40 protein-coding genes (2 of these 40 cut by a window edge) are annotated in these 57,671 nt (G+C 70.2%); 18 read left to right on the plus strand and 22 right to left on the minus strand.

All coding sequences use genetic code 11. The annotated features are described in order from the left end of the window. Positions 1-634 carry the 5' end (the start) of a S10 family peptidase gene (locus tag PGN14_RS15605; RefSeq protein WP_335300502.1) on the minus strand. 842 nt of this gene lie to the left of the window's left edge, so only the first 634 of its 1,476 coding nucleotides appear in the window; it begins with the start codon at positions 632-634; its stop codon lies beyond the left edge, outside the window. Between the two features lie 258 nt (positions 635-892). On the opposite strand from PGN14_RS15605, the gene PGN14_RS15610 reads away from it, so the two are divergent. Beyond that, the gene (locus tag PGN14_RS15610; RefSeq protein ID WP_335300503.1) at positions 893-1,882 is read left to right on the plus strand and encodes a LacI family DNA-binding transcriptional regulator; all 990 of its coding nucleotides are present in this window, start codon (positions 893-895) and stop codon (positions 1,880-1,882) included. 138 nt (positions 1,883-2,020) lie between these two features. On the opposite strand, the gene PGN14_RS15615 is transcribed toward PGN14_RS15610, so the two are convergent. Further along, positions 2,021-3,508: an alginate export family protein gene (locus PGN14_RS15615; RefSeq protein ID WP_335300504.1), complete on the minus strand. Its 1,488-nt coding sequence runs from the start codon at positions 3,506-3,508 to the stop codon at positions 2,021-2,023. Between the two features lie 12 nt (positions 3,509-3,520). Then, on the minus strand, positions 3,521-4,861 hold the full coding sequence (locus tag PGN14_RS15620; RefSeq protein ID WP_335300505.1) for a dicarboxylate/amino acid:cation symporter: 1,341 nt from the start codon (positions 4,859-4,861) through the stop codon (positions 3,521-3,523). A gap of 308 nt (positions 4,862-5,169) precedes the next feature. On the opposite strand from PGN14_RS15620, the gene PGN14_RS15625 reads away from it, so the two are divergent. Next, positions 5,170-6,603: an aldehyde dehydrogenase family protein gene (locus tag PGN14_RS15625; RefSeq protein ID WP_335300506.1), complete on the plus strand. Its 1,434-nt coding sequence runs from the start codon at positions 5,170-5,172 to the stop codon at positions 6,601-6,603. A 229-nt stretch (positions 6,604-6,832) separates the two neighbouring features. Here the strand turns inward: PGN14_RS15625 and PGN14_RS15630 are convergent, their stop codons facing one another. The 5 genes from PGN14_RS15630 to PGN14_RS15650 are packed head-to-tail and all read right to left on the minus strand — an operon-like array spanning position 6,833 to position 12,779. Beyond that, entirely contained in the window at positions 6,833-7,252 is a 420-nt protein-coding gene (locus tag PGN14_RS15630; protein ID WP_335300507.1) for a hypothetical protein, read from the minus strand. Beyond that, complete coding sequence (locus PGN14_RS15635) at positions 7,245-7,970, minus strand: GDSL-type esterase/lipase family protein (RefSeq protein WP_335300508.1); 726 nt, start codon at positions 7,968-7,970, stop codon at positions 7,245-7,247. Before PGN14_RS15635 ends, PGN14_RS15630 begins: the two co-directional genes overlap by 8 nt. Beyond that, positions 7,952-9,376 carry a carboxylesterase/lipase family protein gene (locus tag PGN14_RS15640; RefSeq protein ID WP_335300509.1) on the minus strand — a complete coding sequence of 475 codons (1,425 nt, stop codon included), beginning with the start codon at positions 9,374-9,376 and terminating at the stop codon, positions 7,952-7,954. The genes PGN14_RS15635 and PGN14_RS15640 overlap by 19 nt, the downstream gene beginning before the upstream one ends. Continuing rightward, a complete protein-coding gene (locus PGN14_RS15645; RefSeq protein ID WP_335300510.1) occupies positions 9,373-11,745 on the minus strand; it encodes a glycoside hydrolase family 2 protein in 2,373 nt (790 codons plus the stop codon). Before PGN14_RS15645 ends, PGN14_RS15640 begins: the two co-directional genes overlap by 4 nt. After that, positions 11,742-12,779: a LamG-like jellyroll fold domain-containing protein gene (locus PGN14_RS15650; RefSeq protein WP_335300511.1), complete on the minus strand. Its 1,038-nt coding sequence runs from the start codon at positions 12,777-12,779 to the stop codon at positions 11,742-11,744. The genes PGN14_RS15645 and PGN14_RS15650 overlap by 4 nt, the downstream gene beginning before the upstream one ends. A 129-nt stretch (positions 12,780-12,908) precedes the next feature. On the opposite strand from PGN14_RS15650, the gene PGN14_RS15655 reads away from it, so the two are divergent. Beyond that, complete coding sequence (locus tag PGN14_RS15655) at positions 12,909-14,249, plus strand: MFS transporter (protein WP_335300512.1); 1,341 nt, start codon at positions 12,909-12,911, stop codon at positions 14,247-14,249. Positions 14,250-14,388: 139 nt separating this feature from the next. Here the strand turns inward: PGN14_RS15655 and PGN14_RS15660 are convergent, their stop codons facing one another. Further along, on the minus strand, positions 14,389-15,267 hold the full coding sequence (locus tag PGN14_RS15660) for an ROK family protein (protein ID WP_335300513.1): 879 nt from the start codon (positions 15,265-15,267) through the stop codon (positions 14,389-14,391). Between the two features lie 28 nt (positions 15,268-15,295). After that, positions 15,296-16,492, minus strand: a complete 1,197-nt coding sequence (locus tag PGN14_RS15665; protein ID WP_335300514.1) for an ROK family transcriptional regulator — start codon at positions 16,490-16,492, stop codon at positions 15,296-15,298. Positions 16,493-16,605: 113 nt separating this feature from the next. On the opposite strand from PGN14_RS15665, the gene PGN14_RS15670 reads away from it, so the two are divergent. Continuing rightward, positions 16,606-19,107 (plus strand): glycoside hydrolase family 3 protein, encoded by a 2,502-nt coding sequence (locus PGN14_RS15670; RefSeq protein WP_335300515.1) that lies wholly within the window; start codon positions 16,606-16,608, stop codon positions 19,105-19,107. A gap of 142 nt (positions 19,108-19,249) precedes the next feature. Here PGN14_RS15670 and PGN14_RS15675 read toward each other — a convergent pair whose 3' ends face one another. The 3 genes from PGN14_RS15675 to PGN14_RS15685 all read right to left on the minus strand — a co-directional run bounded on the left by PGN14_RS15675 (position 19,250) and on the right by PGN14_RS15685 (position 24,777). After that, complete coding sequence (locus PGN14_RS15675; protein WP_335300516.1) at positions 19,250-20,758, minus strand: tryptophan halogenase family protein; 1,509 nt, start codon at positions 20,756-20,758, stop codon at positions 19,250-19,252. A 183-nt stretch (positions 20,759-20,941) separates the two neighbouring features. Further along, positions 20,942-24,049 (minus strand): TonB-dependent receptor, encoded by a 3,108-nt coding sequence (locus tag PGN14_RS15680; protein WP_335300517.1) that lies wholly within the window; start codon positions 24,047-24,049, stop codon positions 20,942-20,944. A 269-nt stretch (positions 24,050-24,318) separates the two neighbouring features. Then, positions 24,319-24,777 carry an Lrp/AsnC family transcriptional regulator gene (locus PGN14_RS15685; protein WP_443019542.1) on the minus strand — a complete coding sequence of 153 codons (459 nt, stop codon included), beginning with the start codon at positions 24,775-24,777 and terminating at the stop codon, positions 24,319-24,321. A 121-nt stretch (positions 24,778-24,898) separates the two neighbouring features. Between PGN14_RS15685 and PGN14_RS15690 the strand changes: the two genes are divergently transcribed. The 11 genes from PGN14_RS15690 to PGN14_RS15740 all read left to right on the plus strand — a co-directional run bounded on the left by PGN14_RS15690 (position 24,899) and on the right by PGN14_RS15740 (position 39,248). Further along, positions 24,899-25,108, plus strand: coding sequence for a DUF6356 family protein (locus tag PGN14_RS15690; RefSeq protein ID WP_335300519.1), 210 nt, complete (start codon positions 24,899-24,901; stop codon positions 25,106-25,108). A 372-nt stretch (positions 25,109-25,480) separates the two neighbouring features. Next, on the plus strand, positions 25,481-28,552 hold the full coding sequence (locus PGN14_RS15695; RefSeq protein ID WP_335300520.1) for a TonB-dependent receptor plug domain-containing protein: 3,072 nt from the start codon (positions 25,481-25,483) through the stop codon (positions 28,550-28,552). Continuing rightward, complete coding sequence (locus PGN14_RS15700) at positions 28,552-30,276, plus strand: peptidase M61 (RefSeq protein WP_335300521.1); 1,725 nt, start codon at positions 28,552-28,554, stop codon at positions 30,274-30,276. The genes PGN14_RS15695 and PGN14_RS15700 overlap by 1 nt, the downstream gene beginning before the upstream one ends. Before the next feature lie 8 nt (positions 30,277-30,284). Continuing rightward, positions 30,285-32,354: an amidohydrolase family protein gene (locus tag PGN14_RS15705; protein WP_335300522.1), complete on the plus strand. Its 2,070-nt coding sequence runs from the start codon at positions 30,285-30,287 to the stop codon at positions 32,352-32,354. After that, on the plus strand, positions 32,338-33,657 hold the full coding sequence (locus PGN14_RS15710) for an APC family permease (RefSeq protein ID WP_335300523.1): 1,320 nt from the start codon (positions 32,338-32,340) through the stop codon (positions 33,655-33,657). The genes PGN14_RS15705 and PGN14_RS15710 overlap by 17 nt, the downstream gene beginning before the upstream one ends. A gap of 101 nt (positions 33,658-33,758) precedes the next feature. Then, positions 33,759-34,925 carry a pyridoxal phosphate-dependent aminotransferase gene (locus tag PGN14_RS15715; RefSeq protein WP_335300524.1) on the plus strand — a complete coding sequence of 389 codons (1,167 nt, stop codon included), beginning with the start codon at positions 33,759-33,761 and terminating at the stop codon, positions 34,923-34,925. Positions 34,926-34,956: 31 nt separating this feature from the next. Next, positions 34,957-35,973, plus strand: coding sequence for a nicotinate-nucleotide--dimethylbenzimidazole phosphoribosyltransferase (gene cobT, locus PGN14_RS15720; RefSeq protein ID WP_335300525.1), 1,017 nt, complete (start codon positions 34,957-34,959; stop codon positions 35,971-35,973). 23 nt (positions 35,974-35,996) lie between these two features. Continuing rightward, positions 35,997-36,512 carry a histidine phosphatase family protein gene (locus tag PGN14_RS15725; RefSeq protein ID WP_335300581.1) on the plus strand — a complete coding sequence of 172 codons (516 nt, stop codon included), beginning with the start codon at positions 35,997-35,999 and terminating at the stop codon, positions 36,510-36,512. After that, positions 36,509-37,213 carry an adenosylcobinamide-GDP ribazoletransferase gene (cobS, locus tag PGN14_RS15730; protein ID WP_335300526.1) on the plus strand — a complete coding sequence of 235 codons (705 nt, stop codon included), beginning with the start codon at positions 36,509-36,511 and terminating at the stop codon, positions 37,211-37,213. The genes PGN14_RS15725 and cobS overlap by 4 nt, the downstream gene beginning before the upstream one ends. Further along, positions 37,204-37,725: a bifunctional adenosylcobinamide kinase/adenosylcobinamide-phosphate guanylyltransferase gene (cobU, locus tag PGN14_RS15735; RefSeq protein ID WP_335300582.1), complete on the plus strand. Its 522-nt coding sequence runs from the start codon at positions 37,204-37,206 to the stop codon at positions 37,723-37,725. The genes cobS and cobU overlap by 10 nt, the downstream gene beginning before the upstream one ends. A 26-nt stretch (positions 37,726-37,751) precedes the next feature. Beyond that, the gene (locus PGN14_RS15740) at positions 37,752-39,248 is read left to right on the plus strand and encodes a S10 family peptidase (RefSeq protein WP_335300527.1); all 1,497 of its coding nucleotides are present in this window, start codon (positions 37,752-37,754) and stop codon (positions 39,246-39,248) included. An 82-nt stretch (positions 39,249-39,330) separates the two neighbouring features. Here PGN14_RS15740 and PGN14_RS15745 read toward each other — a convergent pair whose 3' ends face one another. From PGN14_RS15745 to PGN14_RS15765, 5 genes are all read right to left on the minus strand, one after another. Then, on the minus strand, positions 39,331-40,848 hold the full coding sequence (locus tag PGN14_RS15745; protein WP_335300528.1) for a S10 family serine carboxypeptidase-like protein: 1,518 nt from the start codon (positions 40,846-40,848) through the stop codon (positions 39,331-39,333). A 5-nt stretch (positions 40,849-40,853) separates the two neighbouring features. After that, positions 40,854-42,308 (minus strand): S10 family serine carboxypeptidase-like protein, encoded by a 1,455-nt coding sequence (locus PGN14_RS15750; protein ID WP_335300529.1) that lies wholly within the window; start codon positions 42,306-42,308, stop codon positions 40,854-40,856. A 108-nt stretch (positions 42,309-42,416) separates the two neighbouring features. After that, complete coding sequence (locus PGN14_RS15755; RefSeq protein ID WP_335300530.1) at positions 42,417-43,133, minus strand: NRDE family protein; 717 nt, start codon at positions 43,131-43,133, stop codon at positions 42,417-42,419. Between the two features lie 4 nt (positions 43,134-43,137). Continuing rightward, positions 43,138-44,073: an alpha/beta hydrolase gene (locus PGN14_RS15760; RefSeq protein WP_335300531.1), complete on the minus strand. Its 936-nt coding sequence runs from the start codon at positions 44,071-44,073 to the stop codon at positions 43,138-43,140. Between the two features lie 154 nt (positions 44,074-44,227). Next, on the minus strand, positions 44,228-44,701 hold the full coding sequence (locus tag PGN14_RS15765) for an Lrp/AsnC family transcriptional regulator (protein ID WP_335300532.1): 474 nt from the start codon (positions 44,699-44,701) through the stop codon (positions 44,228-44,230). A 94-nt stretch (positions 44,702-44,795) separates the two neighbouring features. Between PGN14_RS15765 and putA the strand changes: the two genes are divergently transcribed. From putA to PGN14_RS15780, 3 genes are all read left to right on the plus strand, one after another. After that, the gene (putA, locus tag PGN14_RS15770) at positions 44,796-48,389 is read left to right on the plus strand and encodes a trifunctional transcriptional regulator/proline dehydrogenase/L-glutamate gamma-semialdehyde dehydrogenase (protein ID WP_335300533.1); all 3,594 of its coding nucleotides are present in this window, start codon (positions 44,796-44,798) and stop codon (positions 48,387-48,389) included. A 255-nt stretch (positions 48,390-48,644) separates the two neighbouring features. Then, complete coding sequence (locus PGN14_RS15775) at positions 48,645-49,790, plus strand: CaiB/BaiF CoA transferase family protein (protein WP_335300534.1); 1,146 nt, start codon at positions 48,645-48,647, stop codon at positions 49,788-49,790. Between the two features lie 118 nt (positions 49,791-49,908). Then, complete coding sequence (locus PGN14_RS15780; RefSeq protein ID WP_335300535.1) at positions 49,909-52,041, plus strand: putative bifunctional diguanylate cyclase/phosphodiesterase; 2,133 nt, start codon at positions 49,909-49,911, stop codon at positions 52,039-52,041. 122 nt (positions 52,042-52,163) lie between these two features. Here PGN14_RS15780 and PGN14_RS15785 read toward each other — a convergent pair whose 3' ends face one another. The 4 genes from PGN14_RS15785 to PGN14_RS15800 form a co-directional block, all read right to left on the minus strand. Continuing rightward, a complete protein-coding gene (locus tag PGN14_RS15785) occupies positions 52,164-54,995 on the minus strand; it encodes a TonB-dependent receptor domain-containing protein (RefSeq protein WP_335300536.1) in 2,832 nt (943 codons plus the stop codon). A 243-nt stretch (positions 54,996-55,238) separates the two neighbouring features. Next, positions 55,239-56,597: a sugar porter family MFS transporter gene (locus tag PGN14_RS15790; protein ID WP_335300537.1), complete on the minus strand. Its 1,359-nt coding sequence runs from the start codon at positions 56,595-56,597 to the stop codon at positions 55,239-55,241. A gap of 142 nt (positions 56,598-56,739) precedes the next feature. Continuing rightward, complete coding sequence (locus PGN14_RS15795; protein ID WP_335300538.1) at positions 56,740-57,372, minus strand: MSMEG_1061 family FMN-dependent PPOX-type flavoprotein; 633 nt, start codon at positions 57,370-57,372, stop codon at positions 56,740-56,742. Between the two features lie 52 nt (positions 57,373-57,424). Then, positions 57,425-57,671, minus strand: partial view of a group I truncated hemoglobin gene (locus PGN14_RS15800; protein ID WP_335300539.1) — the 3' portion only. 224 nt of this gene lie beyond the right edge of the window; the window shows 247 of its 471 coding nt (coding positions 225-471); its start codon lies off the right edge, out of view; it ends in the stop codon at positions 57,425-57,427.

Raw genomic sequence — 57,671 nt, forward strand, 5'->3', positions numbered from 1 at the left:
CCGCCGCCTCCACCGCACGCATCGTTCCATAGCTTTCGCCGATGAGGAAGACCGGCGCCGTAGGACGGTTGTGCAGCCGGCGCCATGCCTGGACCAGTTGCGCGAGTTGCCGTCCGTCGGCGACGTTGGAGAACTGGCTCTCCGGCGCGATGCCGGGCAAGGTGCGGCTGTAGCCGGTGTTGGCGGGATCGAAGATGACGATGTCGGCCGCATCGAGCGGGGCATAGCCATTGTCGACCACCTTGAACGTCGCGGGATCGGCGGCAAGGTCGTTGGGAATGGCGATGCGCTTCGGCCCGAATGCGCCCATGTGGAGCGGCGTGGTCGGGGCGATCGGGCCGCCGTTGAACACGAAGGCCACCGGGCGCCCGGCCGCCATGCCGTCGGCGATATAGGAGGTAGCCACCAGCCGCGCGGCGGGCTTGCCGTCCATGCCGTCGACGACCACGGGTTCGACCGTGGCGGTGTAGGCGACCGCCTTGCCGCCGAAGACGCCCTTGTGCTTCGTGACGACGGGCGCCGCCAGCGACACCGGCGACAGCGGGGGCCGTTCGGCGCGCGGCGCGTCCTGCGCGGCGAGCGGCCACGCCGCCGACGCCAGCGCCGCGCATATCATGTAGCGGATCACCGTCATTCCCGACCCCTCCCCTTCCGTCACCGGCACGACGATCGCCCGGACCCGTCGCCGCCCTTCGGCCAATCTATGCCGCGGTTCCGCATAAATCCCGTCGATTTGACGGAAGGGGCGTCCGTTTCCAGCCCTGCCGCCCCGCCGCGAAGGCCTGCCGCGCAACGATGATCCGCGGCGGAGGTCCGCCGTGACACATTACGTGACGATTGCGGCGCGCATCCCCTCTCGCCCCGCACGTCCGGGCGCGATAGGGAATGGGTCATGCCGATGAAACTGGCCGATCTTGCCGCGATCGCGGGTGTCTCCACCGCCACGGTGTCGCGTGCCCTGTCCGGGCATCCCGCGGTCAGCAAGGCGACGCAGGAACGGATCGTCGCGCTCGCGCGCGAGCATGACGTCCGCCCCAACCAGCTGGCGCGCAACCTGCGGCTGCGCAGCACCGGCGCGATCGGGCTGGCGATGCCGCTGGGCCATGCGCGCACGCAGCACCTGACCGATCCCTTCTTCCTGTCGCTGCTGGGTTTCCTGGCCGACCTGCTGGTCGAACGCGGCTATGATATCCTGCTGTCGCGCGTGCTGCCCGACGGATCGGACTGGCTGGGGCATCTGGCCGACGGCGGGCGGATCGACGGCCTGCTGCTGATCGGCCAGTCGGACCAGTATGACGCGATCGAGCGCGCCGCGGAGCGCTATCGCCCGCTGGTGGTCTGGGGGGTCAACCGCCCGGGCCAGCGCCACCTGACGATCGGGTCGGACAATGTCGCGGGCGGCGCGATGGCGGCGCGGCACCTGCTGGAACGCGGGCGCCGCCGGCTGCTGTTCGTCGGCGATCCCGGCCCGCCCGAATTCGCGGATCGCTGGACCGGCTATCGCGACGCCGCGCGGGCGCAGGGGGTGGAGCCGGAGCTGCTGTCCACGGTGATGGATCCCCATGCGGTACATGCCAGCGTCGCGGCGCGCTTCGCCGCCGGCGCGGCACCGGACGGCGTCTTCGCCGCGTCGGACGTCGCGGCGATGAGCGTGGTGCGCGCCGCGGTGGAGGCGGGACTGGACGTGCCGGGCGATCTGGGCGTCGTCGGCTATGACGACGTGACGCTCGCCGCGCAGATGTCGCCCCCGCTCACCACCATCCGCCAGGACCTGGTGCAGGGCGCCGCGTTGATGGTCGACCGCCTGCTGCGGCGCATCGCGGGCGAGGATGTCGGCTCCGCGGTGATCGCGCCGGAACTGATCGTTCGGGCGTCGAGCTGAATCGGGAGATTTTCAAGCCCCTCTCCTTTAGGGGAGGGGTGGGGGTGGGGGAGGTCTCACCGAGACCGTCGCCTCTGACTGCCTCCGGCGGACAGCCCCACCCCAACCCCTCCCCTGAAGGAGAGGGGCCTACGATCATCAAAACCGGAAGCTCACCCACCCCGCGAGGAAGTCCGAGCTGCGATACCCCGCCTGTTTCAGCGACGGCCCGGCGATCAGATGCTCGTACCGCCCCGTCACCGACAATCGCGGCGTGATCGACCAGATCGCCTGTAGCCGCGCCACGTCGGCGATCTTCGCGTCCGCCACGTTCTGCGTTCCCGCGAACGGCTGGCCGTTGGCGCGATAGACCGCGTCGCGCACGTTATCGCGCCACGCCAGCTGATATTCCGCGGTCACGCGGAGCGCCTTCGTCGGGGAGACGGTGACGTTGGGCGCCACCGCGATCAGGTTCGACGGCGTCAGGAACAGGCCATAGCTGTAATAGATGTTGTTGCCGAACGGGGCATAGGCGTTGCGCAGCGTTCCGTCGCCATAGCCGCCCCCGCCGCTGGCGTAATCGGCATGGACGCCGACGCGCACGCCCTGCGGCGACGCCCCCAGCCGGTAGGTCTGCGCCAGGAACACCTGCCAGGCGTCGATCTTCTGGTCGATGTACGTGCCCCATTGCCGGTTGGCGGACCAGTCGATCGTCCAGCGCCCGGCGTCGCCCCACAGGCGCGCGCCGGCATAATAGCGCTTGGCCGGCCCGATCCGCCCGCCCCAGGCGCCCACCGCATTGCGCCGCCGCCACAGGAAGGGATCGAAATACAGCTTCGATCCGCCCAGCCAGCGGCGCGGCACCACCAGCCCCAGCGTCATGCCGGAGAAGCGCCGCGCCGGATCGATCACGTCGTCGTCCGCACCCAGATCGCCATATTGCGTCGGCTTCAGGTCGAACACGTCGATCCGCGCGAGCGGCGTCCGCGCCCAGGCGCGCCAGCCGTTCAGCGTGTAGCGGATCGTGTTGTTGTCGCGCTGCGACACCAGCAGATTGGGACCGTCGGTGAACTCCTGCCGGCCATAGCGCACGCCGACGTCCGCCCCCATCACGTCCGCCCCCGCCTCGACGAACGCCTGCTGCACCACCAGATCGTTGCGCAGCGTCGCCGCGGGCACGCCCAGCGCCACGCCGGAGATGCCGCCATGCGCCACCTCGACGAAGCCGCGCAGGTGCGGGCCGACATGCACGTCGGCGCCCAGCACCAGCCGGCGGATGTCCTGCCGCTGCGCGCGCGTCTCACGCAGATTGGGGTTGGTGGTGTGGTTCACCCGCACGCGCGCCTCGCCCGACAGCGTGACATAGATGTCGCCATCACCGTCCAGCGGCAGGAACTTCAGCCGGTCGATCGGGTCGCGCCGCTTCGCCGGATCGCGCAACGCGCTCCAGTCCTCCGCCCAGCGCGACAGATTGTAGCCGTTGGTGTTCGCCCCGTCCCCCGCCGCGGCCTGCGGATAGGAGGTGACGGTCGGGGTGGCGGGGTTGCGCGTGCTTCCGCCCTCGCTCGGCGCCACGGTCTGTGCCGCGGCGGGGGTGCTCAGGATGAGCGCCGCGGTGGCGCCGGTCGCGCAGATGCTGCGGATCATCGATCGGCCTCCTTATTCGGCGGGGACGGCGTCGGCGTCGATCTGGTCGATGCGCGGCGCACGCCCGGCCAGCGCGTCGTCGAAGCGCGCACGGTCCAGCCGCCCTTCCCAGCGCGACACGACCACCGTCGCCACCGCATTGCCGATGAAGTTGGTCAGGCTGCGGCACTCGCTCATGAAGCGGTCGACCCCCAGGATCAGCGCCATGCCCGCCACCGGCACGCTGGGCACGATCGACAGCGTCGCCGCCAGCGTGATGAACCCCGCGCCGGTCACCCCCGCCGCGCCCTTCGACGACAGCATCGCTACCGCCAGCAGCAGCAATTGCTGCCCCAGCGACAGGTCGACGCCGGTCGCCTGCGCGATGAACAGCGCCGCCAGCGTCATATAGATGTTGGTTCCGTCCAGGTTGAACGAATAGCCGGTCGGCACCACCAGCCCGACGATCGACTTCGGACAGCCCGCGCGCTCCATCTTCTCGATCAGGCTCGGCAGCGCGCTCTCGGACGAGGACGTGCCCAGCACCAGCAGCAGTTCCGCCTTGAGATAGGCGATCAGCTTGAAGATCGAGAAGCCGCACGCACGCGCCACCAGCCCCAGCACGACGACGACGAACAGCACCGAGGTGAGATAGAAAGTGCCGACCAGCGCCACGAGGTTGGCGAGCGTGCCGACGCCATATTTGCCGATCGTGAACGCCATCGCGCCGAACGCACCGATCGGCGCCGCCTTCATCAGGATCGCGACCACCTTGAACACCGCCAGCGACAGGTCCTCCAGCGCATGGAGCACGCGCTCGCCGCGGTCGCCGATCATGGCGAGGCCGATGCCGAACAGGATCGCGACGAACAGCGTCTGCAGGATGTTGCCCTCGCTCAGCCCGGATACGAACGTGTCGGGGATGATGTTGAGCAGGAAGCCGGTCAGCGTCGTGTCATGCGCCTTCGCCGCATATTCGGCGACCTTGCCGCCATCCAGTGTCGCGGGATCGATGTTCAGCCCCGCGCCCGGCCGCACGACATTGCCCACGATCAGCCCGACGATCAGCGCCAGCGTGGAGAAGGTGAGGAAATAGGCGAACGCCTTGCCCGCGACCCGCCCCACCGCGGCCAGATCGCGCATCCCCGCGACTCCGGTGACGATGGTCAGGAAGATCACCGGCGCGATGATCATCTTCACCAGCTTGATGAAGCCATCGCCGATCGGCTTCAGCGACTCGCCCGTCGCCGGCGCGAAATGCCCGACCAGCACGCCCGCGACGATCGCGACCAGCACCTGGACATACAGATGGCGATACCACGGCCGCGCTGCGGGCGGCGGCGTATCCGCCGCGGGATATGGGAGATGTGCCATGGCCTCGATCCTCTCTTCCGGTCGCCGTCGCTCGTCATCGCCGAACGCGGGATTTGTGCCGGAATGTTGCCCCTCCCCGCCACCCTTCGCCAAGGATAAAGCGACAAGTATATTATATATTGTATTTCAATATCTTGAGTTCTTTTGATCGCCAGAGAAGAGCAATATCCGGCACATCGACATCATGACACTGGGCAGAAACTTGCCCATGGAAAAATGATCTCCATCGCCCGTGCTCGCGGCTCTGGCGTCGCCGCCATGACTTCTGTTATGGCGCCGGTGACAAAGAAGCGATGGAGAGCGATGCGATGACGTTCGACGATGACTATGCGATGCTGATCGGCGGCGAGCGCGTCCGCGGCACCGCCACGCTGGACGTCGTGAACCCCGCGACGGAGGAGGTGATCGCCAAGGTTCCCGATGCCTCGCGCGAGGATCTGGACCGCGCCATCGAGGCCGCACGCGGCGCCTTCCCGGGCTGGGCGGCGACGCCGATCGCGGAGCGCAAGGCGAAGCTGATGGCGCTGGGTCAGGCGGTGCTGGCGCAGGCCGATTCCTTCATGCGGCTGCTGACGCAGGAACAGGGCAAGCCGCATGCGGAGGCGCAGGGCGAGGTGATGGGCGCCGGCTACTGGCTGATGGGCGCCGCCAGCCTCGATTTGCCGGTGACGGTCAACGAGGATTCGGCCGATCGCTACAGCGAGACGCGCCACGTGCCGCTGGGCGTGGTCGGCGCGATCTCGCCGTGGAACTTCCCGATGATCCTGGCGATGTTCAAGGTCGGCCCCGCGCTGCTGGCGGGCAATACAATGGTGCTGAAGCCGTCGCCCTTCACCCCGCTGACCACGCTGAAGTTCGGCGAGATCGCGGCGGAGATCCTGCCCGCGGGCGTGCTCAACATCGTCACCGGCGGTGACGATCTGGGGCCGTGGATGACCAGCCACCCCGGCTTCGACAAGATCAGCTTCACCGGCTCCACCGCGACCGGCAAGCGCGTGATGCAGTCCGCCGCGCCGACGCTGAAGCGGGTCACGCTGGAACTGGGCGGCAATGACGCCGCGATCGTCATGCCCGACGTGGATGTGGAGAAGGTGGCCGAGGAGCTGTTCTGGGCCGCGTTCCGCAACAACGGCCAGATCTGCATCGCGACGAAGCGGATGTACGTCCACAAGGACGTGTACGAGCCGCTGAAGGAAGCGCTGGTCGCCTATGCGAAGACGGTGAAGGTCGGCGACGGCGCCGAGCAGGGCACGCAGATCGGCCCGATCAACAACAAGCAGCAGTACGACCGCGTGCTCGACCTGATCCAGGACGCCAAGGACAAGGGCTATCAGTTCCTGGTCGGTGGCGAGAAGGCGGACGTGCCGGGCTATTTCATCCCCGTCACCATCCTCGACAACCCGCCCGAGGACAGCCGCATCGTGCAGGAGGAGCAGTTCGGCCCGGTCCTGCCGCTGCTGAAGTTCGATGATCTGGAGGATGCGGTGCGCCGCGCCAATGCCACCGAATATGGTCTCGGCGGCTCGGTATGGGGCAATGACGAGGACAAGGCGCTGGAGATCGCGCAGCGCATCGCCAGCGGCACCGTCTGGGTCAACGAGACGCAGCATCTGTCCCCCACCGCGGCGTTCGGCGGGATGAAACAGTCGGGCGTCGGCGTTGAAGGCGGCGTCGAGGGGCTGCTGGAATATACCAACGCGCAGACGATCGTGCGCAGGAAGCGCGCGCCGGTCGCGGCGTAACGTTCCGTCACCCCGGCCCAGAGCCGGGGTGACGGCCTCTGCGAGGCGCGCGGCGCGACCTTCGCGAGAGTAGCAGGACGTTGCCACCCGGCACCTCGTGCTCCGGCGCAGGCCGGAGCCCAGGGTCAGGCAGGACAACGTCTGATGCGACCGACAACCCCAGGCTCCTGCCTGCGCAGGAGCACGAGGGGGAGGTTCGCGAAGGTCCCGCCTGCGCCGGGGAACAGGCTCAATCTCCGGCCGACGACTGTTCGGCGGCGGCGTCCAGCACCGCCCGCACCGCGTCCTCGCTGACCCCGAACACCGTCGCCAGCCCCGCGACCGTGGCGCCGCGCCGCGCCAGTTCCACCATTCGGTCGTGATCGACATGGGTCGTATAGCTGCGCACGTCGCGCTCCACCCGCGCCTCGCCGGTGCGCGCCAGCGCGCCGGTCGACGCGCGGCGCTTCGGACGGGCGTCGCGTTCCTCGACGCGTTCGGTGCGGCGCTGGTCCTCCTCGACCCGCCGCGCCTCGCGCGCCTGTTCGCGCAGCCGCATCCCCGCCTCGCGTTCCTCCTGCCGGCGCGCGGTGCGCGCCTCGGCGGCGGCGATGCGCTCCTGCGCGCGGCGCTCCCGATCGGCGGCGCGCTGCGCCTCGCGGTCAGACATGCAGCCGCGCCAGCACCGGCGACAGCACGCGCTCCATCGCGTCATAGCCCTGGGCGGTTGGATGCACGCCGTCGGACGCGAACCCCGGCTTCATCGCCCCCGCCGCATCCGCCAGCGCCGGCGTGTAATCGACGAACGTCGCGCCCATCGCCGGCGCGCTGCGGCGCAGCCAGTCGTTGATCGCGCGGATCGGCGTCTGCACGTCCAGCCCCGGGCGCCACGGGAAGGTCGCAGCCGGGGGCACCGATGCCACCAGCACCGCGATCCCGTTGGCGCGCGCCAGCTGCACCATCGCGGTCAGATTGTCGCGCGTCTGCGCCAGCGTCATCGGCCCGGTATTGCCCGCGATGTCGTTCGTCCCCGCCATCAGGTGCATCACCTTCGGCTTCAGCGCGACCACATCGGCCATCATCCGCAACAGCATCTGCGGCGTCGTCTGCCCGCCGATCCCGCGATCGACCCGGCCCGGGGTGAAGAAGGCGGGACGCTTGTCGATCCACCCCTGGGTGATCGAATCGCCCATGAAGACGATGCCGGTGCGCGCGCCGGACGCGATCAGCCGCCGGTTGTCCTCGGCATAGCGCGCCAGCCACGGCCAGTCGGTCCTCAGCCGCGCGTCGGCGGCATCATCGGCCTGCGCCGCAGTGGCGGTGGCCAGCCCCGCCAGCGCGGCGGCACCGAACAGGGTACGGCGATCGATCATAGTCTGTTGGTCCATTGGCAGATGTCGGCGCGCAGCCCGCTCGCCGGGCGCGCGCCGGTCGCGTCGAGCGCCAGATAGGCGCCCTGCGCGCCATAGGCGGGCCACGCCGGCAGCGTCGCGCCATTGGGGTCGCCCGTCTTCACGAAATTGGCCCAATACTCCATCAGGCGGAGCGCGCCGAGCGGCTTGTCGCCATAGAGATACGGCATCTCCGCGGCATGATGCGTCATCGGGCCGTCGGGCACCTCGTCGAATTCATAGGACCAGACCTTGCCACCCTTGTCCGCGATCACGCGCGCCATGCGCTGCGCCGGGCAGCGGAAGGTGACGTCGGTCGCGATCTGCTGATCCAGCGTGCCCATGCGCGGGTCGGGCGCCGGATCAGCCTGATCCATTCGATAGAAGGCCCGCGCGCGGGCCTCGTTCGCGCCGAAGGCGGTGGCGACGAACGCATCGCGCCGCGTCCGCCCGCCGGGCAGGTCCAGCTCGAAACGATCGGTGCCGATCAGCAGGTCCAGCGCGGGGCGCGCCGCGATCAGCCGGTCAGGCGCCTCGGGCAGCACCGCGCCGTCCACCGTCGTGCGCAGCCAGCGGTAATCGTCCGCGGTCAGTACCGGGTCGTGCAATTGCTCCCCCGTCGCGATCGCGGCCGAGGACGCGGTACGGCGCAGCGTGGCGGCGTCGCCGCCGACCTTCATCAGCGCGTCGAACTGGTCGCCCATGCGCAGCGCCTCCTCGCGGGTGCGCCACGGCAGCCCGAACCCCGGTGTCCCGCTGCCCATGATCGCGCGGCGGAACAGCCCGCGCGCGGCGGGGGCCGCGATCAGCAGCCCGACGTCCTGCCCCCCAGCGCTTTCGCCCGCGATCGTCACCATGTCGGGGTCGCCACCGAAGCGCGCGACGTTCGCCTTTACCCAGCGCAGCGCCGCGATCTGATCCTGCAACCCGACATTGCCGCCGGTGCCGTCGCGCCGGTGCAGGAACCCCAGCGCGCCCAGCCGGTAGCGCACCGCCACCACCACCACGCCCTTGCCGACGATCGGGGATTGCACCGTATCGCCCGGCGATCCGGCGTAGTTACCGCCGCCATGGATCCACACCAGTACCGGGCGCCTGCCCGCCAGCGCGGTCGTGCCGACATCCAGCGTCAGGCAATCCTCCGACTGGAAGACATAGTCGCCATGGTTCCAGCCATAATCCGCCTGCGGACAGCTGCTCGCAGGCGCGGTGGCATCGCGCACCCCCTTCCACCGCGAGGGTGCGACGGGGGCCGCCCAGCGCCGCTCCCCCACCGGCGGCGCGGCGAAGGGGATGCCGCGAAAAACGACATGGCCAGCAGCGGTCGTCCCCCGCACCGGCCCCGCCTCGGTCGTCGCGACAGGTGCCGCAGCCGCCAGCAGCGCGACGATGCCCGCGATCATCGCGACCCCACCTTCGCCTCGGCGACGTTCCACCCGCGCAATGTGAACGCGGGCGTCGCGGTCACCGTCGCGGGATAGCGTACCGTCACCGTCTTCGTCTCGCCGGGCAGCAGCGCGACGTAATTGTCGCTGTAGAAGGCGGGAAGGATGCGCTTGCCCGCACCGTCCACCAGCGTCAGCTTCGCGTTCAGCGCCGGCACCTGACCCGCGTTGGTCAGCGTCACCGTCACCACGCGATCCTTGCCCTCGATCGCCGAAGCGGTGGCACCGGCGGTCAGCGTCGCCGGCGCCAGATCGTTGAGCGCGCGATAGGCCGCGGTATCGCGCCCGCGCCAGTAGAAGTTCTCCGACACCGGCCTGCCCGCTGCATCGGCCAGCTTCAGGCTGACCAGCACCATCGGGTTGGTCGCGAACAGCGCGTCCAGCGGCACCGCCGCCAGCGGCGTCGCGGCATTGGCCGCCGCGTCCACCGTATCGGTGCGCGTGAACAATTCGCGATTGTCGAGGCCGACGACGCGGACCGTCGCGGTCATCCCCGGCAGCGCCGTTTGCGTGGTGTTGAGCACCACCAGCTCGTTGCCGGGCAGGTTCAGCTGGACATGGACCGGCTCCGCCGCCTTCTTCGCCCCGTAGTACGCGGCGTGCGTGTCATAATCCCACGAATAGATCTGCCACGCGTTCGACGGCCATGCCGGGTGCGTCATCCACAGCAGCCGCCCGCTGTTCTTGGTCCATAGATGCCCCAGGAACCCCTCGTACATCGCCTTGTGGGTTTCCAGGTTCATCATCTGCGCCTTGCGCTCGAAATCGGCGAAATCCTTGCCGGGGCCGAACATCGTCGACAGCGTCTGCATGAACGTCTTCGTGTCGCCGTTCCCTGCGAAATGCCAGTCGTGGTACGCCAGCACGTCGCCCAGCGGCCAGCGGTCGGCGGCGGGCACGTAGCTGGCGATCGATTCCGCGGTCGACAGCGACGGCGTCCCCGTCTCGACCGAGAAGCCGGTGGCGAGGTCGGTGAAATAGCCGACCGGCGCGCGGTAATTGTACGGCCCCGATCCCTGAAGGTGCACCACGTTGCTGCTGCCGGTGAACCAGCGCGTGCCGTCCAGCTCGAACACCGCGTCGTCCAGCCCCTCGTTCAGCGCCGGATAGGGTACGCCTTCGTTACGCCCGAACCACAGGATGATGGACGGATGGTTGCGATAGCGCGCGATCGTGTCGCGCGCATTGGCCAGGAACAGCGACGCATCGTCCGGCTCGACCTGGAAATTCTGCGTCGACTGCCAGAAGTCGTTGAGGATCATCATGCCGTTCTCGTCGGCGAGGTCGTAAAACTCCTCCTCGGTGTTGGTCCCCATCCAGTTGCGGATGACGTTCATGTGCGCCTCCTTCTGGAGGCGGAAGAACGGCGCCAGCCAGTCGTAGCTGACGCGCTTCATCGCATCGTCCATGCCCCAGTTGCCGCCGCGCGCCGCGATCTTCACGCCGTTGACGCGGATCGTCAGGTGCGGCTCGGGCAGCGTCTCGCTGATCGCGGTCACCGCCTTCGACGTCTCGCCCGCCGGGGTCAGCGATTCGGCCCAGCCGGTCGGGGTCTGCTTGATCGCGGCATGGCGCACGTCGATCAGCTTCGTGCCCGCCAGCCCACCATCGGTGGTTTGCACGTTGACGCGGCGCGCCTGCCCCTTGCTGTCAAACAGCGACAGGTCGTAGCTGACCTCGCGGATGCCGAACCGCCCCGCCTTGCTGTCGGACACGCCCGACGCATCGCTCACCTGATAGGTCGCATGATAAAGGTGCGCGTCGCCATAGCCGTTGGGCCACCACAATTTCGGGTTGGCGACCTTCAGCTGCGCGAATTCGGCGGGAGTGAATCTCACCTCGCTGCGCCCCGCGGGCGCGGTGACGGTCTTCTCCACCGTCACGCCCTCGAACGCGACCTTCACCGTTACCGGCGCGGGCGCACCCGCATTGTCGATCGGCACGGTGACATAGACGTCCGCCACATCGGTGCGCGGCAGCGGCAAATCGGTGACGACATGCGGGTCCAGGATGCGGACATTGCCGTGCGCCACCAGCTCGACCGGGCGCCACAGCCCGGTGTTGCGGTCGCGGATGCCGGGAATCCAGTCCCACCCCTCGGTCGCGACGAAGGTGGGGCCGTCGATCGCCAGTTGCCCGCCGTTCTCGCCCACGCCTGCCTTCACCGACTGCTCGTGCGGGATGCCGGGGTGCGGCGGGGGCGAAACCTTCACCGCGATCACGTTCTCGCCCGCCACGGGGACGAAATCGAACTGCCCGCGGATGAACGCGCCACGCGTATCGCCCAGCTTCGCGCCGTTCGCCCACATCTCCGCGGCGTAGTTCACCCCCGCCGAAGACGAGCGTCAGCTTCTTGCCCGCGGCCCGCCGCGGGGACGGTGAAGGTGGTGCGATACCAATAATCCTGCCGCGCCAGACTTTCGGGAATCTTGAGGTTGTTCAGCCCGTAATAGGGATCGGGATAGACACCGCGGTCGACCAAGGTCTGCAACACCGTGCCCGGCACCGTCGCCGCGCGCCACGTACCGCCCGCACGACCCGGCCGCGACAGCGCCGCGCCATCGCCCGCCACCTCCGGCGCAGCGGCGAGTTGCCAGCCGTTGATCTGCCACCGGCCCGGCGCCAGCGCCTCGGTCGCGGGCTTCGCGACGACGGGTTTCGCGACCGGCGCGGTATAGGCGTCGCCCTTCGTCTGCGGCAGCGTCCACGCATCCTGCTGCTGCGTCAGGCCGATATTGGCCTGCTTCTGGAACGGCCAGCCGGCGCCCACCTGCCACAATTGCACATTGGCGAAATCCGGCCGCGTGCGCGCCGCCTGCGCCACCGCGCGCGCATCCAGCGCCGCCGCGTCCACCGTCGCGCCGACCAGCGTCCCGCCGAAATGCGGCTGCCCCGGGGTGGCGCGCGCGATATTCACCACCGGCGTCGTCGCCGCGGCCCGTGCCGCGCCCGACGCCACGCGCCGTCCGTCGACATACAGCGTCACGCGCGATCCGTCCGACACCGCCGCGACATGCGTCCACCGCGCGGGCGCGATCGCCGGCCCCGCCACCCGCATCGCGCCGTCGACCAGCATGAGCCGCCCGTCCGCCAGCACCAGCTCGCGCGCCGGGCCGACCCCGATCAGCGGCACCACGCCCGCCTGCCGCGCATCCGGCTTCACCCATGCCGACAGCGTATAGGGCGCGCCCTCCGCCGCCAGCGTCGTACCCGCTGCGCCCCCGATCGTGCGCTCCGCCCCGATCCCGCCGGGCAGGACGCTGACATTGTACGGGCCGCCGTTGACCGGCACCTCGGCCAGCGCAGGTGTCCATGCCGCCGTAGCCAACAGCAGCGCTGCTCCCTTTGCCAAAGCCTTCACGCGATCCTCCCGTTCCGATAAGCCGCCACCCGGTGGCAGCGATTGGCGCTATGCACGCCCGGCGATTAATGCCATCATATTTCCTAATTCGGCAAGTGCCGATATCGATGAGGGTGTTGGGGGAGGATGATGACGACCACGCGTACCACTCGAATGGCGTTCGTCGCGGTGACGACGCTGTTCCTCGCCTGGGGGTTCATCACCTCGCTGCTCGATCCGTTGGTCGCGGCGGTGAAGGGGGTGTTTACGCTCTCCGACCTTCAGGCACAGCTGAGTGCGTCCGCCTTCTTCCTCGCCTATGGCCTCGTGTCGCTGCCCGCGGCGGTGCTGGTGTCGCGGCGGCGACCGGTGCCCTCGATCCTGATCGCGCTGGCGATGATGGTCGGCGGCTGCCTCGTCATGCTCGCCGCCGCCAATCTCGCGGTCTATGCGCTGGTGCTGGCGGGGCTGTTCCTGCTGGCGAGCGGAATCACGATCCTTCAGGTCGCCGCCAACCCGCTCGCCGCCGCGCTCGGCGAACAGCGGCTCAGCCACTTCCGCCTCACGCTGGCGCAGGCGTTCAACTCCTTCGGCACGTTCGTCGGCCCGTATCTGGGCGCCGCGCTGTTCCTGGAGGGGCTGGAGACGAAGAACGGCGCCGCCGTGTCGCAGGCCGCACGCGCGCAGGCGCTGGTGGGGATCGACCGCGCCTTCTTCTGGATCGCGGGGCTGATCGTGCTGCTGCTCGCCTTCTTCTTCGCCGCGCGCAAGCGGGTGGAGGCGGCGGCGCCCGTCCTGCCCGCGCATGGAGGCGGCGGCGTGGGCGCGATGCTGCGCGACGCCACCTCGTCGCGCTGGGCGATGATCGGCGCGGGCGCCATCTTCCTCTATGTCGGTGCGGAGGTGTCGATCGGGACGCAGATGGCGTTCTTCCTCAACAGCGACGCGATCTGGGGCGCGTCGCAGGCGCCCGCCGCCTTCGCCCCGCTGGCGCATTTCCTCCAGCTCGACGCCACGCCCGGCGTGTCGTTGCAGGAGGCGGGGCGCGCGGTGTCGCTCTACTGGGGCGGCGCGATGGTCGGCCGCATCATCGGTGCGGCGTTGCTGTCGCGCGTCAACGCCGCGCGGCTGCTGATGACCGTCACGGCGGTGGCGGCGGCAATGTGCCTGTTCGTCGCGCTTGTCGGCGGGCCGGTCGCGGGCTTCGTCGCGCTGGCGATCGGGCTGTTCAACGCGGTGATGTTCCCGATCATCTTCACGCTGACGCTGGAGCGCTCGACCGCCAGTGCGGAGGCGACCTCGGGCCTGCTGTGCACCGCGATCGTGGGTGGCGCCGCGCTGCCGCCGCTGGTCGGCGCGGTGTCGGGCACGGTCGGCTATGCGATGGCGCTGGTCGTCCCGGCGGCCTGCTATATCGCGCTCAGCCTGTTCGCCACCGCCGCCCGCCGCGCGCCCGTGCACCAGATCGCGACCGGCGCGTCGGCGCATTGATCGCAAACGGAGCCGCCAGCGGCGGCTCCAGATGATCTCACGCGAAGCCGCGAAGACGCGAAGAGGTTGGTTCCGGACGCACCCTCTTCGCGTCTTCGCGGCTTCGCGAAAATCAATCGCGCTGCCTGACGGCAGCCGCCTATTGCAGCGCCAGCGCGATCGGCCCCAGCGGTCCGGCCTTCGTCCCCAGCCCCGGTGCGACGATGAAGTCGGTCGCCGGCAGCGTCAGGTAATCGCCGATCAGGTCGCGCACCCGCGAATCCACCCGCGCGATCAGATCGGGCCGCTGCGCCAGCACGCCGCCGCCCAGCAGGAAGCGGCGCGGCGCGGTGCTGCTGACCAGCGCCTGCACCATCTGCGCCAGCGCGTCGGCGACCAGATCCCATACCGGATGATCCGCCGCCACCGTCTCGCCGGGCACGCCCAGCCGCTTCAGGATCGCCGGCCCCGCCGCCAGCCCCTCTACGCAATCGCCGTGATAGGGGCAGGCGCCCGGAAAGTCGTCGCCCGGCACGCGCGCGATGCGCATATGCCCCGCCTCGCAATGCCCCAGCCCGCGCGTCGCACGCCCGTTGACGATCAGCCCGACGCCCACGCCGGTCCCCACCGTCACATAGGCGAAATCGTCCAGCCCCTGCGCCGCGCCCCAGCGCCCTTCCGCCAGCGCGGCGCCGTTGACGTCGGTGTCGAACGCGGCGGGCACGTCGTAGCGCGCGCTGAGCGGCCCCAGCACCGCGGTGTCGCGCCAGCCGGGCTTCGCGGTCGCGGTGATCGCGCCGTAATCGGGTGCCGCGGGGTCGAGCTGCACCGGCCCGAACGAGGCGACGCCCAGCGCGTCGAACCCGCCGTCGTGCCACCATCGGTCGAGCAGCAGCGACAGCTCGCCCAATGCACGCGGCGGATCGTCGCCGGTGACCACCGTATGCTGTTCCAGGATGTCGCCGCCGGGGGTCGCCAGCACCGCGATGCATTTGGTCCCGCCCAGTTCCACACCCGCGACCCGACCGTCACGCCCCATCCCGTCCCCCTGAAAAGTCAATCGCGCGTCAGCCGACCGCCGCCAGCACGCGGCGCGACGCGCCCGCGTCCGCGGGCAGCAACAGGTCGCCGAACGACAGCAATGCCGCGCCCACCGCGGGTGAATCCTCCGCCAGCGCCGCCGCCTGTACCGGTGCCAGCGCGGGCGCGTGCCGCCCGTGGAGCCGCACCAGCGTGTTGGTGCGCTGCGCCAGTTCGTCGACCAGCGCGATCGGCAGCCGCCCGCCGATCAGCACCGCGCCCGGATTGAGCAGGCAACTGACCGCGATCAGCGGCTCGACCAGCGCCTGCGCCGCGCGTGCGACCCAGTCGTGCGCCACCGCCGCGACGCGCGCGTTGCGCATGTCGGGCTGTCGCACGCTGACGTCGGTCAGCCCGGCCTCCGCAAAGGCGCGCGACAGGCCGGCGAGCGAAACGATGTTCTGCAATTGCGTGCGCCCGCCCTGCCCGTCGTCGACGATCAGGAAGCCGATCTCGCCACTGCGTCCGTTGGCGCCGTGATCGTACAGCGAATTGACCACCACGCCGCCGCCCAGCCCGAACGCGACCAGCAGGTAGAAGAAGCTGGCGTGGTGCTGCCCCATGCCGAACTGCATCTCGCCGATCGCCGCCGCGGCGGCGTCGTTCTGCACCACCACCGGCGCGTCGATCGGCTCCGCGAACAGCGACGCGATGTCGATCGTCGACCACACGTCATAGCCGGTCGGGCGCCCCGGCAGCACCACCGCACCCAGATCGTCGGGCAGCGCGACGCCGATCCCGCTGATCGCATCCTCCGCGATCCCGGCATCGGCCAGCAGCCCGCGGACATAGCCGCGATAGAAATCGCGCACGTCGTCGGGCATCGGGAACGCCATCTCGCGGCTGATCCGCGCGCGCACCACGCCGCCGAAATCCACCGCCACCATGGTCAGGTGATCGCGATCGATGTTGACCCCGATCGCGAACGCGCCGCCCGGGCTGACGACCAGCCGCGTCGCCGGCTGCCCGCGCCCGCCGCGCCGCTGGCCCGCAGGTTGCAGCAGCCCCGTTTCCAGCAACCGGTTGGTAATGTTGGAGACGGTCGCCGGCGTCAGCCCGGTGACCTGCGCGATCTCGGCGCGCGTCGCCGCACCCGCGACGCGGATCGCGTGCAGCACGACGCGCTGGTTGTGCTGGCCCGCATGTTCGATATTGGCACCGGTCAGCCGCGGCCGGGATCGCACATGCCGGTTCTGCAAATGGGGGTCGCCGCTCTCCATAGGGCTGCCTTTCTACGGCGTGGACAGAATAGATCAATCGTTTTACGCTTTTACCCGAAACGAGGTTCGGGAGAGTGATGATGCGTGGACGGGAATGGCTTTTGGCGGGGCTGGTGGGCGCGATGACGGTCGCACCGGCGATGGCGCAGCAAATACAGCCGGATACGCTGGGGGTGGAGACGGTCCATCCGGCGCAATGGCCGGCACCGCGCTGGCCCTATCCGCGCGATGCCGCGGTCGAGGCGAAGGTGGCCGATCTGCTCGGGCGGATGACCGTGGCCGAGAAGGTCGCGCAGGTGATCCAGCCCGATATCGCGCATGTCACCCCCGCCGACATGCGGAAATATCACTTCGGGTCGATCCTGAACGGCGGCAATTCCGCGCCGAACAATGACGAGTTCGCCCCGGCACCGGAATGGCTGAAGCTGGCCGACGCCTTCTACGACGCCTCGGTCGATCGCGCGAACGGCGGGGTCGGCGTGCCGATGATCTGGGGGACGGACGCGGTCCACGGCCATTCCAACATCGTCGGCGCGACGCTGTTCCCGCACAATATCGGGCTGGGCGCGACGCGCGATCCCGAACTGATCCAGCGCATCGGCGCCGCCACCGCGGAGGAGATCCGCGCCACCGGCATGGAATGGACCTTCGCCCCCACCGTCACCGTGCCGCAGGACTATCGCTGGGGCCGCGCCTATGAAGGCTATTCGTCCGACCCCGCGCTGGTTGCTGGCTATGTCGGCGCGATGATCCGCGGGTTGCAGGGCGAGCCGGGCAGGCAGGCGGTGCTGAAAGGCCCGCACGTCATCGCCAGCACCAAGCATTTCCTCGCCGACGGCGGTACGAAGAACGGCGTCGACCAGGGCGATGCGCAGATCGACGAGACCACGCTGCGCACGATCCACGGCGCCCCCTATGTCCCCGCGATCGAAAATGGCGTGGAGACGGTGATGGCCAGCTTCTCCAGCTGGAACGGTCGCAAGCTGACCGGGCACAAGGGGCTGCTGACCGACGTGCTGAAGGAGCGGATGAACTTCGGCGGGCTGATCGTGTCCGACTGGAACGCGCACGGCCAGGTCGCGGGCTGCACCAACGCCAGCTGCCCGACCGCGCTGCTCGCCGGGATCGACCTCTATATGGCGCCCGACAGCTGGAAGCCGCTGTACGAATCGCTGCTGGCGCAGGTGCAGTCCGGGCAGGTGCCGATGGCGCGGCTGGACGATGCGGTGTCGCGCATCCTGCGCGTCAAGGCGCGCATGGGGCTGTTCGAGGCGGGGCGCCCGTCGTCGCGCCCGCTGTCGGGGCAGTTCGACCTGCTCGGCAGCCCCGCGCATCGCGCCATCGCGCGCGAGGCGGTGGCGAAGTCGCTGGTGCTCCTGAAGCAGCAGGGCAACATCCTGCCGATCCGCCCCGGCGCGAAGGTGCTGGTGGCGGGCGACGGCATGGACGATATCGGCCGCCAGTCGGGCGGCTGGACGCTGACGTGGCAGGGCACCGGCGTCGACAACAGCCGCTTCCCCGGCGCGACCACGATCTGGAAGGGGCTGGACGACGCCGTCACCGCCGCCGGCGGCAAGGCCACGCTGTCCCCCGACGGCAGTTTCGCCACGAAGCCGGATGTCGCGATCGTCGTGTTCGGCGAGACGCCCTATGCCGAATTCCAGGGCGACCTGAAGGCGCTTCAGCTCGCGCCCGAGCTGCGCCGCCCGTGGGAGACGATGAAGGCGTTGAAGGCGAAGGGCGTCCCCGTGGTCGCGGTGATGCTGACCGGGCGCCCGCTGTACGTGAACCCCGCGCTCAACATGGCGGACGCGTTCGTGGTGGCATGGCTGCCCGGGTCGGAGGGGGCGGGCATCGCCGACGTGCTGGTCGCGGGGCGCGACGGCAAGGCGCCGCGCGGCTTCACCGGCAAGCTGCCCACCGCCTGGCCGGTCAGCGCCGCGCCGGGCGCCGCGACGCTGTACCCGCTCGGCTACGGCCTGACCGGCGCATCGGCCTGGACGCGGCTGCCCGAGGTGGCGGGCGTGCCCGAGGCGGCGACCGAGGGCGTGTACCTCGACCGTGGCACCCCCAGCGCGGCCTGGTCGCTGGAGGTCGGTGCGCCGGGCGGCTCGGCGACGCGCATCTCGACCGTGCCGGCCCGCGCCGCCGCGGGGCATGTCGCCGTCACCGCGACCGATCATGTCGTGCAGGAGGGCGCACGCCGCTTCGCGGTCGGTCAGGGACAGGCGACGATCGCGCTGTCGACGCAGGCGCCGGTCGACGTCACCCGCCAGTCGAACGGCGACGTCACGCTGGTGATGACGGTCCGCCGCGACGCCGCCGTCTCCGGCACGCCGACGATCGGCGTCCGCAACGGCGCAACGGTGACGTCCTTGCCCCTCCCCGAACTGGCCGCGCTGCCGCAGGGCCAGTGGAAGACGCTGTCGGTGCCGCTGAAATGCTTCGCCCGGGCGGGCGCGGACCTGTGGAAGCTCGACGTCCCCTTCGCGCTGACGCTGACCGGTCCGACCACGATCAGCCTGTCGCGCGTCGCGCTGGGGATGATCGCGGATCAGACGGCGGCGTGCGCGAAGTAAGCTCCCTCCCGTCACCCCGGGCTTGACCCGGGGTCCCGCTTCTTTCCCCCTCCCGTCACCCCAGCGAAGGCTGGGGTCTTCCCGTGGCGGTCGTCAGCCCCGCCAAGCAGAAGACCCCAGCCTTCGCTGGGGTGACGGACGGTTACTTCCCCACCACCCGCGCCAGAAACGCCGCATGCGGCTCGGCATGTTGGAGCGTCGCCGCCACCGCGGCGCGCATCCGCGCCAGCGTGTCGCGCAATTCCGCCTCGCCGAACTGGTCGGCCAGCGCGCAATGCCGCGCCGGCCAGTCCCCGAACCCGGCATACATGCTCAGCCAGCTCGGATCCTGGAACGTATCCCACTCATTACGGACGAACTCGCCGCCCGAACGCCACGCATCCAGCTTGATCTGCAATCCCTCGGTCAGCGGCACCTGCCGCATATGGTCCCAGAACGGCTCCCCCACGCGACCGTTCGACCAGTAATGCAGCAACAGGAAGTCCCTGATCCGCTCGAACTCCAGCACCGACTGGCGATTGTAGGTCGCCGCCAGCCGCTCATCGCACGCACGATCGGGGAATAGCGCCACGAACCGCTCCAGCCCCGACTGGATCAGCGTGATGCTGGTCGATTCCAGCGGCTCCAGAAACCCCGAGGCGAGGCCCAGCGCGACGACATTCTTCTCCCAGAAGCGCGCGCGGTGCCCGGTGGTGAAGCGCAGCCGTTTGGGCGCGGCCAGCGCCTCCCCCTCCAGCGACCCCGTCAGCACCGCTTCCGCGGCATCGTCACCAAGGAAATCGGAGCAATAGACATAGCCGTTGCCGATGCGATGCCTGAGCGGGATGTGCCATTGCCACCCCGCGGCGCGCGCGGTCGCGGTGGTCAGCGGGGGCGGCGGGCGATCGGCGGCGCGGCAGGGAATCGCGATCGCGCGATCGCACGGCAGCCACTGCCGCCAGTCGACATAAGGCACCCCCAGCGCATCGCCCAGCAACAGGCTGCGGAACCCCGAACAATCGATCCACAGGTCGCCCGCGATGCGCCGCCCGTCGTCCAGCACCACCGCCTCGACCGCGCCGCTCTCGCCCGCGATGTCGACCCGCCCGATCCGCGCATCGACATGGCGCACGCCGTTGGCGGTCGCCAGCCGCCGCAGCAGTGCGGCGAACTTCGACGCATCGAAATGCACCGCGAAGTTGAACACCCCCAGGTCGTTCGCCGGCCGGTCGCTGGGCGGCAGGAACAGCCCGCGCTCCGCCAGTTGCGTCGCCAGGCAATAGTCGGACAGCGGGGCCGTCTCCCCCGCGGCGCGCATCTTCAGCCAATATTGATGGAACGCCACGCCGCGCGCCGGCACGCCGTACAGGCCGAAGGGATGGAAGAAGCGATGCCCTTCCCGCTTCCACCCGTCGAAGCGGATGCCGAACTTGATCGTCCCCTCGGTCTCGCGCAGCACATCGGGTTCGCCCAACTCCACCGCGGCGAAGAAGTCGCGGATCGCGGGCACCGTCGCCTCGCCGACCCCGACCGTGCCGATCGCCGAACTCTCCACCACCGTGATGTCGAGCCGCAGATGCGCCAGCCGCCGCGCCAGATAGGTCGCCGCCATCCACCCCGCGGTGCCCCCGCCGACGATCACGATCGAGCGGATCGGTGCTGCCTGTGTCATCCTCTTCCCCCCAACGTCACCCCGGACGTGATCCGGGATCCCGCTTCTGCTCGCATCGTGGCGACAAGCGGGACCCCGGATCAAGTCCGGGGTGACGGTTCATCCGCTACAAAAGAAAACCGCCGCCTCGACCCGTGGATCGAAGCGGCGGCAGGTGGTCGTGGCTCAGGGGGCCGACGAACGTCAGAACTTGGCGCGCACGCCCGCGATGAAGCGCCGCTCGAAGATGTTCTCGTTCAACACCTGGTTCGGGAAGGTCAGGTAGAAGCGCTCCGTCTCCGCGGTCAGGTTGGACGCCTGGCCGTAGATCGTCAGGAACGGCGTGACGTCATAGGACACCGACGCGTCGACATAATTGGTCGGCGCCTGATATTGCGCCAGCCCGCTGATGCCGCCGTAATCGGACGAGGCCAGCCGCTTCGAGCGATAATTGTACGCGACGCGCGCCTGGAAGCCGTACTGCTCGTACCACAGCGCGGCGTTCACCTGATGCTTCGAATTGTCCTGGAACGGCTGCTTGTTGCCCGCCAGGTCGACGCGGCCGGTCTCGCCCAGCGACAGCGTGTAGTTGGCGTCGACGCCGAACCCGCCGAACAGCCCGTTCACGCCATAATCCGCCAGCGACTGCCGGGCCGAGGCCTCGATGCCCTTCAGCGTCCCGCCCTCGCCCTGCACCGCGGTGTTGGTCGGCACCACGCGCCGGATCACGCCGTCGTTGTCGGGGATGTCGGTGCGGTTGATCGTCGCATTGGCGATGAAGCTGTCGACCGAGATGTAGAAGGCGCCGATCGACACCAGGCTGGACCGCCCGGTGTAATATTCCAGGCTCGCCTCGACATTGGTCGCGCGCCACGGGTTCAGGTTCGGGTTGCCACGCGAATCCGCGGTGCTCGCCTCGAAACGGTTGGGCTGAATCTGCGTGTTGATCGCGTAATTGACGTTCAGGCCACCACCCCATTGCAGGAAGTCCAGCAGCGTCATGGTGCGCGAGAAGGCGGCACGCGCGCGCAGGTTGCGCGACACGTCGAACGCGACGTTCATCGACGGCAGGAAGTCGGTGAATTCGCGCTTCGTCACGAAATCGCCCGCGTCCACACCCGACACGCCATAGGGCTGCGGCGCGCCGACGATGTTCTGGCGCACGTTCAGGCGGGTGTTGACCACCTGCAGACCGCCGTTGGCGCGGAACGCCATCCCCAGCAGCTCACCCTCGCCGCTGACCTGGCCGTAGCCGGAGATCTGGCGGACGTTGACGGTGAAGCTGTCGGCCGGGTTCACGTTGTTGACGCTGCCCGGGTAGAATTTGTTCTGCCACGCCTCGCTGTCGTCCATCGCCTTGGGATCGAGGACGAAGATCGCCGGCGAGCCGGCGGCGGGCAGCTGGTACTGGCGGACCAGCCCGGCGAAGACCGGATCGTTCGCCAGCCGGGTATAGCCCGCGGTATAGGCATTGCCCGACGCGTCCAGCACCTGGCACTTGCCGTCGTTCAGGTTGACGTCGAACGCCTTCCACTTGACGAGGCAGCCGTTGGCCGGGTTCGCCGCATTGTCGCGATTGCCGGCGTAGAAGGGCGATACGCGCTCGAAGGTGAACTGGTCGACGCTGCGCTCGCCATAGCGCGCACCGAACGACACCTTGACCTGATCGTTGGCCTGCCACTCGGCGTCGCCGCGCAGCGCCCACAGGTCGCCGTTCTGATAGACGTTGCCTTCCGACGAGATCGTCTTCAGCCCGTAGCGCGAGGCGTCCGCCGCCTGCGCCAGGAATGCCGGCGAGAAGTTGAACACCGGCGCGCCGCTGGAATAGTCGACCAGCGCCTTCTGGCTATAGACCTGATAGCCGTTCGGGTTGAACCGCACGTCGCCACCCAGCGACGCCGGATAGTTGCCGACGCCGTTATACGCCCATTGCGTGCCGTTGGTCAGGCTGAACTGGGTATAGCTCTGGTCGCGGTTGCGATAGGCCTTGCCGTAGATGCCGCGGAACGTCGCCTTGAACGTGTCGCTGGGCGTCCAGTCGAGTTGCAGGTTGTAGTTCTGCGACTCGCTCTTGGTGCGGAACGTTTCCGAATAGCTGTCGAAATTGGGCAGGTCGTAATTGTATGCCTGCACCGTGTTCAGCGTGTTGCCGTTGATGATGACGCCGGTGTCGGTCGACTTGGTCGGAATGAACGGCGACGACTGCCAGTCGACCGCCTGAAGCTGGAAGCCGGCGGTGCGCTCGAACTGCGTCTGGCGCGTGTAGAAGGCGTCCGCGGTCAGCCGCAGCGCGTCGTTGATCTCGAACTGCAGCGAGGCATTGGCACCGAACCGCTCGCGGTTGGTCACGCGGTTCCATGCGGTGTGCGACTGCGGCGTGATGAACGCGTCATTGGCGTCGCCGTCACCATTGACGTCATAGCCGATGATCTGGCCGTTCTGCGTGATCGGCGTGCCGCGCGACGTACCCGCGGGCAGGCCGACGCCGAAGTCGCGCTGCACGTTGCCGTTGCCGTCGGTGTAGTTGCGCTCCTGACGCAACCGCACGCCATAATCCTGAATCCCGCGGAAGCTGTTGCCCAGCGTCAGGTCGCTGTACGCGGCCGACACCAGCAGGCCGACGCGCTCGCCGCGGAACGACAGCAGGCCGTTGGCGGACGGGCTCCACTTCTTCGTCTCGTCGCCATACTGGCCCTCGGCGGCGGCGGACATGGTCAGCCCCTGCTTCAGGTCGAACGGACGGCGCGTCAGCAGGTCGACGGTGCCCGACAGGCCCGCCTGCTGCAACGACGCGGTCGGCGACTTGAACACGGTCGCGCCGCTGAACAGCTGCGACGGGATGTCGGTGAAGTTCGGCTGCACCGTCGTCACCGAATTGGCGCCCAGGAACTGCTCGCCGTTCAGCAGCGTGGTCACCTGCGGCAGGCCGCGGATGTTGACCGCGCCGCCCTCGCCCGCGTCGCGGCGGATCTGGACACCGGGGATACGCTGCAACGAGTCGGAGATGGTGACGTCGGGCAGCTTGCCGATGTCCTGCGCGCTGATCGCCTCGACCACGCTGTCGGCGTTGCGCTTCACCTCGATCGCGCGCGCCTGCGACGCGCGGATGCCGGTGACGACGATATCCTCGGACGTATCTGCCTGCTGCGACAGTGCGGCCACCGCATCGGCGGGCGTCGCATTCACGTCGGGCGTGTTGCCCACCGGCGTCTGCGCCAGCGCCGCGGCCGGCAGCATCCCGGCCACCATCACCAGCGACGATGCCGCTGCCAACAGCTTCGAACGAACCAACGGCTCGCGACCGTAACGCATCGTAATCCCCTCCCTGTCGAACGTTGGGCCGCGGGTAGCGCTGACCCAACCTGTAATCAATTTGATTTATTCATTCAGCAGCATGTCTGTCAAGCGCTGTCGCATTTCGGCAACATGGGGACATGGCGGCCGGCGGGTCGGAGAGAGATTGGCAGGGGCGACGTAGAAGTCGGTCCGGGAGCGTCATTGCGAGTGCAGCGAAGCCATCCAGCGCCGGATCAGGACGCTCTGGATGGCTTCGCTGCGCTCGCAATGACCGATCGACGCCGCTAATCCAGCGGCAACGCCGTGGTCGACTTGATCTCCTGCATTGCGAAGGAGGAGCTGACGTCGTGCAGCGGCGCGACTTTGGTCAGCTTGCGATAGATGCGGTCGTAATCGGCGATGTCGCGCGCCACGATCTTCAGCAGATAGTCGATGTCGCCGCTCATCCGATAGAATTCGACGACCTCCGGGATGCGCGACACGCCTTCGGCAAACATCTGGAGCCATTCGTCGCTATGCTGCGCGGTGCGCACCGCGACGATCACCGTCACGCCCAGCCCCAGCCGGTCGCGGTCCAGCACCGCCACGCGCCGCGCGATGACGCCGTCGCGCTCCAGTCGCTTGATCCGCTTCCAGCAGGCGGTCTGCGACACGCCCGCCCGTTCGCCAATGTCCGCGATCGGCACCGTGGCGTCCTCCTGCAGGATGGCAAGGATGCGGCGGTCGATCGGATCGAGAACGATATTCACCGTACCACCATAGTAGAGAGAAGCAGATGGCCGCCAGATAGCAGGATCACGCCATATCAGGAACCATATTCCGGCATGACGGCGCTATCCTGCCATCATCGAAAAGGAGCGCACGATGCTGGACCGCCTGTTCACCGACCATCCCCGCAGCGTGGGCGAAAGCTATGGCGCACATTTCCTGGTCGCCACGCGCTTCGGCACGACGATGATCGGCGCCGGGCTGGCGTGCCTGATCCACGGGCTGGTCCCCGGCCTGTTCAAGACCACCGGCAGCCGCGCGATCGGTGAACTGCACGATCGGATGGTTACCCACCGCCGCCGCTGATCCGCGCAGAACGAACGAACGAAAACAAGCCCGACCGGCGCCGGCGCGTCGATCGGGCGAGGAGAAAGCCACATCCGCCCGCGCATGGCGCGCGGATGCATGGCCCGCATGTGGCCGATGTGCGCCACCGCGTCAGCAGATGTTGCTTACAACCTGCGACCCGCCCCTTTCCGCACCGCATCTCCCCCCGCATTCCCCGCACCGCGAATAATTCATGCGCGACGCCGCCTCCCGACGCAGGCAAACGCAAAGAAATCGCGTCGCGGCGATCTATTCTGGCTGCGATCGGATCGCTCCCCATGAGAGGGCGACCGCGCTCGCAGGGCTACGCAGCCGGTCCATCCGGGGCCGGGTTCATTTTCGGGGGAAGACATGCGCCACGGTTTCACGATTTCGCTCCGCACGGGGATGTTGCTCAGCAGCGCGACCGCGGCGATGCTGGCAGGGGCCGCACCGGCCGCGGCGCAGACGACGCCGCCCGCCGCCGATGCGCCGGTCGCCTCGGGCAGCATCGAGGCCGCCGCCGCCGACACCGGCAACCCCGATGCGGAGATCATCGTCACCGGATCGCGCATCCGTCGCGCCGCCACCGACACCACCGTCCCCGTCGCGGTGATCGATCCGCAGACCATCACCGACCGCGGCTTCGTCAGCGCGGGCGAGGCGCTCAACATCCAGCCCTCGCTCAACCGTCAACTGGCGCAGGCGGACGGCAGCGGCGATTCGAGCGGCAACGGCATCAACGCGCCGTCGCTGTTCGGGCTGGGCACCGGGCGCACGCTGACGCTGGTCAACGGCCGCCGCACCGTCACCACGTCGAGCGGGCTGGGCGATTCGCAGGTCGACGCCAACATCATCCCGGTCGGGCTGCTCCAGCGCGTCGAGGTGGTGCAGGGCGGCGCCGCGGCGGTCTATGGCTCGGATGCGATCGCGGGCGTCGTCAACTACATCCTGCGCAAGGACTTCCAGGGCGTCGAGGGCGACGTCCAGAGCGGCGTGACCGAACGCGGCGATCGCCCGACCTATAGCGCGCGGCTGACCGCGGGGCATAATTTCGGCGGCGGGCGCGGCAATATCGCCGCCAATGTCGAATGGTCGAAGACCGCGCCGCTCGCCTATGACACGCGCCCGCGCACCCAGCTTGGCCGCATCACCGTACCCAACAGCGCCAACACGTCCGGCAGCGACGGCATCCCCTCGACCCGCGAGATCTTCGACGCGCGCTTCTGGGAGTTCAACGACAATGGCGTGATCTTCACCACGCCAGCGCCCGTCTCGCGCTTCCTGCTGCGCCAGCAGTTCCAGCCCGACGGCAGCCTCGCCGCGTTCAACCTCGGCACGCAATATGGCGTCCCCTTCGCGTCGGGCGGCGACGGCTTCGCCTATTCGAAGCTGGTCGGCACGCTGCGCACCGGGGTGGAGCGCGTCACCGCCAACGTGCTCGGCCATTACGACCTGACCGACGGCATCACGCTGTCGACCGAACTGCTGTACGCGCGCACCGACGCGACGGAGGGGTTGCAGGTCCGTTCCAACACGATCCTGGGCGACAGCGCGCTCGGCACCGGGCCGATCGCCTTCACCCGCACCAATCCGTTCCTGACCACCGCGACCGTCAACGCGCTCAGCGCGCTGTCGCCCACCTTCGCCGCGGGCGGGCCGCTGTTCCTGTCGAAGACGTTCAACGACCTGACGCCCGACAACGACCAGACCTATCGCACGGAAACGTATCGCGGGCTGCTGGCGCTGGACGGCGGGTTCGACGTCGGTGGCCGCCGCTTCGACTGGAGCGTGTCGGGCAGCTATGCGCGCGTCGACGGACAGCAGCAGGCGTGGGGCGTCAATTTGGCGCGCTACAACAACGCCATCTCCGCCGCGCGCAATAGTGCGGGGACGATCGTGTGCGCGATCAATGCTAACGCCAGCACGGCGGACGACGATGCCGCCTGCGCGCCGATCAATCCGTTCGGCAACGGCAACGTGTCGCAGGCCGCGCGCGACTATGTCTCGGTGCGTACCGGCAACCGCTATCGCAACGAACAGGTCGACATTCTCGCGACGCTCAGCGGCGCTGTCCTGACGCTGCCCGCCGGCGACGTGAAGGTGGCGGGCGCCTATGAGCATCGCGACGAGAAGGTGCGCTTCACCCCCTTCGCCGCGGACGCCTCGGGCGAGCTGGGCACGTCGCCGGTCGTGGGACAGCGCGGCGGCTACAACACCGACGAAGTGTCGGGCGAGCTGCTGGTGCCGCTGGTCGGCGGCGACTTCCGCCTGCCCTTCGTCAACGCGCTGGAGCTGTCGGGCGCCTATCGCTTCGTCAACAATTCGATCGCGGGCGACGAGCAGGTGTGGAACATCGGCGCCCGGTGGGAGCCGGTCGCCGGAATCGGCCTGCGCGCCAACCGCAGCCGCAACTTCCGCGCGCCGACGCTCACGCAACTGATCTCGCCCTCGGTGCAGAATCTGGAGAGCGGCAACCAGGATCCGTGCGATGCCGACCGCATCTCCGGCGGCCCCAACCCGACGCAGCGTCGCGCCGCCTGCCTCGCGCTGTTCCAAGCGAACCCGACCTACGGCACCGGCGGTCCGAGCGGTGCGGCGGTGGGCGCATCGGCCGCCGATCGCCTCGCCGCATTCCAGAATTCGGGCGAGAATTTCAGCACCACCTTGGTGACGACCGGCGGCAACCGTTCGCTGCGCAACGAGGTGGCGAAGACCTGGACCTATGGCGTCGTCGCGCAACCGCGCTTCATCCCGGGGCTGACGATCACCGCCGACCGGATCGAGATCGACCTGACCGATGGCCTGTCGCCCTTCACCACGCAAAATTTCGCGGAGGCGTGCTACGACGACGCCAACCCCGCGCCGGGCGTATGCGAGGCGTTCACGCGCCTCTCCACCGCCACCGCGAACAGCCAAGCCGGATCGTTCGCGACCGGGCGCACGACCACGTTCAACGCCGGCGTCATCCGCTTCCGCGGCGAGACGTATGACGTGAACTACGTCCTGCCGCTGGGCGGCACCGCCGGCCGGCTGGAGTTCGAGGTGGCGGCGACGCACACGGCGCGGCTGGAAAGCTCGGTGACCGGCACGGTCTTCGTCCAGTCGGACAATACCGCCAACAGCCCGATCACCGGCACCGCGCAGCCCGATTGGGCCGGCCGCTTCGACCTGCGCTACAGCAACGGGCCGTTCCGCTTCACCTATCAGGCCTATTATCTCAGCCCGGTGCTGGCGCTGCCCAATGCGACGATCGAGAACAACCCGAACCCGAACATCGCGAGCAACACGACGCACAGCATCTCGTTCCAATATGACGTCGGCACCTTCGCGTTCCGCTTCGGCGTCAACAACCTGACCGACAAGCAGCCGTCCTACCCGACGATCAGCTATGGCGACATCATCGGGCGCAGCTTCTACGCCGGCGCGCGGTTCCGCTTCTGATGCCGGGCGCCGCGCTCCTCCTCGCGCTCGCCGCGCCTGCCGCCTCGCCCGCGGTGGAGATCGTGCTGGCGCCCCGGGCGGAGCGCGGCGCGGTCACCTCGCTGGCGGTGACGCTGCGGTTCGACGGCGTCGCCGCCGCGGCGGGGGCGCCGGTGCTGCGGCTGCCGCTGGTGGCCAGCAACGTCGACACCGTCGCCGCCGCGATCACCACGCTCACCGCCCGGGATGAGACGGGCAGCGTCACGTTGCGTCCGCGCGACGTCGACCTGCCCGTCGCCGCCGCGCGCGATGCGGAGGCCGGGGGCGCGTCGCGCGAATGGATCGCCGACCGCGCGATCAGCGGGCCGCTGACCGTGCGTTATGCCTTTCCGGTCGCCTCCGACCTGCCGGTGCGCGGGTCGGGGCCACCCTTCGCCTTCCGCACCGATGACGGCGCGGTGTCGGGCGCGGGGCATGTCTTCCTCGCGATGCCACCGGGCGAGGCGGCGTATCGCACCACCATCGCCTGGGACCTGTCGGCGCTGCCGAAGGGCGCGCGCGGCGTCAGCTCGCTGGGCGAGGGGCGCCACACCGCGGCCGAGCCGCTGACCGCGGGGCAGATCCGCATGGGCTTCTTCATGGCCGGACGCGTCGCCACCTGGCCCGCGACCCCGCCCGCCACCGGCTTCTTCTCCGCACTACACGGCACGCCGCCGTTCGACGGACCTGCGCTGATGCGCTGGACCGGCACGCTCTACGGCCATTATGCGCGCTTCTTCCGCCAGAAGACGCCGCCGCCCTATGGCGTCTTCCTGCGCTTCAACCCGATCAATGCGGGCGGCGGCGTCGGGCTCTATCATTCCTTCGTCGCCACCTATGGCCGTCCCGGCGGCCCCGGCAGCGACCCGGAGGAGCTGCAATTCACTCTCGCGCATGAGATGTTCCACACCTTCCAGCCGTTCATCGAACAGCCGGCGGGGCTGGACTCGTCATGGTTCGGCGAGGGGCTGGCGACCTTCTACCAGCGGCGCCTGCCGCTGCGCTACGGGCTGGTCTCGCCCGCCGCCTTCCTCGCCGATCTCAACACCCATGCCGGGCGCTATTATACCAGCGCGAAGGCGACCGCGCCGAACCGCGACATCGCACCCAATTTCTGGCGCGACACGCGGCTGCGCACCCTGCCCTATGATCGCGGGATGCTGTATTTCGCCGATCTGGACGACAAGGTGCGCAAGGCGTCGGGCGGCAAGCGCTCGCTCGACGACCTGATGTTCGCGATGCTGGCGTTGCAGGACCGCGGCACGCCCACCGGCAATGCCGATTGGGAAGCCGTGCTGCGCCAGGAACTGGGCGAGCCGGCGGTCACCGCCTTCCGCGCCTTCCTCGACGGGGCGATGCCGCTGCCGGCGTCGGACGCGTTCGGCCCGTGCTTCCGCCGCGTGGCGAAGCCGCTGCGCCGGTTCGAGCCCGGGTTCGATGCCGCGATCCTCGCCACCCCGGCGCGCATCGTGACTGGCGTCGTCCCCGGCTCCGCCGCGGCGCGCGCGGGGCTGCGCGATGGCGATGCGATCGTGACATGGACCCCGCAGGACTATCTCCAGGGCGAACAGGCGGCGCTGATGAAGCTGACGATCAAGCGCGACGGGCACACCATCCCGCTCGAATATCTGCCCCGCGGCGAGACGGTCGATGCATGGCAATGGGAACGCGTCGCGGGCGTCCCCGATACGGCGTGCGCCCTGTGAGGCGTGGTGTGAGGCGTTTCGCCCTCGCTCTGCTGCTCACCGCCTCGCCCGCGCTGGCCGAAACGGAGAAGCTGTCGATCGTCGCCAATGGCGAGATCGTCGGCAGCGTCGTCGCGGAGACGACCGGCACCCGCACCATTGTCGACTATCGCGTCGACGACAACGGCCGCGGGCCGAAGCATCGCGAGGAGATCGTGCTGGGCGCGCGCGGCGTGCCGGTCGAATGGACCGTCGCGGGCACCTCGCTGATGGGCGGCCCGGTCGCGGAGCGGTTCCGCGCCACCGCGGGGCATGCCACATGGGAAAGCCAGGCCGACAAGGGTGACGCCGCCCTCCCCGCGCCTGCGCTCTACATCCTCAACGACGACAGCCCCTATGCCGCGGGCGTCTATGCCCGCGCCGCGCTGGCGGCGGGCGGCAGCATCGCGACGCTGCCCGGCGGCCGCGTCACCGCGACGAAGGTGCGAACCGCGCGCATCGGCACCACGCCCGTCACCGTGATCCGGCTCGACGGCATCCAGCTGTCGCCCGACTATCTGATGCTCGATGCGCAGCAGCGGCTGTTCGCGACCTTCAGTGCCACCGGCGTCGCGATCCGCGCCGGGCAGGAGGCGCAGGCGCCCGCGCTGCTGACACTGGGCGCGGTGCTGGAGGGCGAGCGCATCCGCGCGATCAGCGCGAAGGTCGCGCACCGCTACGACGTGCCCGTCCGCATCCGCAACGTGCGCATCCTCGACGCACGCGCCGGCACGCTGGGCGCGCCCGCCACCGTCGTCGTCATGCGCGACCGCATCACGCAGATCCTGCCCGGCGACGGCGGCGCTGCGCCGGCCGACCAGCTGGTGATCGACGGTCAGGGCGGCACGCTGATGCCCGGCCTCGCCGACATGCATTCGCACACCTCGCTCGACAGCGGGCTGTACTATCTCGCCGCCGGGGTCACGCTGACGCGCGACATGGGCAACAAGAACGACTTCCTGCTCGACCTGCTGCCGCGCGTCGATACGGGCGAGATCGCCGGCCCGCACATCGTCCCCGATGGCTTCATCGAGGGGCGCAGCCCCTATTCGGCGCGCAACGGCTTCATCCCCGATACGCTCGACGATGCGTACAAGGCGGTGCGCTGGTACGCCGATCGCGGCTATCGCGAGATCAAGATCTACAACAGCTTCAACCCGGACTGGGTGAAGCCGGTCGCCGCCGAGGCGCACCGCCTCGGGCTGGGGGTCACCGGGCACGTCCCCGCCTTCTCCTCGCCCGACCGGGTGATCGAGGACGGCTATGACACGATCGCGCACATCAACCAGCTGATGCTCGGCTGGCTGCTCGATCCGAAGGACGACACGCGCACCCCGCTGCGCCTCACCGGCATGGCGCGCGCCGCGGAGCTGGACCTCGCGTCTCCGCGCGTCCAGCGCACCGTCGCGCTGATGAAGGCGCATGGCACCGCGCTGGATACCACCGCGGTGATCCTCGAACGCCTGATGCTCAGCCGCGCCGGCACTGTGGCGGAGGGCGACGCGGCCTATTTGTCGCACTTGCCGATCGGCTATCGCCGCTACCGCCAGCGCACCTTCGTGCCGCTGAAGGACGCCGGCGAGGATCAGCGCTACCGCGCCGCCTTCGTCAAGCTGCTCGACACGATGAAGCTGCTCCACGGACAGGGCATCCGCCTGCTGCCGGGCACCGACGACGCCACCGGCTTCACCGTCCAGCGCGAGGTGGAGCTGTACGCCAAGGCCGGCATCCCCGCCGCCGACGCGCTGCGCCTCGCCACCTGGGGGGCCGCCGACTATCTGGGCGAGACCGCGACGCGCGGCACGATCGAGCGCGGCAAGGCGGCGGAGTTCGTCCTGCTCGCCGGCGATCCGACGCGCGACGTCGCCGCGATCCGCGCACCCCGCATGGTGATGCGCGCCGGCGCGATCTATTATCCGGCGGAGATCTACCGCGCGCTCGCGATCGAGCCGTTCGCCGCGCCGCCGCCCGTGACGCCGCCCAGCGCCACCCCGCCCGCCGCGCTCGGCCATGCCGGCACCGCCTATTTCGGGGCGGCGGCGCATGACCATGTCGACTGACGCCAAGTCGGGAGAAGCCGGCCTGACGCGCGGCGTCGGGCTGACCGGCGTGGTGATGTTCGGCGCGGGCACCGCGATCGGCGTCTCGATCTTCTCGGTGCTGCAACCCGCCGCACAGGTGGCGGGATCGGGGCTGCTGGTCGCGATCGCGCTGGGCATCGTACCGATGCTGCTGTTCGCCACCGTCTATGCCTGGCTCGCCTCCGCGCTGCCGGTGTCGGGCGCGTCCTACGAATGGCCGCGCCGCTTCCTGGGGCCATATGCGGGCTTTTCGATCGCATGGCTGCGCATCATCAGCAACGTCGGCGCGACGGTCGTGCTGGCGCGCGTGCTGGTCAATTACCTCGGCATGGCGGTATCGCTGCCCGCGACGCCGGTGGTGGCGGCGGCGATCACCCTGGTCTTCGCGCTCAATTATGTCGGCGTCACCGTCGCCGCGCGTGTCCAGACCGTCCTGATGCTGCTGCTGATCGCGGTGCTCGCGATCATCGTCGCGACCGGCGCGCCACGGGCGTCCGCCACCACGATCGGCCCGTTGTTCGCCAGCGGCTGGCCCGCGATCCTCGCTGCGCTGCCGCTGCTCATCAGCCTGTTCCTGGGCATCGAATCCGCGGTCGAGATCGGCGACGAGGTGCGCGATCCGCAACGCACCATCCCGCGCGGCATCGCGTTGGCCATCCTGCTGACCGCTTCGGTCTACGGCGCGGTCGCCGCCACCGCGCTGGGCCTGGTCGGCGCGCCCGCGCTCGCCGCCAGCAAGGCGCCGCTGCTGACCGCGGCCGAGGTGCCGCTGGGCGCGCTCGCGCTGCCGCTGGTGGTGGGCGCCGCCACGGTGTCGATCCTGAAGACGATGAACGCCACCGCCTTGGTCTTCTCGCGCAGCCTGTTCGCGATGGCGCGGCGCGCCGCGCTGCCGCCCGCGCTCGCCGCGATCCACCCGCGCTTCGGCACGCCGCATCGCGCGATCCTGCTGGGCTATGCCTGTGCGATGACCGGGCTGCTGATGCCCGACAGCCTCGTCTTCCTGCTGCTGGCGGTGAACCTGCCGACGATGCTGAAATACATCGCCTGCTCGCTGTGCGCGATCCGCGTCGCCCGCGGCGCGCAGGGCATCGCGGCGGGCGCGTGGCTGCGCATCGCGCCGCGCACGATGGTCGCGGTCGGCTGGTGCGCGGTCGCCGCCGCGGCGGTGATCGTCGTCGCCGGGGTGGAGGCGGACTGGCGCCCCTATGCGCTGGTCGCCGGGTGGCTGGTGGTGGGGACGCTCTTCTACCTCGGCTACGCACGCCGCGCCGCCGCGTGACGGGCAAGGTTATGCGCGCGCGCCCGGCCCCTTCGGCCACTTCGGATAACGTTACCGCGCCGGCGCGATACAATCCGCGGGCAAGGGGGACGCGACACCGCATGACCGACGTTCTGGAAGCGGACAGCTATGCGCTGTGGATCCGGCGCACGCTGGCGCGCGCGCGCGCCGCGGGGGGCGGACGGATCGTGCCGCTGTTCGACAGTTCGGTGCCGGAACCCGCGGACCTGCTGACCGCCACGCTCGCGCGCGCCTTCGCCCCCCCCGTCACCGACCGCTATGTCAGCGCGTTCAGCGGCGGCAATCCGCACGTCGTCGCGCATTTGCGCCGCCGCTACGGCGTCGCGTCGGAACAGCTGCTGTGTACCACCGGCGCCACCGCCGCGCTGTCGATGCTGTACCGCGCGCTGCTGCGCCCCGGGCAGCGGATCGCGGTGGAGACGCCCGGCTTCGACCTGTTCGGCGGCATCGCAGCACTCCACGGCATCGCGGCCGACACGTTCCAGCGTCCCGCGCCCGACTTCGCGCTCGACCTCGATCGCCTCGCCGCCGCGATCCGCCCGGCGACGCGGATGGTGGTGGTGTCCAACCTCCACAACCCCTCCAGCGCCGCGATCCCGCACGATCAGTTGCTGGCACTGGCGCAGCTGGCGGAGGATCACGACCTGCTGGTGGTGGTGGACGAGGTGTATGGCGACTATGCCGATGCCGCGACGCGCCCCTGCGCCGCGGTGTCGCTGTCGCCGCGCTTCGTCACGATCAGCAGCCTGACCAAGATCTACGGCCTGTCGACGCTGCGGTGCGGCTGGATCGTCGGCGACGCGGACGTGGTGGCACGGGTGCGCGCGCTCGCCGACCGGTTCGAGTTCGGCGTGTCCAATCTGGCGCACGCCGCCGCCGCGCTGGTGATGGACGATGCCGCCGCCTTCACCGCACGCACGCATCAGGTGCTCGATACCGCGCGCCCGATCGCGGAGGCCGCGTTCGCGCGCTGGCAGGCGGACGGGTGGATCGAGGGCGCGCTGCCCCGCTTCGGCTGCGTCGCCTTCCCGCGGCTGGTCGGGATCGAGGATACCGCCGCCTTCGCCGAATGGCTGGGCGATCGTTGCGGCGTGGTGGTGGCGCCGGGCGAATATTTCGGCGCCCCCGGCCATGTCCGCATCGGCTTCGCACAGCCGCCCGCGCTGCTCGCCGTTGGGCTGGATGCGATGGAGGACGGGCTGCGCCACTGGCACAGCGATCCGCATCGCCGCATCGCACGCGGTTGACCGCCCGCCCCCGCGCGATAGGACCGCGCGCGTGTCCATCGCCTTCGCCACCTCCGCCGCCTTCCTCGACGCGCTCGACCGGCTCCCGTCCGCCGACACCGCCGCGCGCGACGCCGCGCTGGCGCGACAGGCGCAGCTGACCAAACCCGCCGGCTCGCTCGGCCGGCTGGAGGAGATCGCGGTCTTCGTCGCCGCGTGGCAGGGGCGCGAACGTCCGCGGATCGATCGCGGACGGATCGCGGTGTTCGCGGGCAACCACGGCGTCGCCGCGCGCGGGGTCAGCGCCTTCCCGCCCGCGGTCACCGCGCAGATGGTGGCCAATTTCGACGCGGGCGGCGCCGCGATCAACGCGCTGGCACGCGCCGCCGGGCTGGAGCTGACGGTCGTCCCGCTCGACCTCGATCGTCCCACCCGCGACATCGTCGACGCGCCCGCGCTGAACGAGGCGGAGGCGCTCGCCGCGCTGAACGCGGGCGCCGCCGCGATCATCCCCGGCCTCGACCTGTTCATCCCCGGCGAGATGGGGATCGCCAATTCCACCCCCGCCGCCGCGCTGTGCGCCGCGGCGTTCGGCGGCGACGCGCGCGACTGGGTCGGCCCGGGCACCGGCGTCGCGGGCGATACGCTCGCCGCCAAACATGCCGCGGTCGATGCCGCGCTGGCGCGCCACCGCGCGGACGCCACCGACCCGTTCCAGATGCTGCGCCGGCTGGGCGGGCGCGAGCTGGTGGCGATCGCGGGCGCGGTCGTCGCGGCGCGGATGGCGCGCGTGCCGGTGCTGCTCGACGGGTTCATCGCCACCGCCGCAATCGCGGCGCTGGCCGCATACCACCCCGCGATCCTCGACCATTGCCTCGCCGGGCACCGCTCGGCGGAACCGGGCCATGCGCGGCTGCTCGACCGGCTGGGGCTGGCGCCACTGCTCGCGCTCGACATGCGGCTGGGCGAGGCCAGCGGCGCGGCCGTCGCGGCGCAGGTGGTGCGCGCCGCACTGGCCGCGCACGACGGCATGGCCACCTTCGCCGAGGCGGGCGTGGCGGACGCGTGAGCGACGCGCGCACGATCCACCTGATGCGCCACGGCGCACCCGCGACGCCGGGGCTGCTGCTGGGCCGCACCGACATGGCGGTCACCGCGCAGGGGATCGCCGCCTGCCACGCGGTGGCCGCGACGATCGCGCCGCGCCACATCGTCACCTCCGATCTCGCCCGCGCGCGCGACTGCGCGCCCGCGCCCGCGCAGGTCGACCCACGCTGGCGCGAGCTGGACTTCGGCGCGTGGGACGGCCTGCCCGCCGCGGCGATCGACGCCGACGCACTGCGGCGCTTCTACGACGATGCCGACGCGCACCCGCCCCCCGATGGCGAGCGCTGGTCCACGCTGGTGACCCGCGTCGGCGCCGCGCTCGACGATTGCGGCGACGACACGCTGGTGGTGACCCATGGCGGTGCGATGCGCGCGGCGCTGGCGCACGCGTGCGGCTTCGATGCGCGACAGGTCTGGGCGTTTCATCTGCCCTATGCCGCGCTGCTGTCGCTGCGCTGCTGGCCGGACGGCACCGCACAGCTGACCGGGTTGCGCACATGAAGCGCCTGTTCCTCGCGATCGGCTTCCTCACCCGCCTGCCCGTCCCGCGGATCGAGACGACCGCCGCGGACATGGCCGCCGCGATCCGCCTCTATCCGGTCGCGGGGCTGGTCGTCGGCGCGCCCGTCGTGCTCGCCGCCGCGATCGGCGACGCGTGGATCGGCGCGCTCGCGGCGCTGGTGGCGTGGGTCGCGATGACCGGCGCGCTCCACCTCGACGGGCTGGCCGACGTCGCCGACGGGCTGGGCGCCGCGCATGGCGACCGCGCGCGGTTGATCGCGGTGATGGCCGATCCGCATATCGGCAGCTTCGGCACCGTCACCCTCGTCGTCCAGCTCCTCGCCAAGCTGGTGCTGCTCCACGCCGTCATCGCCGCGGGCGTGCCGCTGTGGATGCTGGCGGCGATCCCGTTTGCCGCGCGCGTCGGCCCGCTCGTCTGGGCGCGCGTCCTGCCCGCGCTCAAGCCCGGACTGGGCGCGCAGGTCGCCGCCGCGGTGCGCGCCCGCGACGCGCTCGGCTGGGCGGCGCTGCTCGCCGCCGCCTGCGTCGCCATGCCGTGGCTCGCCGCCGCCGCACCGCTGATCGGCGCCGTCGCGCTCTGGGCGCGGGTACGGCTCGGCGGCGTCAGCGGGGACGTCCATGGCGCGGGGATCGAACTGGTCGAAACCGGCCTGTTGGGAGCATGGCTGCTATGGGGATGACGACGCTGGTGCTGGGCGGCGCGCGCTCCGGCAAGAGCCGCCACGCGCAGGCATTGGCGGAGGCGGCGGGCGGACGCCTCGTCTTCGTCGCCACCGCGCAAGGATTCGATGACGAGATGCGCGACCGTATCGCGCGCCACCGCGCCGATCGCGACGCGCGCTGGCGCACGGTCGAGGCGCCGACCGACCTCGCCGCCGCGCTGCGCACCGCCGACGCGCCCGACACCACGATCCTGGTCGATTGCCTGACGCTATGGACCTCCAACCTGCTGCTCGCCGACGCCGACATCCCGGCCGCATGCGACGCGCTGCTCGCCGCGCTGGCGGCGATGCGGGCGCGCGTGCTGCTGGTCGCGAACGAGGTCGGCTGGGGCATCGTCCCCGACAATGCGCTGGCGCGCGCGTTCCGTGATGCCGCCGGCATCGTCAACCAGCGCGTCGCGGCGGCGGCCACCCACGTCCATCTGATCGTCGCCGGCCTGCCTCTGGTCCTGAAGGAACCGCCGCGCTAACGATCCGGGAAACAACGAGGATTCCGATGCGATTGATGCCCCCCGCCGCCGCGGCGCTGTTGCTGCTGACCACCGCCCCCGCGGTCGCGCAGGACGACAAGCCTGCCGCCGCCAAGGCCGGCGAGAAGAAAGCGGACATCGACCTCCCCCCGCTGCCGGCCGACCGCAGCATCGCGCAGACCGCACGGATCGGCGCGCGCACGCTCAGCTATCGCGCCACCGTCGGCACGATCGCGGTGCGCGACGACAAGGGCAAGGAGATCGCGCAGGTCGTCTATACCGCCTACACCGTCCCCGGCGGCGATGCGCGGCGCCCGGTCACCTTCGCGTTCAACGGTGGTCCCGGCGCTTCCTCGGTCTATCTCAACATGGGCGCGATCGGGCCGAAGCGCGTGCAGTTCGGCGCGCAGGGCGATGCCCCGTCCGACGCACCGATCGCGCGCGACAATCCCAACAGCTGGCTCGACTTCACCGACCTCGTCTTCATCGATCCCGTCGGCACCGGGTTCAGCCGCAGCCTGATCGATGCCGAGGCGACGAAGAAGGCGTTCTACGCCAACGATCCCGACGTGAAATATCTCAGCAAGGTCGTCTATGACTGGCTGGTGAAGGAGGGCCGGCTGCGCTCGCCCAAGTATATCATGGGCGAAAGCTATGGCGGATATCGCGTGCCGCGCATCGCCTATGAGCTGCAATCGCAGATCGGCGTCGGGGTCAACGGGCTGATCCTCGTCTCCCCCTATCTCGATCCCGCCTCGCGCGATGACGCCACCGCGCTGTCGCCGCTGCCGTGGATGGTCGCGCTGCCGTCGATGGCCGCGGCCAACCTGGAACGGCAGGGCCGCCTCACCCCCGCCGCGATGACGCAGGTGGAGGAATATGTCCGCGGCGATTACCTGCGCGACCTGCTGCGCGGCCGCTCCGATCCGGAGGCGACGGCGCGGATCGTGGCGCGCGTCACCGACCTCACCGGGCTTGACCCGGCATTGGTGAAGAAGCTGGGCGGGCGCGTCGACACCGGCACCTATCTGCGCGAGGTGCATCGTGCCGAGGGAACGATCGGCAGCGTCTATGATTCCAACGTCACCGCCTTCGATCCCTTCCCCTGGGCGGCGGAGCAGCGCGCGAACGATCCCATCCTGGACGCGCTGATCGCGCCGACCACCAGCGCGATGGTCGATTTCACCACCCGCGAACTGGGGTGGAAGACCGACGCGCGCTACAATGCCTTGTCCTATTCGGTGAATGCGGCATGGGATCGCGGCAAGCCCGACGACGCGCCGGTCACGGACCTGCGCAAGGCGATCGCGGTCGATCCCAAGATGCAGGTGATGATCGTCCACGGCTGGGACGATCTGTCCTGCCCCTATTTCGCGTCGCGGCTGCTCGTCGATCAGATGCCCGCCTTCGGCACCGCGGAACGCGTGCGGCTGCGCGTCTATCCGGGCGGGCACATGTTCTACAGCCGCACCGACAGCGGCGCCGCCTTCCGCGCGGACGCGCGCGCGATGTATGGGCAATAGCGTCATCCCAGCGCAGGCTGGGATCTCGTGCGGCAGGCGCTTCGCTTCGACCGCATGAGGCCCCAGCCTGCGCTGGGGCGACTTACCTGAGGGCCACGAACCCGCGCACCGCCGCCGCGAACTTCGCGCGGTTCGCCACGCCCTCGTACACGCCGTGCGGCCCGTCGAAGATCTCCGCGGTCAGCCGCTCCGCCGGGATCCCCGCCTGATCCAGCCCGTAGCGCGCCTCATAGGCCGGCGTGGTCAGGTCATAGACCCCCGCGGTCCAGAACAGCCGCAGCTTGGGATCGGCGCGCATCGCGTCGGCCACCGGGCGCACCGCATCGATCGTGGGGTCGTGCTTCCACGCCGCATTGGCGGAGAAATTGACCGCATAATAGATGTCCTGCGTCGGGAACTTCAGGTCGTGCGTCAGGTGTGCGCCGAACACCGGATTGGGCACCGGCCCGACATCGGCCGGGTTGAACGGCTTGCCGTCCTTCTTCGCCCCGGTCGGCACCACCGCCAGCGCGGGATCGTCGAGCGCGCCATCGCCCTCCTGATCCGCCGGCAGCGGCGCGGTGACGCGCACGTCGAGCAACCCGGTGCGCAGCCCGCGATCCTTCAACAGGTTGAACATCCACACGTTCTTCGGCACGCGCAGCGCGTTGGCGAGCACCAGCGCGGGATCGACCCCGATCATCGCCGCCACCCGGCGCGCCATCGCCTCACGCTCGCCCGCGGCCATGCTGCCACCGCGGATCAGCGCGCTGGCATAGTCCGTCTGCGCAAATGCGACCGCCTCGTCATACACTTGCCGCACGCTCTTGCCGTCGCGTGTATCCGGACGGTGGAACCAGCGCCCCGCCGCCATCGTCGGCAGCGCGGTGATGAACGGCAGGTCCGGCCCCGGCGTCCGCCCCACCAGCGCCACCAGCATCACCCCGTCGAAGCGCAGCGCCGCGCGATCGCGCATCAGCAGCCCGGCGCGCACCGTGCCGTAGCTTTCGCCCATCACATAGCGCGGCGACGCCTCGCGCCGGTGTACCTTCAGCCAGTGCGCGATCGCCTGCTGCACCGATCGCACATCGGCATCGGCATTGTAATATTGCTTGGCATCGACGCCGGGCAGCGCGCGGCTGACCCCGGTGCCGACCGGATCGACGAAGACGAGGTCGACCGCGTCCAGCACGCTGTCGGCGTTGGCCACCAGCGGCGCGGTCGACGCGCCCGCCATCGTCGGCGCCGCCCCCGCCGGCTCCTCGGCGCGGATCATCGGCCCCAGCGCCTTGGTGTTGAGCATCGCCGATCCCGCGCCCGGTCCGCCGTTGAACGCGAACAGCACCGGGCGCCGGCGCACGTCCTTCACCCCCTCGCGCAGATAGGCGGTGGTGACGATCGACGCGCCCGGCGTGCCGTCGGCCGCGGGGACGATATTGTCCTCCACCACCGCGGTATAGCGCAGCGCCTGCCCGGCGAACGTGCCGGCATGATGCGTCTCCGCACGGCGTTCGGCAGGTGCGGCCCGCATGGCCGCAGGGGCGACCGGTGCATTCTGCGCCATCACCGGAGCCGCCGCCACAAGCGACGTCATCATCATCAGCGCAACCCGTCGCGTCATCCGCTTCACTCCCCGGCGGCGAGCAGCGCCGCAACATCGTTGGACAGCGCGCGCCGCGCGGGCGCATCGCGATACATCATGTGCCCGCCGGGATAGCAGCGGAACGTCACCCGCGGCGTCAGATCGGCAGGCAGTCGCACCACCCGCTCGCGATTGGCGGCACAGCTATTGTAGCTGTCGTACAATCCGGTCGCGACCAGCACGCGCAGCGCGGGCGCGGCGCGCATCGCCTCCGCGGTGCCCGGCGGCGGGGGTCCGAGCCGCGGCGGCCCGTCGCCCGCGGCGGCGGCGCGGCGATATTCCGCCTGCACCTCCTCCGGCGTCATCTTCTGCGTCGCCCAGTTCCAGCGCGCGTTGACGCCTTCGGGGAAGGTGCCGTCCGGGCTGAACCCGCGCTCGACCGGCTCGATCCCCCAATAGGGCAGGCTGGTGCGATAGCCGAGCGGCCCGCGCAGCTGCGCCACCATCCGCGCCTCCGCCACCACCGGCTCCGCGGTCAGCCGCATGTCATAGGCGTTGCGCGGCGTCGCGGCGGGGCTGGTCGCCTCCAGCCACGCCCGCGGCGTGAAGCGCAGGGTGCGCGCGTCGATCCGCGCCGGCGGCATCCCGGTCAACGCCGCCAGCCGCGCGACCACCGCTTCGCGCTCCGCCGCGGGCAGCGCCGCCGCCCGGTCGAGCGCGGGGGCATAGACGCGCCGCGCCCACGCCTCGGTCGCGGCATCGTCCTCGCCGCCGCCCTTCCCGCCTGCGCGCACGGTCGCCGCCAGATCGACGACATGCAGCGCGCTCGCCAGCGCGGGCGGCGTCGCATCCGGCAGCCCCAGCCCGCCCGAGATCAGCACCACGCCCGATACCGGCGTCCCCGCCTGCCCCAGCAGATACGCCACCTGTCCCGCGCGCGCCGAACCGAAACTCTCGCCCATCAGATACGTCGGCGCCGCCTCTGCGCCGTGCGTCGCCCGCCACGCGCGCACGAACTCGGCGAAGGCGCGCGTGTCCGCGATCGTGCCGTAGAAGGCCGGTGCTTCGTCCGCGCGCGCCAGCCGGCTGAACCCGCTGCCCACCATATCGACGAAGACGAGGTCGGCATGCGCCAGCAGCGTCTCCGGATTGTCGACCATTCGCTCGCCGTCGAGCCGCTTCGGCCCCGCGAACTCGAACTGGAGGGTGGTGGACGGCGCCCCCGGCCCGCCGTTCCACACGAACAGCACCGGCCGCGGCGGCGCGCCCGCCGGTTGCGCGCGGACATAAGCGACATAGAACATGCGCGCGCGCGGCACGCCCGTCTCGGCATCGCGGATCGCGACGCGCCCGGCCTCCGCACGATAGTCGAACGCGCCCACGCCCGCCGCGGCGAAACGATGGGTGGTGACGACCGCGGGTTCCTCGAACGGTTCCTCCCCCAGCGCCGGCGCCGCGATCAGCGCCGCTGCCAGCCATGCTCCCGCGATACCCCGCACGCCCCGTCCCCTTCTTCGTGGCGGCAGCCTAGGCGAAGGCGCGCCGCGAAAGTTATGCGTTTGTCGCTCGATGCGGCACACGGGCGCATAGCGTTTGCGCCATCGCGGTCAGCCCGCCGGCCAGACGAAGTCGTGTCGCGTATCGCCGACCCGCGCGCCCGCCGCATCATAGCGGCGCTCCGCGATCGTGCCGTTGCCGGCCGCATCCACCAGCACCAGCGTGCTGCATCGCGTGCCATAGACCGGATGATCGACGAAGATCGCGACCGGGTCGCCCCCGTCGCCGACCGGGGGCGAGCGGTCGCGCAGCCCGGCGAACAGCGTCTCCGTCTCCGGCGCGGGCGCGGCGATCCACTCCGCGATCAGCGCGGACAGCCGCTGCGTCTTGGGCCAGGGCGGATCGAGCGGGCCGTTCGACATGGCGTGGATGCCGGGCGCCAGCGGATGGCGCGCCGAATCGGGACGGTTGGTCAGGAACGTCGCAGCACCCCCACCGATCGCGACCGCGTTGAACGGGTTGACCGACGCCGCGCGCGCGTCGTCGATCGGCTCGCCCAGCGCCAGATCGACCACCAGCGCCCCGCGCGACGTCTTCGCCGGATCCGGCCCGCCGAAGCCGCGCAGGTTGGTGACCGCGGCGAACCCGCCCGCGCGCGTCACCGCCAGCCATGTTCCCCCGGCGGTCAGGTCGCGCCCGGCAATGATGTCGCGATCCGCCCACGGCGCCAGCGGCGCGGCCGGACGGTCGTGGAACTCGTCGCGATTGGCCGCCACCACCAGCCGCCAGCGCGGATGCGCGCGCCACGCCAGCGCCAGGACGCACATGGCGCTATCCCAGCGCGCGGGCGAGCGCAGCGTTGCGATCCGCCCGCGCGCGCCGCGACACCGCCGCATCGGGGAAGGCGTCGAAGGCGTGGAACGCGCCGGGATAGACCTGCAACTCGGTCGGCACCCCCGCCGCGATCAGCCGCTGCGCAAAGGCGATGTCCTCGTCCACGAACAGGTCCAGCGCGCCGGTCATGATATAGGTCGGCGGCAGCCCCGACAGGTCGGTCGCGCGCGCCGCCGCGGCATAGGGCGACACGTCCGCCCCGCCCGGCGCCTGCCCCAGCAGCGCGGACCAGCCGAAGCGGTTGCTGCCGCCGTTCCACACGAACGTGCCCGCCACCGGATGCGCGGGCGCGGTGCAGGTGCGGTCGTCCAGCATCGGATAGACCAGATGCTGGAACGCGAGGCCGTATTCGCCGCGATCGCGCGCCAGCAGCGCCAGCGCCGCCGCCAGCCCGCCGCCCGCGCTCTGCCCCAGCACGCCGATCCGCGCCGGATCGATGTCCAGCGCGGCGGCATTGGCGAACGTCCAGGCCAGCCCCGCATAGCAATCCTCGACCGGTCCGGGATGCGCCGTCTCCGGCGCCAGCCGATAGTCGACCGACACGATCGCACAGCCCAGTTCCTGCGCCATGGGCCGCAGGAAGAACTCCATCTCGCTCGCCGCCCCCATGACATAGCCGCCGCCATGGACGTGATAGATGCACCCGACCGGCGCGCTCGCGTCACCGGGACGATACACGTCCATGCCGATATCGGGCGCGCCGTCGCGCCCCGGCACCGTGACGCGCTCCAGCGCGACATCGGTCGGCGGCACCGGCGGCCGCGCGATCTCGCGCCCGCGCGCCAGCGGCAGCAGCTCCGCCGACAGGGTCATGGTCGGCCACATGTCGAGCATCGGCAGCAATTCCGGGTCGACGAGATCGCGGCTGTTCATCGGGCTTTCTCCTGACGTTTCGTCCGTCATGCCGGACGTGCTCCGGCATCCAGGGTTCCGCATGCAACACGACGGTCATCTTGCGGAAGCCTGGACCCCGGAACAAGGCTCTCCTGAGCTTGTCGAAGGGTCCGGGGTGACGATGTGGATGGGGTCACACCGCCGGATCGCGGATCGTCTCCATCGCCACGAACGTCGACGTGCTCGCGACGTGCGGCAGCGCCGAGATCCGCTCGCCCAGCACCGCGCGATAGCGGCGGATGTCGGCGGTGCGCACCTTCAGCAGATAGTCGAAGCTGCTGGCGATCATATGGCATTCCTCCACCTCCGGGATGCGCAGCACCGCGCGGCGGAACTCCTCCAGCGCCGCCTCGCGCGTGTCGGACAGCTTCACCTCGGTGAAGGCGACATGGTCCAGCCCCAGCCGCGCCGGATCGACGATCGCACGGAAGCCCAGGATATAGCCCTGGTCGATCAGCCGTCGCAGCCGCACCTGGCATGGCGATTTCGACAGCCCCACCCGCCGCGCCAGCTCCGCCACCGACAGCCGGCCATCGGCGCGCAGCGCGTCGATGATCCGCCGGTCGAACGCGTCGATCGTGCTGTCAGGTGGCGTATTGGCGGCCATTCGATCTGCCTTGCGTCGGTAATCCGGTTCGTTCGGTATGATCCTGCGCCATATGCGGGCGAATCGCCAGCACGCTTTCTGCTATGACGCGGGGATGACCCAGCCGCCTTTCGCCGATTTCGCTCCCCCGGTCCGCACGCCCACGCCGCTTCGCCGCCGCATCACCTCGGCCTATCGCCGCCCGGAGCAGGCGTGCATCGCCCCGCTGCTGGAGGAAGCGACGCTCGCCCCCGACCTGCGCGCCGCCGCGCAGGCGACCGCCGCCGCGCTGGTCACCGCGCTGCGCACCAAGCACAAGGGGACCGGCGTCGAGGGACTGGTGCAGGAATATGCGCTGTCCAGCCAGGAAGGCGTCGCGCTGATGTGTCTCGCGGAGGCGCTGCTGCGCATCCCCGATGACGCCACCCGCGATGCGCTGATCCGCGACAAGATCGCCGGCGGCGACTGGCGCGCGCATGCCGGCGACGGACGCTCGCTGTTCGTCAATGCCGCGAGCTGGGGGCTGGTGGTCACCGGCAAGCTGACCGGCAGCGTCAACGACAGCGGGCTGGCCGCCGCGCTCACCCGGCTGATCGCGCGCGCGGGCGAGCCGGTGATCCGCCGCGGCGTCGACATGGCGATGCGGATGATGGGCGAGCAGTTCGTGACCGGCGAGACGATCGGCGAGGCGCTGAAGCGCGCGCGTCCGCTGGAGGCGCGCGGCTTCCGCTACAGCTACGACATGCTGGGCGAGGCGGCGACCACCGCCGCCGATGCGGATCGCTATTATCGCGATTACGAAACCGCGGTCGAGGCGATCGGCCGCGCGGCCCGCGGCAAGGGGCCGTATGAAGGCCCGGGCATCTCGATCAAGCTCTCCGCGCTCCACCCGCGCTACGTCCGCGCGCAGGCGGGGCGCGTCATGGCGGAGCTGCTGCCGCGGGTGAAGGCGCTGGCGCTGATCGCGAAGCGCCACGACATCGGCCTCAACATCGATGCCGAGGAGGCCGACCGGCTGGAACTGTCGCTCGACCTGCTCGAATCGCTCGCCACCGACCGCGATCTGGCGGGCTGGGGCGGTCTCGGCTTCGTCGTACAGGCCTATGGCAAGCGCTGCCCCTTCGTGATCGACTGGATCGTCGATCTCGCCCGCCGGTCGCGCCGCCGCCTCATGGTGCGGCTGGTCAAGGGGGCCTATTGGGATGCGGAGATCAAGCGCGCGCAGGTCGACGGCCTCGCCGATTTCCCGGTCTATACCCGCAAGATCCACACCGATGTCGCCTATGTCGCGTGCGCCCGCCGGCTGCTGGCGGCGAAGGACGCGGTGTTTCCGCAATTCGCCACCCACAATGCGCAGACGCTGGCGACGATCTATCACCTCGCCGGCCCCGATTTCGCGCTCGGCGACTATGAATTCCAGTGCCTCCACGGCATGGGCGAGCCGCTGTACGACGAGGTGGTCGGCCGCGGGAAGCTGAACCGCCCGTGCCGCATCTACGCCCCCGTCGGCACGCACGAGACATTGCTGGCCTATCTGGTCCGCCGCCTGCTCGAAAACGGCGCCAATTCCTCCTTCGTCAACCGCATCGCCGACCCCGAGGTGCCGATCGCGGAGCTGGTCGCCGACCCGGTCCAGACCGTCCGCGCGATGACCGCGCCCGGGCAGAAGCATCCGCAGATCGCGCTGCCGCACGACCTGTACGGCGACCGCGCCAATTCGGACGGCCTCGACCTGTCCGACGAGCGCACGCTCGCCGCGCTGTCGGAGGCGCTGCCCGCCGCTGGCCCGTGGCTTGCCGGTGGAAACGGCGTGCCGCGCGACGTCCTCAACCCCGCCGATCACCGCGACCGCGTCGGCATCGTCCATGAAATGACACCGGAGCAGGCTGCCGACGCCGCCCGGCTGGCGCACGCCGCCGCGCCGCGCTGGGCCGCCGTCCCCGCGACCGAGCGCGCCGCGATCCTGGAGCGCGCCGCCGACGCGATGCAGGCGCGGATGCCGCACCTGCTGGCGCTGATCGTGCGCGAGGCGGGCAAGTCGCTGCCCAACGCCATCGCCGAGGTGCGCGAGGCGATCGACTTCCTGCGCTATTATGCGCAGCAGGCGCGCACCACGCTGGGCAATGCGCAACGTCCGCTGGGCGTCGTCACCTGCATCAGCCCGTGGAACTTCCCGCTCGCGATCTTCACCGGGCAGGTCGCCGCCGCGCTGGTCGCGGGCAATGCGGTGCTCGCCAAGCCCGCGGAGGAAACCCCGCTGATCGCCGCACAGGGCGTGGCGCTGCTCCACGAGGCGGGCGTCCCCGCCGACGCGCTCCAGCTCGTCCCCGGCGATGGCGCGATCGGCGCGGCGCTGGTCGCCGCGATCGAGACGGCGGGCGTGATGTTCACCGGCTCGACCGAGGTCGCGCGGCTGATCCAGAAGCAGCTTGCCACCCGCCTGTCCGCCGATGGCGCGCCGATCCCGCTGATCGCGGAAACCGGCGGGCAGAATGCGATGATCGTCGACAGCTCCGCGCTGGCCGAACAGGTGGTGGCGGACGTCATCGCGTCGGCGTTCGACAGCGCGGGCCAGCGCTGCTCCGCGCTGCGCATCCTGTGCCTTCAGGAGGAGGTCGCCGACCGCACGCTGGCGATGGTCAAGGGCGCGCTCCACGAATTGTCGATCGGCCGCACCGATCGCCTCGCGACCGATATCGGCCCCGTCATCACCGCCGAGGCCAAGGAGAATATCGAGCGCCACATCGCCCGCATGCGCGACGCCGGGCACATGGTGGAGCAGGCGCAGCTGGCCGGTGACATCGCGCACGGCACCTTCGTGGCGCCGACCATCATCGAGCTGGACGATCTCGGCGCGCTGGAACGCGAGGTGTTCGGCCCCGTCCTCCACATCGTCCGCTTCCGCCGTGACCGGCTCGACCAGTTGATCGACCGCATCAACGCCACCGGCTATGGCCTCACCTTCGGGCTGCACACGCGGCTGGACGAGACGATCGCGCACGTCACATCGCGGGTGAAGGCGGGCAACCTCTACATCAACCGCAACGTCATCGGCGCGGTGGTCGGCGTCCAGCCGTTCGGCGGGCGCGGGCTGTCGGGCACCGGACCGAAGGCGGGCGGGCCGCTATATCTGGGGCGGCTGGTGACCGGCGCCCCGCTGCCCCCCGCGATCGCCTCCGACGAGGCCGACCCGGCCGCGCGCGACCTCGCACGCTGGCTGGAGGAGGCGGGCGATGCCGTCGCGGCGGCGCGGGTGCGCGATGCCGTGGCGGCGTCGCTGCTCGGCGCGCAGGTGGCGCTGGACGGCCCGGTCGGCGAGCGCAACCTCTACGCGATCCACCCGCGCGGCCGCGTGCTGCTGCTGCCCGCGACCCGCGCCGGGCTGGTGGAGCAACTGGGCATGGCGCTGGCCGGCGGCAACGAGGTCGTCGTCGGCGATGCGGCCGCCTTGCGCTGCGACCTGCCCGCGAGCGTGGCGCAGCGGGTCCGCTGGGCCGACGACTGGCGCGCCGCGGGGCCATATGCGGGCGCGCTGATCGAGGACGATGCACAGGCGACGCTGGCCGCGCTGGCGGACCTGCCGGGACCGATCGTCCTGCCGCAGACCGCGGCCGGCGGATACCGGCTGGAGTGGCTGGTCGAGGAGGTGTCGACCTCGATCAACACCACCGCCGCCGGCGGCAACGCCAGCCTGATGGCGATGGTGTGACGACCTGAAAGCCCCTCCCCTTCAGGAGTGTCAGGTCGGTCATGCCCCCGGCATGACCTAAACGATGCGGGGCATCGTTTACCTGACACTGGGTTGGGGGTGGGGGAGGTCTCACCGAGACTATCGCTCGTGACCGCCCCACCCCAACCCCTCCCCTGAAGGGGAGGGGCTTTTAGGCCACCTTTACGCCCGTTCAACACGCGCCTAACCTCCTGTCCTCACGGCCGAACGAGCCGCACGATCAGGAGAGCGCCCTTGCTGAACGGTATCCGCGTCATCGAACTGGCGAGCTATATCGCCGGCCCCGGCGCCTGCGGGCTGCTCGCCGACTGGGGTGCGGAGGTCATCAAGGTGGAGACGCCCGCGGGCGATCCGTTCCGCCATTTCTATGCCTCGGTCGGGCGCGACGATGCCGAGAATCGCGTGTTCGAGAACGACAACCGCTCCAAGCGCTCGATCGTCCTCGACCTCTCCACCGATGACGATGCGGAGGTGCTGCGCCGGCTGGTCGCCACCGCCGACGTCTTCGTCACCAACACCCGGCCGCAAAGCCTGGAGCGGCTCGGCCTGTCGTGGGAGCGGCTGCGCGCGATCAAGCCCGACCTGATCTTCGCCGGCTTCACCGGCTATGGCGCGACGGGTCCGGAGGCGGACCAGCCCGGGTTCGACATCACCGCCTTCTGGGCGCGCTCCGGCCTGTGTACGCTCACCACGGTGAAGGGCGGCGATCCGGCGCAGCTGCGCACCGGGATCGGCGACCATATGTCGGCGATGGGGCTGGCGGCGGGCGTCATGGCCGCGCTGTTCCATCGCGAACGCACCGGCGAGGGGCAGAAGATCGAGACCTCGCTGCTGCGCATGGGCGTCTATGCCGCCTCGTCCGAACATGCGGTGCAGTTGCAGATGGGCAAGCTCGCCTCCACCAAGCCGCGGCACGAGACGATCAACCCGCTCAACAATTTCTTCCGCACCGCCGACGGGCAATGGTTCGTGGTGGTGCCGCGGCAGGGGGCGGACGATTTCCCCCGCTTCGCGCGCGCGATCGGGCGGCCGGAGCTGACGCAGGATCCGCGCTTCGACGGGGTACGAGCGCGGCGCGCCAACGGGCCGGCGCTGGTCGACCTGCTCGACGAGGGTTTCGGCGCGATGACCTGGGACGAGGCGCGCGCGGCGCTGAAACGCGAGAATCTGATCTACGGCCCGGTCCAGTCGGTGGCGCAGGCGACGCAGGACGCGCAGGCGCAGGCCGCGGGCTGCTATACCGAGATCACCGGCGCGGACGGCGTCGCGATGCGGCTGCCCGCGACCCCGATCGATTTCGAGGCGGCACGTCCTGCCGCGCGCCCCGCCCCCGCATTGGATGCCGACGGCGCGGCCATCCGCGCCGAACTGGGGCTGTGACGGTCGCCGGCGCGATGTAACGGTACGGTAGCGGACATTGCACGGGCGCATGGAAAGCGTCCGCGGGGCAGGTTGCAAGGGAATAGTAAGGCGCGATCTGCTAGGCGCACGCAATTATATGCTGCCGCAGTCGATCTCCACTCGCGTCCTGTCCGCCTTTGCGGCGGTGTTCGTGCTGGCGCTGGCGCTGCTGTCGGGCGGCGTGCTGACGGTCGACGACGTCCGGGCGGAGAACGATCGCGTCCAGCAGTTGAGCGGGATGCTCGCCGCCGAGGAAGAGCATGACCAGGTCCAGCAGCAGCTTCGGCTGGGACTCGGCGAGGTGACGCGCGTCGCGGAGCGCGGGCAGCCGGTGCCCGTCGCGGCGCGGAGGCGGACCGAGGAGGCGCTGCGCCGCTTCGCCGAGAACCGCGGCGGGATGACCGTCGCCGCATCGCGCGCGCTGGGCCGGCTGGACCACGATCGCATGAGCGCTGGGGGCGACGGCGGCGAGCCGCTGGCGGCCGAGATCCGGCTGGCGGTGACCGAGCGGCGCGAGGCCGCGCGCCGCTTCGCCGCGATCGGCGCCGATCTGCTGCGCGCCGCGCTCGACGATCCCGCCGGGATCAAGCCGCGCATGCCGGGCTTCCTCGCCGGGCTGAAACGGCTGGAACATGCGCGCAGCGACCTCAGGCTGCGGCTGGTGCGCGGGATCGATGCCGAGGTGTCGCACAATGCGCGCAAGATGCAGCGCAGCATCGATCGCGTGCTGCTGGGCGGCGCGGTCCTGCTGATCGTCATCATGCTGCTGGCGACGTGGCTGCGCCGCCGCGTGATCTTTCCGATCGTGGAGATCGCCGACCGGCTGCGCCAGTTCAACGCCGGGCTGGACGCCAGCGTCGTCGTCCCCGGGCTGGAGCGGCGCGACGAGCTGGGCGAGCTGGCGCGCGGGCTTGCCGAATATCGCCACGCGATGGTGGAGCGGCGCGAGGCGGAGCGGCGCGTCGCCTTCCTGGCGCATCACGACGTGCTGACCGGGCTGCCCAACCGCCTGATGTTCGAGGAGCGGCTGGCGCACGAGCTCGCCCGCGCGAGGCGCACCGGGGAGCGGGTGGCGGTGTTCGCGATCGACCTGGACGAGTTCAAGGCGATCAACGACCGCTTCGGCCATGCCGGCGGCGATGCCGCGCTCAGGAAGGCGGCAACCTTGCTGTCCGACGGGGTGCGCAGCGACGATCTGGTCGCGCGGCTGGGCGGCGACGAATTCGCGATCATCCAGGTGGCCCGCGATCAGCCGCGCGCGGCGGAGGGGTTGCTGGCGCGGCTGTTCGATGCGCTGGCGGCGACGGCGAGCGACGACATCGCGCTGCGGATGAGCGTGGGCGTCGCCATCTCCGGCCCGGACATGGCGTTCGAGGAACTCTACAACCTCGCCGACATGGCGATGTACCGCGCCAAGTCGGAGGGGCGGAACACCGCGCGCTTCTTCGACGAGGGGCTGAAGGAGGAGGTGCGGCTGCGCTGGCGGCTGGGCCACGATCTGGAGGGCGCGATCGAGCGCGGCGAGATGTACCTCGCCTATCAGCCGATCGCCGACGCGCGCACCTTGCGTGTCGAGGGGTATGAGGCGCTGCTGCGCTGGTCGCATCCGGAGCTGGGCGAGATCTCGCCCGAGCTGTTCATCCCGCTCGCCGAATCCAGCGGCGGGATCGGCGCGATCGGGCTGTGGGTCGCCGACCGCGCGATGGCGACCGCGGCGCAATGGGATCCGCGGCTGTCGCTCGCGCTCAACCTGTCGGCGATCCAGTTCCGCCACGACCGGCTGGCCGAATCGCTGCTGGCGCTGGCGCGGCGGCACGGTATCGCGCCCGCCCGGCTGGAGTTCGAGGTGACCGAGAGCGCGACGCTGCTGGGGGTCAATCGCGCCGCCGCGCTGACCGCGCTGCGCGCGTTGCAGGACGCGGGCGCGCGCGTGGTGATGGACGATTTCGGCACCGGCCATTCGTCGCTCGGCAACCTGCGCGAATTCCGCTTCGACAAGCTGAAGATCGATCGCAGCTTCGTCATGTCGATGCTCGACCACGCCCCCTCCGCCTCGATCGTGCGCAGCATCATCGCGCTGGGGCACAGCCTGGGCGTCCCCGTCGTGGCCGAGGGGGTCGAGGGCGAAGGCGAACTCGCCGCGCTGCGCGCCAGCGGCTGCCACCAGGTGCAGGGCTATCTGATCGGCCGCCCCGCCCGGATGGCGGAGGAACGCTGTATCGAAGCCTAGCGGCGCCCCTCCTCCCCGTCATGCCGGGCTTGACCCGGCATCCATCTCACCCCGAACGCTTGCGCCCGCGGCACCATGGGCCCCGGGTCAAGCCCGGGGTGACGGCGCGTCCGTGACGGCCCCTACCGCTTCACCGTGAACGACACCCCGAAGCGCCGCCCGATCACGTCATACGATTGCGGGAAGGTGTTCGCGTCCGCCGAATTGGTGAACGCCAGCGGCGGCTGGCGATCGAGCACATTGTCGACGCCGACGATGAACCGCGCCCGCTCGCTCACGTCGAACGACACCGCCAGGTCGAGATAATGCTGCGGCCCGATCCGCTCGACCAGATAGGTGGTCGCGGCGTCGTCGCGCACGGCGCCCTCGGTCCGCCACGTCACGCGCACCGACACGTCCTGCGCGCCCAGCGAGGCATCGACGCGGTGGCGATAGCGCGGCAGCGCGCGCCGCACCTCCAGCCCGCAGGTCGCGCCGAACCGCCCGGCGCATTCCACCACCGGTGCGGTGGAGCCGTTCTGCTGCTTCTGGCTCAGCACGATCGTCCCCGCATAGCTCAGCCCGGCACGCAGGCCCGCGACGTCGAACCCGTAGTCGCCCGTCACGTCGATCCCGCGCGAGGTCAGCAGCGCGACGTTGATGTCGGAACTGTCGACCGAGGCGAGCTGCCCGTTCGCCTGCCGCTTCACCTGCTGGCAGAACACGTTGTTGATATCGCGCGCCACCACGAAGCACGTATCCAGCGTCGCCTGCGGCAGCACCGCGCCCACCGCATTGTCGATGCGGATGTCGTAATAGTCCGCGGTCAGCGTCAGCCCGGGGAGAAACCGCGGCGTCAGCACCGCGCCCGCGGTCCAGGTCTTGCCCGTCTCCGGCCGGATCGTCGACCGCCCGCCGAAGATGAACAGCGCGCCGGTCAGATCCTGCACATAGCCGCCCGCGGGCGCGCCGCTCGCGGTGCAGGTCGCGACCGAGGCGCCCGACGCGGTCGGGTTGGCGCACGGGTCGACCGCACGCCCCTGCAACGGGATCGACGAGGTCGCGCCGAACAGCTCGCCGATATTGGGCGCGCGCACCACCCGCTGATAGCTGCCGCGCAGGCGCAGGTCGGGCGACGGTGCCCAGTCGCCGCCCAGCTTCCACGCATCCACCGCGCCGCTGGTCGAATAATCGGAGCGGCGATACGCCCCCTCGACGTTCAGCCGGTGGACGAACGCCACGTCCGCCAGCAACGGCGCGCGCGCCTCGACGAACACGTCCTTCACGTCATAGCCGCCCGCGAAGTCAACGCGCGTGCCCTGGTTGAACGTCTGGCCGGCGCGCGCGATCGCGCCATAGGTGTTGCGCCCGCGCTCGTCGCGATATTCGAAGCCGGCGACCAGGTCGATCGGCCCACCCGGCAGGCGCAGGAAATTGCCGCTGTCCGCCGACAGCGTGATGCCGGTCACCACCTGCTCGCGGCGGCGGCCCTGCGCCACCGGCTCGTCGATATAGGCCGCCGCCGCTGCGCTGATCGCACCCGCGCCGAAGATGTTGGCGGGCACGCAGCCGTTGGACGCATCCGCGCACACCGCCGCGCCGCTGCCGTCGACGGTCGCGTTCGCCGCCTGCTGGAACCGGGTCAGCACGCCCTCGCCATAGATCGGGCTCGACTCGTCGCTGCGCCCATACTGGCCATAGGCGTCCCAGCGGACGCCCGCGATCGTGCCGCGCAGCCCCAGCTGCCCCTGCCACGTTTCGCGCGTGGTCTCGGTCACGCGGTCGCCCAGTTCGCCCAGCGAGCGCGTGACGGTCAGCAGCGTGGCGCTGTTGCCGCCCAGCGCGCCGTCGTTGGTGCGGTTGAACGCGGGCGCCAGGATCGCCTGCAACTGCGGCGTCAGATAGGGATTGTCGCGCCGGATCAGCACATTGGCAGCAACCGTCGCCGGCGGCAGCGCGTCGCGCACCTTGCTGTTGCCGTACATGCCGCGCCCGTACAGCTCGACCCCGTCGGCGACGTCGTAGTGGAAGAACAGGCTGGCATTGTAGCGCCGCTGCGACAGCACCAGCGACTCCCGCCCGCTCAGCACGCTGCTGGTCGCGGCCGGCGACAGCGAACCGTCGTCGTTATAGCCGAAGGTGCTGCCCAGCGCGCCGCCGCCCAGCCCGCGCAGGTCGAACACATTGGCCCCGTCCGCGCGCCGGAAGAAGCCGCCCAGCGGCCGCGCGGTAGTGACGCCGGTGTCGGACCGCTCGGGTGCTGCGAAGGCGCGGTCGCGCTTGAACAGCGGGTCGCGCTCCGACCAGCCGAGATAAACCGCGACATTGCCGCGCCCGCCCAGGTCCTTGCCCCAGGTCAGGTTCGCGCCGCGCGATCCGGCATCGCCGCGCTCCGAGATGTTGGAGACGATCTGCGCCTCCAGCCCGGTGAAGTTGCGCTTGGTGATGAAGTTGACGACGCCTGCGACCGCATCCGAGCCATAGACCGCGGCGGCGCCGCCGGTCAGCACGTCGACCCGCTCGACCAGCGGCGCGGGGATGGAATTGAGGTCGACCGAGTTGCGGAAGCCGAACGGCGCGCCGCGCGTGCCGTCGATCAGCACCAATGTCCGGTTCTGCCCCAGCCCGCGCAGGTCGGCGGTCGCCGCGCCGCGCGAGTCCGCGCCGTTGGACGACGCGCCGAAGCTGCCGACGAATTGCGGCAGGCGGTTGAGCACGCTCTCGACGTTCAGCGCGCGATCCAGCGCGATCGCCTCTGCATCGACCGAGGCGACCGGGCTGACCGCGGTGACGCCCGGGCGCGTGATCCGCGTGCCGGTGACGACGATGTCCTGCCCGGCCGTGCCCTCGCCTTCGGCGGGCGCATCGACCGCGGTCGCGCCCGGTGCCGGTGTGACCTGCGCCGCGGCGCTGCCGCCCGCGATCAGCGCGACCAGCGCGGTGCCCAGCAGAAGCCTTTCGAAAGTGCGTACCATCGTCCCCGCGCCCCCATCAAAGTGGTATTATTGTCGTTCCTACCTGTATGCAGACGACACGGGAATTGGTCTGGTTTGTCAAGAGGCGGTTAGTGGTAGGGACATCAAGCCAAACACCGTTCGCCCTGAGGAGCCATTGAGCGAAGTCGAAATGGCGTCTCGAAGGGCAGATGCTTCGAGACGAGGCTTCGACAAGCTCAGCCTCTCCTCAGGACGAACGGAGGTGGTGTGCGGCAAATCCCGTCAATGCACCCGCGCGCCCATGTCCTCCAGCGCGACGCCATTGGTCTCCGGCATGAAGCGCCGCACCCAGACCAGTTGCGCCAGCATCATCGCGCCGAAGAAGAAGAACACGAACCCGCCCAGCGCCCCCGCCACGACCGGGAACAGCCAGGTGATCGCCGCCGCCATCACCCAATGCGTGGTGGACCCCAGCGCCTGCCCCTTGCCCCGCACCTCGCTGGGGAACACCTCCGACAGGAACACCCAAATCACCGCGCCCTGGCTGACCGCGAAGGCGGCGATGAACCCCATCAGGCCCAGCAGCACCAACGTCCCGTCCGGCCGCGCCGCCTCCAGCTGGATACCGACCAGGATCAGCGCGGCGGCGCAGGCGACCGACCCGACGTACAGCAACGGCTTGCGCCCGAACCGGTCGATCAGGAACAGCGCCAGCACGGTGAAGGCCAGATTGGTCCCCCCCACCGCGATCGACTGAAGCAAGGCGCTGTCTGCCCCCGCCCCACCCAGCGCGAAGATGCGCGGCGCATAATATAGCAGCGCGTTGATGCCGGAGAGCTGGTTGAACATCGCGATCGCGATCGCGCACCCGACCGGGGTGGCGTAACGGCGCTGGAACAGCCGCGGCGCCGATCTGTCCTCCACGCGCGCTTCCTGCATTCGCGCCAGCTCCGCCTCCGGCGCGGGGAAGCCCAGCCGCCGCATCACCGCCAGCGCCTGCGCCGCGCGCGCGTTGACCGCATACCAGCGCGGCGTGTCGGGCAGCGTCAGCGTCACCAGCAGGAACACCGCCGACGGCACCGCGACGATCCCCAGCATCCACCGCCACGCATTCTCGCCCGGGACGAGCTGCGCGATCACGTAATTGGACGCGAACGCGATCAGGATGCCCAGCACGATGTTGAGCTGGTTGAGCGCCACGAGCCGCCCGCGGAACCGCGCCGGCGACACTTCGGCGATATAGACCGGCGTCACCACCGACGCCGCGCCGATCGCCAGCCCGCCCAGGAAGCGGAACGCCAGCAGCATGGTCCAGCTCGCCGCCAGCGCCGCCCCCAGCGAGGACACGACATAGGCCACCGCCACCACCAGCAGCATCGGCTTGCGCCCATAGCGATCGGCCGGCGCACCCGCGATCAGCGATCCGATGACGGTGCCGATCAGCGCCGATGCGACGGTGAACCCCAGCGCGCCGTCGGTCAGCGCGAACCGTGCCTGCAACGCGGTCGTGGTGCCGGAAATGACCGCGGTGTCGAACCCGAACAGCAACCCGCCCAGTGCGGCGCCCAGCGCGCTCACCACGATCGCGGCGGTCACGCGGGCCTCTTCGTCGCGCGCGGGCGACGGAACGGTCGGGGTCATGGCAGTCTCCGCTGGACGCCGACCGTGAGGGTCGGCGCGCGGGCGTTACGCGATGCCGTGCCGCCACTCAATCGCGGCGTCGCCCTTCGTCATGCCGGACATGATATGGAAGCCCCGGGGTGACGGGTGACGGGCACTCCCCTCAATACAGGTTCGTCGCCGCATCATGCTCCAGCGCGGCGTCGATCGTCTCCGCCGGTACGGCGAGGCGGAACTGGTCGCGCGCGATCTGGCCCAGCGTCGGGAAATCGCCCCGCGCCACATGCCGCTCCGGATTCCACAGGGCGGACCGGCGCAACGCCTTCGAACAATGGAAATACACCTCCTGCGTCTCGACCACGACGACACTGCGCGGCGGCTTTCCGTCATGCGTGAAGCGCGTCATCAGGTCGGGTGCGACGGTGATGTGCGCAAGGCCGTTGATGCGCATCATGTCGTCGATCCCGGGCAGGAAGAACAGCATCCCCACCGCCGGATCGGCGACGATATTGACCAGCGTATCCAGCCGGTTGTTGCCCGGCCGGTCGGCGAAGGCGACGTGGCGGTCGTCGAGCGCATGGACCCCGCCCGGCTCGCCCCCGCGCGGCGAGACGTCCGCGGCGCCGTCGCCGCGCTGCGATCCGATGCAGAAGAACGGCGACAGTTCCAGGAAACGGCGGCTGTGGCGGTCGAGTTGCGGGAACGCCTTCGCCTTCACCCCGGCCGACGCCTCGCCATAGATCGCCCGCAACGCCGCTTCGCTGGTCAGCCGGTACGGATCGTCCGCGCCCATCATCCTCTCCTTCATGCGACTTCATCGCAATAGCATGAGGGAGAGGGCGAGTCGATCAGCGCACCACCACCTCGCGCTTCATCGGCGCCAGCTTCGCCAGCAGGCGGTTCTGCGCCGCGAACGGCACGCCCTCCGCGCGCATCGCCGCCTGCAGATTCTCGACCAGTGCGCCCAGATCGGCCTGTTGCAGCCCCATGTCCTTGTGCGCCGCCTTCATGTCGCGCCCGGTATAGGTGCAGCCGCCGCCCAGGATGTAGCAGAATTGCTCCTTCAGCGTCCGGCGCAACCGCACCAGATCCTGC

This window comes from Sphingomonas adhaesiva, from assembly GCF_036946305.1.
In the GTDB taxonomy this organism is placed as follows: domain Bacteria; phylum Pseudomonadota; class Alphaproteobacteria; order Sphingomonadales; family Sphingomonadaceae; genus Sphingomonas; species Sphingomonas adhaesiva_B.

What these genes read in the sequence shown, in the direction of transcription:
- PGN14_RS15655 (WP_335300512.1), top strand. Translation starts at nt 12,909, where the DNA reads ATGACGACCACGCGTACCACTCGAATGGCGTTCGTCGCGGTGACGACG.
- PGN14_RS15790 (WP_335300537.1), bottom strand. Translation starts at nt 56,597, where the DNA reads ATGACCCCGACCGTTCCGTCGCCCGCGCGCGACGAAGAGGCCCGCGTG.
- PGN14_RS15680 (WP_335300517.1), bottom strand. Translation starts at nt 24,049, where the DNA reads ATGCGTTACGGTCGCGAGCCGTTGGTTCGTTCGAAGCTGTTGGCAGCG.
- cobS (WP_335300526.1), top strand. Translation starts at nt 36,509, where the DNA reads ATGAAGCGCCTGTTCCTCGCGATCGGCTTCCTCACCCGCCTGCCCGTC.
- PGN14_RS15765 (WP_335300532.1), bottom strand. Translation starts at nt 44,701, where the DNA reads ATGGCCGCCAATACGCCACCTGACAGCACGATCGACGCGTTCGACCGG.
- PGN14_RS15635 (WP_335300508.1), bottom strand. Translation starts at nt 7,970, where the DNA reads ATGGACCAACAGACTATGATCGATCGCCGTACCCTGTTCGGTGCCGCC.
- PGN14_RS15740 (WP_335300527.1), top strand. Translation starts at nt 37,752, where the DNA reads ATGCGATTGATGCCCCCCGCCGCCGCGGCGCTGTTGCTGCTGACCACC.
- PGN14_RS15745 (WP_335300528.1), bottom strand. Translation starts at nt 40,848, where the DNA reads ATGACGCGACGGGTTGCGCTGATGATGATGACGTCGCTTGTGGCGGCG.
- cobU (WP_335300582.1), top strand. Translation starts at nt 37,204, where the DNA reads ATGGGGATGACGACGCTGGTGCTGGGCGGCGCGCGCTCCGGCAAGAGC.
- PGN14_RS15725 (WP_335300581.1), top strand. Translation starts at nt 35,997, where the DNA reads ATGCGCCACGGCGCACCCGCGACGCCGGGGCTGCTGCTGGGCCGCACC.
- PGN14_RS15795 (WP_335300538.1), bottom strand. Translation starts at nt 57,372, where the DNA reads ATGATGGGCGCGGACGATCCGTACCGGCTGACCAGCGAAGCGGCGTTG.
- PGN14_RS15660 (WP_335300513.1), bottom strand. Translation starts at nt 15,267, where the DNA reads ATGGGGCGTGACGGTCGGGTCGCGGGTGTGGAACTGGGCGGGACCAAA.
- putA (WP_335300533.1), top strand. Translation starts at nt 44,796, where the DNA reads ATGACCCAGCCGCCTTTCGCCGATTTCGCTCCCCCGGTCCGCACGCCC.
- PGN14_RS15610 (WP_335300503.1), top strand. Translation starts at nt 893, where the DNA reads ATGCCGATGAAACTGGCCGATCTTGCCGCGATCGCGGGTGTCTCCACC.
- PGN14_RS15760 (WP_335300531.1), bottom strand. Translation starts at nt 44,073, where the DNA reads ATGAACAGCCGCGATCTCGTCGACCCGGAATTGCTGCCGATGCTCGAC.
- PGN14_RS15630 (WP_335300507.1), bottom strand. Translation starts at nt 7,252, where the DNA reads ATGTCTGACCGCGAGGCGCAGCGCGCCGCCGATCGGGAGCGCCGCGCG.
- PGN14_RS15715 (WP_335300524.1), top strand. Translation starts at nt 33,759, where the DNA reads ATGACCGACGTTCTGGAAGCGGACAGCTATGCGCTGTGGATCCGGCGC.
- PGN14_RS15710 (WP_335300523.1), top strand. Translation starts at nt 32,338, where the DNA reads ATGACCATGTCGACTGACGCCAAGTCGGGAGAAGCCGGCCTGACGCGC.
- PGN14_RS15755 (WP_335300530.1), bottom strand. Translation starts at nt 43,133, where the DNA reads ATGTGCGTCCTGGCGCTGGCGTGGCGCGCGCATCCGCGCTGGCGGCTG.
- PGN14_RS15675 (WP_335300516.1), bottom strand. Translation starts at nt 20,758, where the DNA reads ATGACACAGGCAGCACCGATCCGCTCGATCGTGATCGTCGGCGGGGGC.
- PGN14_RS15690 (WP_335300519.1), top strand. Translation starts at nt 24,899, where the DNA reads ATGCTGGACCGCCTGTTCACCGACCATCCCCGCAGCGTGGGCGAAAGC.
- PGN14_RS15625 (WP_335300506.1), top strand. Translation starts at nt 5,170, where the DNA reads ATGACGTTCGACGATGACTATGCGATGCTGATCGGCGGCGAGCGCGTC.
- PGN14_RS15640 (WP_335300509.1), bottom strand. Translation starts at nt 9,376, where the DNA reads ATGATCGCGGGCATCGTCGCGCTGCTGGCGGCTGCGGCACCTGTCGCG.
- PGN14_RS15695 (WP_335300520.1), top strand. Translation starts at nt 25,481, where the DNA reads ATGCGCCACGGTTTCACGATTTCGCTCCGCACGGGGATGTTGCTCAGC.
- PGN14_RS15785 (WP_335300536.1), bottom strand. Translation starts at nt 54,995, where the DNA reads ATGGTACGCACTTTCGAAAGGCTTCTGCTGGGCACCGCGCTGGTCGCG.
- PGN14_RS15615 (WP_335300504.1), bottom strand. Translation starts at nt 3,508, where the DNA reads ATGATCCGCAGCATCTGCGCGACCGGCGCCACCGCGGCGCTCATCCTG.
- PGN14_RS15620 (WP_335300505.1), bottom strand. Translation starts at nt 4,861, where the DNA reads ATGGCACATCTCCCATATCCCGCGGCGGATACGCCGCCGCCCGCAGCG.
- PGN14_RS15670 (WP_335300515.1), top strand. Translation starts at nt 16,606, where the DNA reads ATGATGCGTGGACGGGAATGGCTTTTGGCGGGGCTGGTGGGCGCGATG.
- PGN14_RS15700 (WP_335300521.1), top strand. Translation starts at nt 28,552, where the DNA reads ATGCCGGGCGCCGCGCTCCTCCTCGCGCTCGCCGCGCCTGCCGCCTCG.
- PGN14_RS15780 (WP_335300535.1), top strand. Translation starts at nt 49,909, where the DNA reads ATGCTGCCGCAGTCGATCTCCACTCGCGTCCTGTCCGCCTTTGCGGCG.